The organism is Bombiscardovia apis, from assembly GCF_033095945.1.
In the GTDB taxonomy this organism is placed as follows: Bacteria; Actinomycetota; Actinomycetes; order Actinomycetales; family Bifidobacteriaceae; genus Bombiscardovia; species Bombiscardovia apis.
Window position 1 is genome coordinate 1,499,460 of record NZ_AP026800.1, and the last position, 56,631, is coordinate 1,556,090.

At 55.9% G+C, this 56,631-nt stretch carries 56 protein-coding genes, 2 tRNA genes and 1 pseudogene (2 of these 59 running past the window's edge); 14 read left to right on the top strand and 45 right to left on the bottom strand.

All coding sequences use genetic code 11. From position 1 onward, the window contains the following. On the bottom strand, positions 1-499 hold the 5' portion of the coding sequence (locus R8377_RS06035; protein ID WP_317642596.1) for a PspC domain-containing protein. Its footprint begins 1,379 nt before the window's first position; the window shows 499 of its 1,878 coding nt (coding positions 1-499); its start codon is at positions 497-499; the stop codon falls past the left edge of the window. Between the two features lie 209 nt (positions 500-708). Here R8377_RS06035 and R8377_RS06040 point away from each other — a divergent pair, with 209 nt between their 5' ends. Next, a complete protein-coding gene (locus R8377_RS06040) occupies positions 709-2,064 on the top strand; it encodes an ATP-binding protein (protein WP_317643729.1) in 1,356 nt (451 codons plus the stop codon). Positions 2,065-2,066: 2 nt separating this feature from the next. Then, complete coding sequence (locus tag R8377_RS06045) at positions 2,067-2,831, top strand: LuxR C-terminal-related transcriptional regulator (protein WP_317642597.1); 765 nt, start codon at positions 2,067-2,069, stop codon at positions 2,829-2,831. Here R8377_RS06045 and R8377_RS06050 read toward each other — a convergent pair whose 3' ends face one another. The 3 genes from R8377_RS06050 to R8377_RS06060 form a co-directional block, all read right to left on the bottom strand. After that, entirely contained in the window at positions 2,832-3,464 is a 633-nt protein-coding gene (locus R8377_RS06050) for an HAD-IA family hydrolase (RefSeq protein ID WP_317642598.1), read from the bottom strand. An 87-nt stretch (positions 3,465-3,551) separates the two neighbouring features. Further along, a complete protein-coding gene (locus R8377_RS06055; protein ID WP_317642599.1) occupies positions 3,552-4,190 on the bottom strand; it encodes an HAD family hydrolase in 639 nt (212 codons plus the stop codon). Positions 4,191-4,658: 468 nt separating this feature from the next. Then, a complete protein-coding gene (locus tag R8377_RS06060) occupies positions 4,659-5,246 on the bottom strand; it encodes an NADPH-dependent F420 reductase (protein WP_317642600.1) in 588 nt (195 codons plus the stop codon). A gap of 168 nt (positions 5,247-5,414) precedes the next feature. Between R8377_RS06060 and R8377_RS06065 the strand changes: the two genes are divergently transcribed. Then, positions 5,415-6,302: a LysR family transcriptional regulator gene (locus tag R8377_RS06065; RefSeq protein WP_317642601.1), complete on the top strand. Its 888-nt coding sequence runs from the start codon at positions 5,415-5,417 to the stop codon at positions 6,300-6,302. Between the two features lie 110 nt (positions 6,303-6,412). Continuing rightward, positions 6,413-6,628: a hypothetical protein gene (locus tag R8377_RS06070; protein WP_317642602.1), complete on the top strand. Its 216-nt coding sequence runs from the start codon at positions 6,413-6,415 to the stop codon at positions 6,626-6,628. 118 nt (positions 6,629-6,746) lie between these two features. On the opposite strand, the gene R8377_RS06075 is transcribed toward R8377_RS06070, so the two are convergent. From R8377_RS06075 to R8377_RS06120, 10 genes are all read right to left on the bottom strand, one after another. Further along, entirely contained in the window at positions 6,747-7,319 is a 573-nt protein-coding gene (locus R8377_RS06075; protein ID WP_317642603.1) for a flavodoxin, read from the bottom strand. 322 nt (positions 7,320-7,641) lie between these two features. Then, positions 7,642-8,127, bottom strand: a complete 486-nt coding sequence (locus R8377_RS06080; protein ID WP_317642604.1) for a type II toxin-antitoxin system death-on-curing family toxin — start codon at positions 8,125-8,127, stop codon at positions 7,642-7,644. After that, complete coding sequence (locus tag R8377_RS06085; protein ID WP_317642605.1) at positions 8,120-8,635, bottom strand: Panacea domain-containing protein; 516 nt, start codon at positions 8,633-8,635, stop codon at positions 8,120-8,122. The genes R8377_RS06080 and R8377_RS06085 overlap by 8 nt, the downstream gene beginning before the upstream one ends. Positions 8,636-8,689: 54 nt before the next feature. Beyond that, positions 8,690-8,777 (bottom strand) — tRNA-Ser (locus R8377_RS06090). Between the two features lie 116 nt (positions 8,778-8,893). Beyond that, the gene (locus R8377_RS06095; RefSeq protein ID WP_317642606.1) at positions 8,894-10,342 is read right to left on the bottom strand and encodes an ABC transporter ATP-binding protein; all 1,449 of its coding nucleotides are present in this window, start codon (positions 10,340-10,342) and stop codon (positions 8,894-8,896) included. Continuing rightward, positions 10,335-11,018 (bottom strand): energy-coupling factor transporter transmembrane component T family protein, encoded by a 684-nt coding sequence (locus R8377_RS06100; protein WP_331669480.1) that lies wholly within the window; start codon positions 11,016-11,018, stop codon positions 10,335-10,337. Before R8377_RS06100 ends, R8377_RS06095 begins: the two co-directional genes overlap by 8 nt. Then, on the bottom strand, positions 11,015-11,644 hold the full coding sequence (locus R8377_RS06105) for an MptD family putative ECF transporter S component (RefSeq protein WP_317642608.1): 630 nt from the start codon (positions 11,642-11,644) through the stop codon (positions 11,015-11,017). Before R8377_RS06105 ends, R8377_RS06100 begins: the two co-directional genes overlap by 4 nt. A gap of 208 nt (positions 11,645-11,852) precedes the next feature. Beyond that, positions 11,853-13,139: a serine--tRNA ligase gene (gene serS, locus R8377_RS06110; RefSeq protein ID WP_317642609.1), complete on the bottom strand. Its 1,287-nt coding sequence runs from the start codon at positions 13,137-13,139 to the stop codon at positions 11,853-11,855. 45 nt (positions 13,140-13,184) lie between these two features. After that, positions 13,185-14,066 (bottom strand): L-serine ammonia-lyase, iron-sulfur-dependent, subunit alpha, encoded by an 882-nt coding sequence (sdaAA, locus tag R8377_RS06115; protein ID WP_317642610.1) that lies wholly within the window; start codon positions 14,064-14,066, stop codon positions 13,185-13,187. Between the two features lie 64 nt (positions 14,067-14,130). Beyond that, positions 14,131-14,817 (bottom strand): serine dehydratase beta chain, encoded by a 687-nt coding sequence (locus tag R8377_RS06120; RefSeq protein ID WP_317642611.1) that lies wholly within the window; start codon positions 14,815-14,817, stop codon positions 14,131-14,133. Between the two features lie 287 nt (positions 14,818-15,104). Between R8377_RS06120 and R8377_RS06125 the strand changes: the two genes are divergently transcribed. The 4 genes from R8377_RS06125 (at position 15,105) to rpiA (ending at position 20,010) form a co-directional block, all read left to right on the top strand. Then, positions 15,105-16,193: a diacylglycerol/lipid kinase family protein gene (locus R8377_RS06125; RefSeq protein WP_317642612.1), complete on the top strand. Its 1,089-nt coding sequence runs from the start codon at positions 15,105-15,107 to the stop codon at positions 16,191-16,193. 98 nt (positions 16,194-16,291) lie between these two features. Next, positions 16,292-17,968, top strand: a complete 1,677-nt coding sequence (gene pgm, locus R8377_RS06130; RefSeq protein ID WP_317642613.1) for a phosphoglucomutase (alpha-D-glucose-1,6-bisphosphate-dependent) — start codon at positions 16,292-16,294, stop codon at positions 17,966-17,968. Between the two features lie 83 nt (positions 17,969-18,051). Continuing rightward, positions 18,052-19,218, top strand: a complete 1,167-nt coding sequence (locus R8377_RS06135) for a ribonuclease H family protein (protein ID WP_317642614.1) — start codon at positions 18,052-18,054, stop codon at positions 19,216-19,218. Positions 19,219-19,311: 93 nt separating this feature from the next. Next, on the top strand, positions 19,312-20,010 hold the full coding sequence (gene rpiA / locus R8377_RS06140; protein ID WP_317642615.1) for a ribose-5-phosphate isomerase RpiA: 699 nt from the start codon (positions 19,312-19,314) through the stop codon (positions 20,008-20,010). Positions 20,011-20,172: 162 nt separating this feature from the next. Here rpiA and R8377_RS06145 read toward each other — a convergent pair whose 3' ends face one another. Both R8377_RS06145 and R8377_RS06150 read right to left on the bottom strand, forming a co-directional pair. Continuing rightward, positions 20,173-20,262 carry a 30S ribosomal protein bS22 gene (locus R8377_RS06145; RefSeq protein ID WP_003817716.1) on the bottom strand — a complete coding sequence of 30 codons (90 nt, stop codon included), beginning with the start codon at positions 20,260-20,262 and terminating at the stop codon, positions 20,173-20,175. Between the two features lie 73 nt (positions 20,263-20,335). Then, positions 20,336-20,980 carry a hypothetical protein gene (locus R8377_RS06150; protein ID WP_317642616.1) on the bottom strand — a complete coding sequence of 215 codons (645 nt, stop codon included), beginning with the start codon at positions 20,978-20,980 and terminating at the stop codon, positions 20,336-20,338. A gap of 149 nt (positions 20,981-21,129) precedes the next feature. Here R8377_RS06150 and radA point away from each other — a divergent pair, with 149 nt between their 5' ends. The 5 genes from radA (at position 21,130) to R8377_RS06175 (ending at position 32,009) form a co-directional block, all read left to right on the top strand. Beyond that, the gene (radA, locus tag R8377_RS06155) at positions 21,130-22,533 is read left to right on the top strand and encodes a DNA repair protein RadA (protein WP_317642617.1); all 1,404 of its coding nucleotides are present in this window, start codon (positions 21,130-21,132) and stop codon (positions 22,531-22,533) included. A gap of 57 nt (positions 22,534-22,590) precedes the next feature. Next, positions 22,591-23,070 carry a cupin domain-containing protein gene (locus R8377_RS06160; protein ID WP_317642619.1) on the top strand — a complete coding sequence of 160 codons (480 nt, stop codon included), beginning with the start codon at positions 22,591-22,593 and terminating at the stop codon, positions 23,068-23,070. Positions 23,071-23,557: 487 nt separating this feature from the next. After that, a complete protein-coding gene (locus R8377_RS06165) occupies positions 23,558-24,517 on the top strand; it encodes a leucine-rich repeat domain-containing protein (protein ID WP_317642620.1) in 960 nt (319 codons plus the stop codon). 454 nt (positions 24,518-24,971) lie between these two features. Then, the gene (locus R8377_RS06170; protein ID WP_331669481.1) at positions 24,972-28,208 is read left to right on the top strand and encodes an RCC1 domain-containing protein; all 3,237 of its coding nucleotides are present in this window, start codon (positions 24,972-24,974) and stop codon (positions 28,206-28,208) included. Positions 28,209-28,742: 534 nt separating this feature from the next. After that, the gene (locus tag R8377_RS06175; protein WP_486598978.1) at positions 28,743-32,009 is read left to right on the top strand and encodes an RCC1 domain-containing protein; all 3,267 of its coding nucleotides are present in this window, start codon (positions 28,743-28,745) and stop codon (positions 32,007-32,009) included. Between the two features lie 365 nt (positions 32,010-32,374). Here the strand turns inward: R8377_RS06175 and R8377_RS06180 are convergent, their stop codons facing one another. From R8377_RS06180 to nusA, 6 genes and pseudogenes are all read right to left on the bottom strand, one after another. Continuing rightward, the gene (locus R8377_RS06180; RefSeq protein WP_317642623.1) at positions 32,375-33,631 is read right to left on the bottom strand and encodes a riboflavin kinase; all 1,257 of its coding nucleotides are present in this window, start codon (positions 33,629-33,631) and stop codon (positions 32,375-32,377) included. A 43-nt stretch (positions 33,632-33,674) separates the two neighbouring features. Next, positions 33,675-34,694 (bottom strand): tRNA pseudouridine(55) synthase TruB, encoded by a 1,020-nt coding sequence (gene truB / locus R8377_RS06185; RefSeq protein ID WP_317642624.1) that lies wholly within the window; start codon positions 34,692-34,694, stop codon positions 33,675-33,677. A 71-nt stretch (positions 34,695-34,765) separates the two neighbouring features. Next, complete coding sequence (gene rbfA / locus R8377_RS06190) at positions 34,766-35,380, bottom strand: 30S ribosome-binding factor RbfA (RefSeq protein WP_317642625.1); 615 nt, start codon at positions 35,378-35,380, stop codon at positions 34,766-34,768. A 48-nt stretch (positions 35,381-35,428) separates the two neighbouring features. After that, positions 35,429-38,239 (bottom strand): translation initiation factor IF-2, encoded by a 2,811-nt coding sequence (gene infB / locus R8377_RS06195; protein WP_425605045.1) that lies wholly within the window; start codon positions 38,237-38,239, stop codon positions 35,429-35,431. Then, positions 38,228-38,317: pseudogene (locus tag R8377_RS07845) on the bottom strand (translation initiation factor IF-2 N-terminal domain-containing protein); the annotation flags it as partial. The gene infB and the pseudogene R8377_RS07845, both read right to left, overlap by 12 nt. Positions 38,318-38,505: 188 nt before the next feature. Next, complete coding sequence (nusA, locus tag R8377_RS06200; protein ID WP_317642627.1) at positions 38,506-39,723, bottom strand: transcription termination factor NusA; 1,218 nt, start codon at positions 39,721-39,723, stop codon at positions 38,506-38,508. A 78-nt stretch (positions 39,724-39,801) separates the two neighbouring features. Here nusA and R8377_RS06205 point away from each other — a divergent pair, with 78 nt between their 5' ends. Continuing rightward, complete coding sequence (locus R8377_RS06205) at positions 39,802-40,800, top strand: hypothetical protein (protein ID WP_317642628.1); 999 nt, start codon at positions 39,802-39,804, stop codon at positions 40,798-40,800. A gap of 133 nt (positions 40,801-40,933) precedes the next feature. Here the strand turns inward: R8377_RS06205 and R8377_RS06210 are convergent, their stop codons facing one another. From R8377_RS06210 to rpsQ, 23 genes are all read right to left on the bottom strand, one after another. Beyond that, the gene (locus tag R8377_RS06210) at positions 40,934-43,174 is read right to left on the bottom strand and encodes an exo-alpha-(1->6)-L-arabinopyranosidase (protein WP_317642629.1); all 2,241 of its coding nucleotides are present in this window, start codon (positions 43,172-43,174) and stop codon (positions 40,934-40,936) included. A gap of 77 nt (positions 43,175-43,251) precedes the next feature. Next, positions 43,252-44,571 carry an MFS transporter gene (locus R8377_RS06215; RefSeq protein ID WP_317642630.1) on the bottom strand — a complete coding sequence of 440 codons (1,320 nt, stop codon included), beginning with the start codon at positions 44,569-44,571 and terminating at the stop codon, positions 43,252-43,254. A 401-nt stretch (positions 44,572-44,972) separates the two neighbouring features. Further along, a tRNA-Ser gene (locus tag R8377_RS06220) sits at positions 44,973-45,058 on the bottom strand. An 82-nt stretch (positions 45,059-45,140) separates the two neighbouring features. Next, positions 45,141-46,100 (bottom strand): tRNA pseudouridine(38-40) synthase TruA, encoded by a 960-nt coding sequence (gene truA, locus R8377_RS06225; RefSeq protein ID WP_317642631.1) that lies wholly within the window; start codon positions 46,098-46,100, stop codon positions 45,141-45,143. Positions 46,101-46,248: 148 nt separating this feature from the next. Next, entirely contained in the window at positions 46,249-46,905 is a 657-nt protein-coding gene (gene rplQ / locus R8377_RS06230) for a 50S ribosomal protein L17 (RefSeq protein ID WP_317642632.1), read from the bottom strand. Positions 46,906-47,031: 126 nt separating this feature from the next. Further along, the gene (locus tag R8377_RS06235; protein WP_317642633.1) at positions 47,032-48,027 is read right to left on the bottom strand and encodes a DNA-directed RNA polymerase subunit alpha; all 996 of its coding nucleotides are present in this window, start codon (positions 48,025-48,027) and stop codon (positions 47,032-47,034) included. Positions 48,028-48,102: 75 nt separating this feature from the next. After that, positions 48,103-48,501: a 30S ribosomal protein S11 gene (gene rpsK / locus R8377_RS06240; RefSeq protein WP_317642634.1), complete on the bottom strand. Its 399-nt coding sequence runs from the start codon at positions 48,499-48,501 to the stop codon at positions 48,103-48,105. 80 nt (positions 48,502-48,581) lie between these two features. Further along, positions 48,582-48,959 carry a 30S ribosomal protein S13 gene (gene rpsM, locus R8377_RS06245; RefSeq protein WP_317642635.1) on the bottom strand — a complete coding sequence of 126 codons (378 nt, stop codon included), beginning with the start codon at positions 48,957-48,959 and terminating at the stop codon, positions 48,582-48,584. A gap of 132 nt (positions 48,960-49,091) precedes the next feature. Beyond that, positions 49,092-49,205 carry a 50S ribosomal protein L36 gene (gene rpmJ / locus R8377_RS06250; protein WP_003814578.1) on the bottom strand — a complete coding sequence of 38 codons (114 nt, stop codon included), beginning with the start codon at positions 49,203-49,205 and terminating at the stop codon, positions 49,092-49,094. Positions 49,206-49,228: 23 nt separating this feature from the next. Then, a complete protein-coding gene (gene infA / locus R8377_RS06255; protein WP_004268611.1) occupies positions 49,229-49,447 on the bottom strand; it encodes a translation initiation factor IF-1 in 219 nt (72 codons plus the stop codon). A gap of 325 nt (positions 49,448-49,772) precedes the next feature. Next, positions 49,773-50,351 (bottom strand): adenylate kinase, encoded by a 579-nt coding sequence (locus R8377_RS06260; protein WP_317642639.1) that lies wholly within the window; start codon positions 50,349-50,351, stop codon positions 49,773-49,775. A 130-nt stretch (positions 50,352-50,481) separates the two neighbouring features. Beyond that, positions 50,482-51,810, bottom strand: coding sequence for a preprotein translocase subunit SecY (gene secY / locus R8377_RS06265; protein ID WP_317642640.1), 1,329 nt, complete (start codon positions 51,808-51,810; stop codon positions 50,482-50,484). A 175-nt stretch (positions 51,811-51,985) separates the two neighbouring features. Next, positions 51,986-52,462, bottom strand: coding sequence for a 50S ribosomal protein L15 (gene rplO / locus R8377_RS06270; protein ID WP_317642642.1), 477 nt, complete (start codon positions 52,460-52,462; stop codon positions 51,986-51,988). A gap of 2 nt (positions 52,463-52,464) precedes the next feature. Next, positions 52,465-52,650 carry a 50S ribosomal protein L30 gene (gene rpmD, locus R8377_RS06275; RefSeq protein ID WP_317642644.1) on the bottom strand — a complete coding sequence of 62 codons (186 nt, stop codon included), beginning with the start codon at positions 52,648-52,650 and terminating at the stop codon, positions 52,465-52,467. Then, positions 52,650-53,417 carry a 30S ribosomal protein S5 gene (gene rpsE / locus R8377_RS06280; RefSeq protein WP_317642645.1) on the bottom strand — a complete coding sequence of 256 codons (768 nt, stop codon included), beginning with the start codon at positions 53,415-53,417 and terminating at the stop codon, positions 52,650-52,652. The genes rpmD and rpsE overlap by 1 nt, the downstream gene beginning before the upstream one ends. Next, positions 53,414-53,785, bottom strand: a complete 372-nt coding sequence (gene rplR, locus R8377_RS06285; RefSeq protein ID WP_317642646.1) for a 50S ribosomal protein L18 — start codon at positions 53,783-53,785, stop codon at positions 53,414-53,416. The genes rpsE and rplR overlap by 4 nt, the downstream gene beginning before the upstream one ends. Position 53,786: 1 nt before the next feature. Continuing rightward, a complete protein-coding gene (gene rplF, locus R8377_RS06290; protein ID WP_317642647.1) occupies positions 53,787-54,326 on the bottom strand; it encodes a 50S ribosomal protein L6 in 540 nt (179 codons plus the stop codon). 16 nt (positions 54,327-54,342) lie between these two features. Beyond that, on the bottom strand, positions 54,343-54,741 hold the full coding sequence (rpsH, locus tag R8377_RS06295) for a 30S ribosomal protein S8 (RefSeq protein WP_317642648.1): 399 nt from the start codon (positions 54,739-54,741) through the stop codon (positions 54,343-54,345). An 80-nt stretch (positions 54,742-54,821) separates the two neighbouring features. After that, positions 54,822-55,007 carry a type Z 30S ribosomal protein S14 gene (locus R8377_RS06300; protein WP_317642649.1) on the bottom strand — a complete coding sequence of 62 codons (186 nt, stop codon included), beginning with the start codon at positions 55,005-55,007 and terminating at the stop codon, positions 54,822-54,824. A 1-nt stretch (position 55,008) separates the two neighbouring features. Then, positions 55,009-55,581 (bottom strand): 50S ribosomal protein L5, encoded by a 573-nt coding sequence (gene rplE, locus R8377_RS06305; RefSeq protein WP_317642650.1) that lies wholly within the window; start codon positions 55,579-55,581, stop codon positions 55,009-55,011. Beyond that, positions 55,578-55,913: a 50S ribosomal protein L24 gene (gene rplX / locus R8377_RS06310; protein WP_317642651.1), complete on the bottom strand. Its 336-nt coding sequence runs from the start codon at positions 55,911-55,913 to the stop codon at positions 55,578-55,580. The genes rplE and rplX overlap by 4 nt, the downstream gene beginning before the upstream one ends. Before the next feature lies 1 nt (position 55,914). Further along, on the bottom strand, positions 55,915-56,283 hold the full coding sequence (gene rplN, locus R8377_RS06315; RefSeq protein ID WP_317642652.1) for a 50S ribosomal protein L14: 369 nt from the start codon (positions 56,281-56,283) through the stop codon (positions 55,915-55,917). Between the two features lie 82 nt (positions 56,284-56,365). Continuing rightward, positions 56,366-56,631, bottom strand: the 3' portion of a protein-coding gene (rpsQ, locus tag R8377_RS06320) for a 30S ribosomal protein S17 (protein WP_317642653.1). 1 nt of this gene lie beyond the right edge of the window; only the last 266 of its 267 coding nucleotides appear in the window; the start codon is cut by the window's right edge — 2 of its three bases fall inside, at positions 56,630-56,631; its stop codon occupies positions 56,366-56,368.

The following is a 56,631-nucleotide window of genomic DNA, read 5'->3' on the forward strand; positions in this document are numbered from 1 at the left end:
AGCCCACCGAGAAGAGGAGGAGGATAATAATGCCCACAATCGCGCCGTGCCACTGCCCTGCTAGGAGGTCTTCAGCAATGATGATATTGCGCCTATCAGGCAGGAGGAACCAGGCAAAAGCGTAGAAGACACCGCCGGCACCGAAGCACAGGGCACATACCAGCATAATCACGCGCACCAAGGCAGGCGACCAGCCCAAGCGCTCAGCGATACCACCGCACACGCCGCCTATCCAGCGGTCGTCGGAGCGGCGCAAATAAGTACTGCGCACCCACCTAAAGAAGCGGCTGGTAGTTTCCTCGCCCACGGGTCGGAAGGGCTGCTGCGGTCCAGGACCATAGCCCGGGCCTGAGCCATTGCCGTATCCGCCAGCGTTGCCAGCACTCGGGCCTGCACTCGGGCCGTATTGTGGATTATATCCATTATTTACGTTCGGACCTTGCTGCTGTCCGCCGTCTGGGCTCCCATAAGGGTTGCCATAATTATTGCTATTGCTCATATACCTATTACAGCAGGCCGCGATCACAATTCGTATCCGGGAACACCCTGATTTACCCCTGATTTTCTTCCTCTGGGCTAGCTCAGGGGCAGGCTTCGGGCAATAATAGCAGTATGCTTAATCGTCACTCCCGTAACCAAAATCGCTCTAGCTGGCCCCGGCAGCAGCCCTCGCCCGCCATGAGCGCCTATGCGATCCCGCAAGCGCAGATGGGAGCCGACACTTATCCAGACCCCCATCTTCCACCGCTCCTTCCCGCTCGCCTGCCCTTAATGCGGCCCAAGCAGGGGCGAATACTGTGCGGCGTATGCAAGGGCATCAGCCTCCATTTAGGAATTAAGGTCTCATGGGTTCGGCTGTTTATGCTGGCCCTCATTTTTGCTTTTGGCGCAGGCATCGTAGCCTATATTTTCCTATGGATATACGTGCCCGCGGGAGACCCGATAGCAGCGGCCCAGCAGCTCTACTACGACCCGCAGGCCCAACCCTTAGCCCGACCAAACGCAGGAATTGCAGGGCCAGCAAATCAGAGCGAAGAGCCCACCAGTAGCGACAGCGGCCTCAGCGAAGTCCTCCACAATGCACCCAAACCAGCTCTCTTAGCTGGGGTTGGCGCACTACTTCTAGCTCTAGCCCTCTCATTCAGCCTTACCGGCATGCCTCGGCGCCTTGTCTTCCCAACAATCTTGCTCGCTTCAAGTCTGGCCATAGCTTGGTTCCACTTTGGCGGTGATCAGCGGCGAGTATGGACACTCGCAGCCAGCGGCGCACTGATTTTAGCTGCCCTCGCTTCGTACGTGTTCCCCACCTTCCCAGCCGACGAAGCCTGGCAAATGATGCTGCTAGCGCTGATCGTTATCGCAGCCGTTGCAGTCATTTTGACCCCTTGGGCCAGCAGCATACTCGCCCGTCTCAGCACGGAGCGAGCGCAAAAAGAGCGCGAAGAAGAGCGCGCCGACATGGCTGCCCACCTCCACGACGGTGTCTTGCAAACCTTGGCCCTTATCCAACTCCATGCCGACGATCCGCAGGCCGTGTTTACGCTGGCTCGCGGCCAAGAACGCGACTTACGTAACTGGCTCTACCAGGAGCGCACGCCCTCCGACCGCTCAGTCAGCTCCGGCCTCCAGAGCATCGCCGCCCAGATCGAAGACGCGCATGGCAAGCCTATAGACGTAGTCACCGTGGGAGACGCCCACCCCTCGGCCCAAACAGATGCCCTCCTCGATGCCACTCAACAGGCACTTATCAACGCAGTCACCCACGGAGCCGAACCTATCTCGGTCTACTGCGAGGCCGGAAAAGGCAAGGTTGAAGTGTTCGTACGAGACCATGGCGCAGGCTTCGACACCAAGGCAGTGCCACCAGACCGACTAGGCATCCGCGAATCTATTATTGGCAGACTGGAGCGGCGAGGCGGTACAGTAGAGATTGTTTCCCGGCCCAACTGGGGCACCGAGGTTCGTATGCACATGCCCATCTCTGCCGCCAGCGACCAGGCCCAGCAAGACAGCAGAGGCCAGCAGACACAAGCCAAATCCGCCCAAAGAGCAGGAGCGCAATAACGATGGAGCAAGCAAACACGGCAGATATGGCAAATATGGCAGATACATCGAATACAGCAAACCCAGCAGCCGAGGCAGTCTTGAAGTCGCAAGAAACTAGCGAGGGTCAGACCCCTATACGCATTGGCGTTGTGGACGACCATGAAATGTTTCGCGCAGGCGTTATCGCCACCCTCCAGCCCCACTTCCAAGTCGTGGGTCAGGCAGCGGACGTAGAAGGCTCTATCCAGATGGTGAGCGAAACACAGCCAGACGTTGTACTCTTAGACGTACACGTGCCCGGCGGTCAGGGCGGTGGCGGTGCCGAAATCTTAGCCCGCTCCCAACCCCTAGCCCCGCACTCAGTCTTCTTAGCACTTTCCGTCTCGGACTCTCCGCAAGATGTGGGCTCGGTCATACGCGCGGGCGCTCGCGGTTATGTAACGAAAACTATCTCGTCTAGCGATTTGGTCTCTTCTATCCGCCAAGTCCACGAAGGCTACGCGGTCTTCTCCCCCAAGCTGGCCGGTTTCGTGCTCTCTGCCTTCCAAGACGGCAGCTCCGCAGATGCCACAGCCCTTCACGACGACGAGTTGGACCGCTTATCGGCCCGCGAGCAGGAAGTCATGCGTCTCATCGCCCGCGGCTACACCTACCGCGAAGTCGCAGCCGAGCTCTTTATTTCCATCAAAACGGTAGAAACCCACGTCTCGTCAGTACTGCGCAAGCTCCAGCTTTCCAACCGCTCGGAGCTCACCCGATGGGCCGCAGACCGTCGAATCGTATAGTTAGAGCTTCAAACCAAGCTCGCGCAAATCAGAGCGCAAGAGGTCAGTATCTGTGTAGGCCACGCCGATAATGCCCTCCCGGTTCGCAGCCTCCACGTTGGGCAGTTCGTTGTCTACGAAAGCCGTGGTGGCAGGATCGAGATTGAAGCGGTGCAGGGCCAGCTGGTAAATGAGTGGGTCTGGCTTGTAGAGGTATTCTTCCGCCGAAATGAGAATGTCTTGCAGCAGTCGCACCGGCGCAAACTTGTCTTTGATAGCCTCCACGTAAGGCAGCGTGAAATTCGTGAGCCCCCATACGCCGATGCCCTGCTCCGACAGCTCTGTAAGCACATCGCCCATGCCCGGCATCATTGATTTGAGCGCAAGCCGGTAGTTGTCGAAGTAGGTGCGCAGCATCTCGCTTTGCTCACTATCGTGAGTGCTAGCATAGTCTTCGATAATTTTTTCTTGACCCCAACCCGCATTTGAGAGCAGGTTACAACGCCAGAATCCCCAAGGCTCTTCAAAGTTCAGGAAGCGGTCTATCGCATCCTGACTGTAGTTTTCGGCCAGGCAAGGGCGTGGGTCCCAATCCACTAATACCCCACCGAAATCGAACATGACATCATGCACTTCGTTATGCTTATTTTCCATAGGTCAAGCATACTAATAGGCCTTTACCGAGCTCAAGTCAACCTCAAGAAAGTCAAACGGGGTCTACTCTCACCGCAGCTCTCACCGCTAAACTATTAGCCCATATTGCGCAAGTTGCGTCCTGCACTGATCGGCACCAGTAAAGGCGATTGCCCGCATTCCTTGGTCTTGCGCAGCCTTCACATTGCTTGGATTATCGTCTACAAAAACAGTCGATCTTGCCTCAATCATAAAACGCCTCAGCATGACTTGGAAGAGCAGAGGATCGGGCTTGTGCAAACGTTCTTCAGCAGAAATGACAATGCCTTCTAGAGCACGTATAGGCTCGAAAGCATCGAGGATTGCGTCCACATATTTGCCTGTGGAATTTGTTAATCCCCACACGTGGATTCCCTGAGATTTGAGTGCCTCAATCAGCTCTCCCATCCCCGGTATCATGCCCTGAATGGCTTGCCGATAATGTGCAAAATATTGGCGATAAACCCAAGCCACCGCTGGCCCATGAGTGTGCTCATAGTCGGCGAGAATTTTCTCATCACTCCAGCCCAGGTCAGACAAGTCGTTGTAGCGCCAGAAGCCCCACTCGTCGCTGCGGTCGAAAAACATGTCAACAACCCCATCGGGGTAGAGCCCATCCAGCGTCGGCCGAGGGTTCCAGTCCACTAGGACTCCCCCGAAATCAAATACGACGTTCTCTACTCCGCAAGGTATCTCTTGTGTGCTCATACTCCTAGTCTAAGCGCACATACTTATCTGTTCTTTAATTATTTGAATTATAAGTCACTATGCACATACGTATTATCCATCTAAAGCCAAGCAATCAAGCAAGCAAACATTCAATTAAGGTAGTTGACATTGAAAGGAAATAACAGCAAACCCACTCACTTTCTAGCATAAGATCTACAACCAAGCAGCTCTTCGACAGGCAGTCCGGCCAGCAGATTGTTTTGGCTGATTATCGCCAAGCGCTTCAGTCTCAACTTCGTAGGCATCGGCCAAACCAGTGACCAAATCAAGCAGCTCCACCAAACCATGATCGGTAAGTAGCAACTGCAGTCAGTCGTTTACAGCGGCGCTTATCAACGATGGGGCAGGCCATCCCCAGCTAGATAGTATTCCTCATCTTCGCTAGGGTGGCCTGCCCCATCGTTGTAGTCTGAGCTAGGCGCACATATAGGGCCAAGCTCCGTTGATTTAAGCACGCATCAACTGCAGGGCAATACCGGTTCCTTGACCTTCCATATACGCCAAGTGAATCATCAACTCAGCCAAGGGCTCCAAGTAACGCGAGCAGCTCAAGTCGCCAACAACCTGCGCGTCGAAGCCCAAGCCGTTCAACAAATCAGTCACACTCTTAGCTGCCGATTCCTCACCAGCGACGGGCACAAAGATAGACCCTGTGGGGAATGCGATTGGGTCTTGATTGGGGGCGAGGACAGCGTTCAGAGCCTTAACAACCTGCGCACCGGGCAGAGCAGCAGCAACCTGTTCGCCAGCCGAATCAGAGAACCCCACCGTTAAGTTCGCAAAATCAGCTGTTAGAGGGTTTGTTGCGTCGACTACGATTCGCCCACGAGTCTCATCTTTCCACTCTTGCGGCAGGTCTACTACAGCCGCAAGAGGAATAGCAATGAAGATAAAATCAGCGCTTGCAATGGCATTGCGACCGTCTTCAAGCTGACTGGAAGTATTGAGCGATACCACCTCATGATGCTGGGCAGCGGCAGCTTGCCTAATACCGCTTCCAACATTTCCCGTGCCAATTACCACGATCTTCGCCATGACTATTCCTGTTCTCTAAGGGTCTGGATGCTTCTCATCCAGACGACAGGTTTTATCATCGCGCAGGCACCAATCCCCAACAAGAGTGACTTTGCGAAAGAACCTATCGTAAAATCCGATAAGTGCGGTAGAGTTTTGGCAAACTGGTTGGGAGCTCAAGGGGTAAGCATGATTGAAATCAAAACGTTGGAGATTTTTCTGGCTGCAGCTCAGGAGGAAAACTTTAGCCGAGCCGCCGAAAAGCTCTTTCTCCCTCAGTCAGTAGTAAGCGAACATATTAAACGTTTAGAACGCGAACTTGGAGTCCAGCTCTTTGACCGCTCTCACCGCAACGCACAGCTCACTGCCACTGGCCGAACAGCCACTACCCTAGCCTTAGCTGTTGTGAAAGACCTCGATGCTCTACGACTCGGCGTAAAAAACAGCCAGAACACAAGACAGACTACCGGCTTGCGCCTCGTAATAGGCAAAGGCATGGCTCAAAAGGTGGCTCACATTGCAAGTAGGCTACGAGCAGACAACATTTTCTTGCATATCACCGAAGCCGAGCCAGCGCAACGGGTGGCAATGATTGAGGAGGGCAGAGCCGACGCAGCTATCCTCCGAGGCCGCCGGGCAAGCCAAATGGACCATGCCGAGCATGTGTGGGACGACATTGTAGTCGCAGCAGTCAACGCAGCCCACCCCTCCTTCGGCAGCCCTACCATAGCGGTTCAATCACTACAAAACACCTCTTTAGCCTTGGTTCCCCGCAGGGGCAACCCCATGCTAGTTGACCTCATCAGCAAGCAAGTCTTTACGGACAGCTCAGCCATGCGGCGAGCCCTGCCCTTCACCAGCACGGAAATTACCTTCGCCCAAATGGCGGTGAGTGATGAACCCCTATGGGCACCCATATATCTTGGCTACGAATCCGAACATACCTATGAGGGCATCTGGTCGGCCCCGATCGAACCGACCCTCAGACTGCCTGCTTATTTGCTACCATCCGCGCAAGCACGAGCCACAAATCAACAATCCATAGACGCCCTACTCAAAGCCTGCCAGCACATCTAATTTCTGCAAATACTAGGCAGTTGACAGGCTCGAAGCACATTCACATAGTCAGCCGCTCGTCGACTAGGCGGGAGTGCTCTACTCCCAGTTGGTGGAGGAGTTCGCTCGGTTTGGACAACGACGACAGCCTGCCCCACGACGAAGAAGAGCGCGTGCATGAGTTCGGTCTGCGTAAGCAACTTCCGGTAGTCCTCCAGCCAGCGGGTGTAGGCAAACAAACCGCAGTCGTAGACCAGCAGATTACGGGTCGAATCCACCAGGGAGCTGTCCAGGAGGGCGATGAGCGGGGCGGGCAGGACGAGCAGTATGCCAGCCAAGTCAAATAGAGAGACAGAGGATGCCGTTTGAACACCCGCAGCCACCCTTCATAGCCGCTGTGGCCAGATTACATTGTTGTCCACATCTCATAGGCTTTTACCCTGCGCATTGAGCGTGAACTGAGGGTTAGTAGCCAATCTTGGCCAGCCAGTCATTAATCTGACCTTCAGCCCCATCAGCCTTAGTTCCCTCGACAGTGAAACCATCAAGCACTTTGGCCTGCGGATACTGCTTGCGCACCGCCTCTTGCGTATTTCCTAGGCCGGAACCAGCTGCTGTTGTGAACGGAATAACGGTCTTGCCGTTCAGGTCTACTGCATCCATAAATGTGCGCACAATCATCGGATACTCGCCCCACCAGATGGGCCCTCCAATAAACACTGTGTCGTAGCTACTCACATCTGGCAGTGGATTCTTAATCTTGGGCCGAGCGTTCTCTTGCTGCTCTTTTTTGGCTTGGTCAGTAGTTTCATCATACGTGCCGGAATAGTCCTGCACCGGCACAATTTCGTATTCATCGGCTTTGGTGTGCTTCTGGATGAAATCCGCCACCACTTTGGTGTGTCCCACTTTCAAATTGCCATCGAAGTTGGCTCCCTTACGCGAAAAATAGACGACCAACGTCTTGCCAGATTTCGTTTGTTCTGGTATCTTATGTGAGCCGGTGGTTTCGGACTTTTGCGTCTGTGGCGTTGCCATAGTTTTGTTCCTCCCATTTGCATAGCTTTGGTACATCTCGATGCCCAGAGCAAGGGCAACTACAGCCACTACAGCTACTGCGGGAATCATGATTCGCTTTTCATTTGTTAGCTCCTCTGCTCATTTTGACCAACTTCTGGTGACTCTAGCGGTTACAGTGAGCTCGAAGTCAACTTCGACTTGCACATTATCAGCTATGAGCTGAACTATCCTCATTCAGTAGAACGCCTCAGCGCACGCATACCAACGATAGAACATGTAAAGAACGCTTACATACCCCTTGCTAAAAGTCCAAAAAACGGACAGCCTGAGTTTACTCTACTCAACCTATGTAGGCACGAGAGCGCAAATGCTCGGAAAGCTGCTCCTTGCTCAAAGAACCAGAGGCGAGAGCTTCCACCCACTGGTAAAGGTCGTTTTCCCAAGGGTTGGGCGAGTCTGCGATGTTGAGCCTTATGCCGCGCAAGGCAATCATAGCAAGGGAAATGCGGACTGCAGTGCGCTTGTTGCCGTCACCAAAGGGGTGGTCGCGCACTAGATAGTAGGCAAACGCTGCGGCTTGGTCGAAAATGTCAGCGAATCGGTCGACCGGTTTCTGACCGAAGCTGGCTAGGAAGGTGGAGGCGGCGACTGACTGCACGCGCGGCCCTTCGTCGCCTTTTTCGATGGCGTAACCGCCATGCTTGGTCATCTCTTCCATGTGTGCGTCCAAGACGGTTTGTACGAAAGCCAAAAAGTCCGGTTCATCCGCAAATTCTATAGGCGGTGCCACTTTCCGCCAGTTCTCATCGGCTGTATGCTCAGGCATTGATTAGCATCCTAAAGGTGTTGGGCCAAGTGTCGTTGACTGAGGCGATAGCGGAGGCTAGCGTGCCTTGGACGCTGGGCCGGTCTAAGCCGTCTCGTGAAGCCAAAATCAGCTCCTCACTCAAGCTGGTTTCCGGACCCGTCTGGTAGGCAGCCCTCCAAGCTGAGCCCTCCCGCTGGGTAAAGCACACCAAATCGTAAGTAGTTAAAAAGCCGTATTGCTTGATGACCGCCGCCACCAAGTCGAGCGCCTGAGCATCACCCTCGGGCACGTCTCCGCGAGGTAGCGCGATCCGCCGCCGCCCATATCCCTTAAAAGCTTGGTACACTTCCGGCTCCACAGGCCCCATCTGCCAGGCCTCCACTGGCCCTTCAAAAGCCGCCTGCCCGCGAGCACGCAGGGACTCCACCTGCGCCCAATACACCAGCGCATTGAGCCGCACATTATTCAAAATAATCTCATACCCATGCCCGGCAATAAAGAGATTAGCCAACTCCAGAGCCCTCAATCCCCCTCCTCTCCGAATATGAGTAAGGGCCCAGCTCGGTGGCTGGGCCCTTGTTGGCGGACAGAGCGGGATTCGAACCCGCGGTGACTTGCGCCACAACGGTTTTCAAGACCGTCTCTTTCGACCGCTCAGACATCTGTCCGTTGTGCTCCGCTAGCGGAACAACATCATCTAGCTTAGCGGATACGGCTTACATCGTGCAAGGGGCGCGTGGCAGTGCCCAATCGCTTACGCTTTGGCACAATCTCGGCAGCTGGCCTAGTCTAAGTGATACTCGTCGGCTACGATGTGGCCCTGGTCAAAAGTGACGAAACGGGTGCAGGTTTGCAGGAGGAATTCTCGGTCGTGGGAAATCACCAAGACGATAGCGCCCAGAGCATGCAGGTAGTCTATGGCCTGAGTCACCTGGTGCATGTGAGCCAAATCTAATCCGCTCGTCGGCTCGTCCATAATGACAATCCGCTTGCCTGATAACACAGCGCACCCCACGGCCACCCGCTGCTTCTGCCCTCCAGAAAGCGTACTCGGACTGCGCTCCAGCAAGTCCGTTAAGCCCAGCCCTTCAGCCAACTCACCCAACCGCTCGCTGCTGGTTCGGGGCGCGCCCAGCTGAAGCTCTTTCGCAACCGATTCTGAAAAAAGCTGGTAGTTCACATCTTGGAAGACGAGGAAAGACTCGCGCGTTAAGTCTTTCGGGCTGAGCTGCTGGCCTTGGAGCTCAACCCGGCCACCCTTATCGGCTGCAATCAGCCCGGTCAAAACCTTGGCAAAGGTGGACTTCCCAGCCCCGTTGTGCCCCACGATGCCAATAACTTCGCGGTTGTTCACATCTAAAGTATCAACCTGCAAGGCAGGCTGGTCGCAGCCCTTGTAGGAGTATGCCAAACTCTCAATATGCAAGCTCACTTCGCCTGCTGACCCGCCAGTTTGGTTTGCCTCTAGCTCTGGCTGCCGCTGGCCTTCTTGAGCCTTCGTAACAGCACGTAAGCCCAGACGCTCGCGCTCTTGCAAGCCCATTTGCCCCAACTGGCTAGGGCTATACTCACCGGCAACTTGACCCCTGTCCACCAAGACGAAGCGGTCCGCGATCTGGTTCAAGTAATACAAACGGTGTTCAATAATCAGTAAGGAAAGCCCCTGGCCCTTGAGCTTAGCCAAGACCTGCGTAAGCATCTCAATCGACTCACTGTCTAAGTTTGAAGACGGCTCGTCGAGGAGGAGCATTTTGGGGTTGAGCATATACGAAGATGCGATAGCCACCATCTGCTTTTCGCCGCCCGAAAGCGCGAACATGCTGCGATCGAGCAAGTGACTAATGCCGAATAAGTCAGCCACTTCACTGAGTCTCTGAGCTATCTGCTCCCGCCCAAGACCCATATTTTCTAAGGGAAAAGCTAGCTCGCTGGTTACGTCAGTGGTGAAAAACTGGGTTTTAGGATTTTGGAAGACGGAGCCAACCTGCTCAGACAGTTGGAAAATCGGCACCGCTCCGGCCTCTAAGCCCGCTACTTGGCAGCTGCCCTCCTCCTGCCCTTCGTAGAGCTCAGGTATGAGGCCGTTGACCGCCCGCGAAAGCGTAGTTTTACCGCAGCCAGACTTGCCGGTCACTACAACCGCTTCGCCCGGCCTCACCCGCAGGCTCACGTGGTTGAGCGCCGGGTCGAGCTGCCCCGAATATGTAAAGGAGAAATCATTGATATTAAGCATAAATTAAGCACCCCAGCAATCCGATTCCCACAATGAACACCAGCCAATCCGTAAGCGAGAATGAGACCTTGTAGAGGGAACTCTTGGGGCCCGGATTGGCCAGCCCGCGCGTGAGAGCAGCGGCAGTTAGGTCTGAGGCCACGTTCGCCGCATTGTTGAGCAGGGGCACGTAAATGTATTCTAAACTGCGCGCTGGGTGGAGCAGCAGCGCAAAGCCCCCAACGGCTAGTCCGCGGAACTTCATAGCGTCGCGAATGAGGTGATAATCGTGGCGAATGGTAGGAAAGAATCGGAAAAGCACGCTCATGGGGATAATCACCCACTGGGGCATGTGGAGGCAGCGCAAGCCGTAGACCAGCTCAGAGACCCGAGTGCTCGCAAAAATGAGAGCGGCCACTATAACGACCGGAAGCATTTTGCCCAGTCCGGAGAAGAGAAAGAGCACATAGTGGCCCCACAAGTTATCCGGATAAAGCGTGGCGCAGGCATTGCCCACCACAAAAACTGCGCTCACCAAGGCCCAAGTTACGCCCTGCCTCCAGCGCCGCGCTAGGAAGAAGAGCAGGCACAGGTATGTGTATGCAGCAATTTGCAGCCACATAGGTAGGTTAAAAAAGAGCAGGATATTAGCAAATATAACCAGAAAAAACTTGCTAAAAATCGAGGCTGGTTTCATCCTCGGTTAGTCCCCTGCCCCTGCGCAAAATGTTTGTCAACTAATTTACCACCCCAATAGGCACCAATTACAGCACCTGCAACGGTGATAGCAATGCAAGCAAAGAGAGTAGGACCGGTGATGTGAGAGAAGAGCGTGTTGATATAGTCTTGGCTTTTACCGCGCTTCACCAAACTGGCCACGTAAGCATTTTTCATGAACCACAGAGGAATCACCGGGCCCATTGAGCCGAAGGTAAACACCGTATAGCCCAACAAGCGCAGGCCCCGTTTAGGCTGCTCAGCTTTGGCAGCAAGACTCTGGATAAGATCTGCCACGAGACCGCACAAAGCGTAAGGGATGAAGGCGAGCGCAAAATGGCCCGAAATCAGGAAGAAGAGCCCCATGAGGATGCCCATAATTGTAATAGCGCCAAAACGTGGCACCTTTTGGCACAGCAGCATATAGACCGGACCTGCTAGCAGACCCACAATGCCAGGCACAAAAATAGAGGTAAATCCGGGCAGCAGGAGGCCAGTGATGAGTGTGGTGGCACCTTCAGCGATTCCCATGCAGATGAAATACAGGGCACTATAGATACCTACGTTGATGAGATCCTTGGTTTTCAAGGCCGTTATTGCTGTCACCGTCTCGCTCCCGTCTTAAGCCCGAAGTCTGCCTCACTCGGTTCAGCTCAAACCGGCAGTCCTATTCATTACCAGACTAAAAGACGAAAGCCCTCCTGACAAGAGTCAATTTTGTGACGTCTGCCGGAGATACAGCAAAAGCCCCGCAGGCAAAGCACACCAGATAGACCGGCGCCCTCCACTTTCGGGGCTTATAAACAGCTAAAACTCAGGCTTCCCAGCGGGTAGGCTCGATAACTTCCTTGCCACCCATGTAGGAGCGCATCGCTTCGGGAATGGTGATGGAACCATCGGCGTTCTGGTGATTTTCCAAGATAGCCACCAGCCAGCGAGTCGTAGCCAGCGTGCCGTTGAGTGTAGCCACGGGGCGAGTGCCACCGTCTTCCATGCGCTCGCGGATATTCAGGCGGCGGGCTTGATATTCAGTGCAATTGGAAGTCGAAGTCAGCTCGCGGTAGCGGCCCTGAGTAGGTACCCAAGCCTCGCAGTCGAACTTGCGGGCGGCCGAAGAGCCCAAATCTCCGGCAGCAGTGTCGATAATGCGGTAGGGCACGTCGACCTTGCCCAGCATTTCCTGCTCCATGCTCAAGAGTTCCTGATGCTGAGCACGCGAATCCTCTTGCTTGCAGTAGACGAACATCTCAACTTTGTCGAACTGATGCACACGGATAATGCCCATCGTGTCTTTACCTGCCGAGCCAGCTTCGCGCCGGTAGCAAGAAGACCAACCACAGTAGCGCAGGGCACCCGATTCCAAGTCCAGAATCTCGTCTGCATGCATGCCAGCCAAGGCCACCTCAGAAGTGCCCACCAAATACTGGTCGTCAGGCTCACGCAAGCGGTAAATCTCATCGGAATGCGAGTTCAAGAAGCCGGTGCCAGCCATCACTTCGGGGCGCACCAGCGTAGGGGTAATGGTAGGGATAAAGCCGCGATCCATGGCCTGATCCACAGCCATAGTCAACATTGCGATCTCCATGCGGGCGATGTCGCCGCGCAGGAAGTAGAAGCGAGAACCGGAGACTTTCACGCCACGGCGCATGTCGATTCCGGCCACGCCCTCGCCCAGTTCCAAGTGGTTCTTGGGTTCAAAGCCCTCTGCTGCGAAGTCGCGGGGCGTACCAATCTTATTGACGACTACGTAGTCATCTTCGCCACCCTGCGGCGCTTCAGGTTCAACCACGTTGCTGAACTTCCACATGAGCGTGGTGTAAGTTTCATTGGCTTTGTCGGCAGCATCTTTGAACTGCCCGACTTGGGCCGAAAGCTCCTTGGTGCGAGCTAAGAGTGCAGACTTTTCGTCGCCCTGGGCCTGAGCAATCTGCTTGCCCAGCCCCTTCTGCTCAGCCCTCGTAGACTCAAAGGACTGCAAGGCCTCACGACGCTCAGCATCCGCTTGGAGCACCTGGTCGACCAGCTCCACGGATTCGCCGCGCTTACGCTGGGACTCTTTAACAATGTCCGCATGGTCGCGGATGAACTGAATATCTAGCATGGCTTTATCTTACTGCCAAAAGGCGACACACACGGCCTTCTCAACTTACTCTTCCTGCCCGAAAATCGTCTTACGAAAACGCTGACCAGTGGGAGTGCCCGCCAGACCACCAATTCCAGTCTCTCGCAAGGACGCTGGCAGGCTGCGGCCCACCTTGCGCATAGCTTCGATGACTTCGTCTGCCGGAATCTTATTACTTCCACCGGATAGGGCGATATCGGCAGCAATCAGCGCGTTCCCGGCACCAATTGCATTGCGCTTCACACAGGGTAATTCCACCAAACCCGCCACCGGATCACACACCAATCCCAGCAGGTTGCTCATGGCAATAGCAAAGGCTTCAGCACAGGCCACTGGGTCGCCGCCCGCCGCCTCAACCGCCGCAGCAGCACCCATAGCTGAAGCCGAGCCAACCTCCGCCTGGCAACCGCCCGTAGCCCCTGCAATCATGGCATTGTTGGCAGTTACCAGCCCAAAAGCACCCGCAGTAAAGAGGAAGCGAATCTGCCCATCGCGATCCAAGTCAATTCGCCGCTTGAGAGCTGCCAAAACGCCGGGAAGCGTGCCCGAAGATCCAGCCGTAGGAGTCGCGCAAATCACGCCCATAGAAGCGTTGACCTCATTGGTGGCCATCGCCGCCTGCACAGCCTCCAGCATCGTGTCGCCAGACAGGCTCACATGCGTTTCCCTATAATCGCGCAGCAGGGCCGCCTCACCACCAGTGAGCCCAGTCGCAGAAAACACGCCCTCGCCCGTAGAACCCTTAGCCACAGCCCGGTCCATCGCGTCAAGGTTCTCCCCCATGCGCTCCCACACCTGCTCGCGGCTCTCCTGAAAACGTTCCATCTCCTCGCGAATCATAATCTCGCTAATCGGCAAGCCTTGCGTTTGTGCACTCGCTACCAGTTCTGCTACAGAGGTGAACATACTCGGTTCTTTCTCACTATTTCTTAGGGTTAACGGTTGTCAGCAGTCTCAGACGCGAGCTGGTCTAGTCCACGTAAATCATGCTGGGCGCAAAGCGGCGAATCTGCTCCAGAACAGCGGACAGCAGCGGTTTGTCGAGGTCGTAAACCACCATCACCTGCCTACCACTTGCACTTGGATACACGCTTCGGTTGCGCAAGGCTCCAGCAGCCGCAATCAGGCTCGTTATGGAATCTTCCTGCGCTAGCACTGCTTGCTCGGATTCATTCAGCAGCTGCGGCACTATCAGCAACGGCAACATGCCACCAGGCCGCAAGTCATAACCATCCATCTCAATCCGCCGAATTTCAATGGTTCCGCCTCCGATGGAGCAGCCGTAGAGACTCATCTCCTGCTGCCCCCTGCGCATGTGGACCACAGCGGTATTGGGGTGCCCGATCGGACTGGGGCCTTCTTCTTCGCAAAAATCAATGAGTACACCTTCATCCCGGGCGATGCTGACCGCGTGAGGCACCCGACCGTCGTCTGGCGCAAAGCCTAGTAAGCCGGAAATAATCGCATAGTCGGTGCCGTGGCCCAAGTGCGTCTTGGCAAAAGATTCGTAGTAATCGATGCGCACCTCGCTCGGTAGTCCACCAATTAAGTGACGAGCAGCACGACCGATGGCTACCGCTCCAGCAGTGTGTGAGCTGGAAGGTCCGACCATAATCGGGCCGATAATATCGAAGACACTGCGGTATTCTCCTGCCATCGCCCGTCCTTCCGCTTGCCTGCGCTACTCAGCCCTAGCCCCTACTAGCAATGGGCCCGTAAGCACTTTAGTGTACAGACCCTAAGTGCCAACTGTATTTCTAACTCATTGCTCAAAGGTTTTATGCAGACATTATGCCTCTTTCCTAGCAAATGGAAGGGTGTTTCTTTGAGCGAACAACACGGTTAGATTAATCCTTACATCGCTTGCAGCAGAACGTGCAGGAATCGTTGATATATACCCAAATTGTTTCACCCCGGCACTAGAAAGAGCGGAGAATAGACTCTATGCCATTACCTGCGCTCATTGTCATTGCCTCGGTGCTCTGTATCATCATCGCCTTGGCTGCTACCGCTTACTGGCTGAGGGCACGTTCGCGCCGCTTATTTGAAGCCAAGCTGCAAGCTAGGCACGACGATCAGGTCTCATACGCTTTTATTATCAACCCTTCCAAGCCTCAAGCCAAGCAGATTCGCGAGCGCATTAAGCAATACTGCCAAGCCAAAGGCCTTGAAGACGTGCGCTTTTACGACACCCAGCTCGACAAAGACGGCAAGGCCTGCGCGCAAGAAGCTCTAGCAGATGGCGCTGGAATCGTAGTTGCAGTGGGCGGCGATGGGACTGTGCGAACGGTAGCAAGCGCGGTTGCTGGCACTGGCCACGTATTGGGAATCATTCCTATTGGCACTGGAAACTTATTTGCCCGCAATATGGGCATTCCAGTAGGCGATCCAGAAGCGGCCTTAGCAGTGGCAACTTCACATGGTTCCCGCAAGGTTGATGTGGGCCGAATGCGGATATTAGACAGCAGAGATTCACAGACCCGCCACGCTTTCTTAATTATCGCCGGTATTGGCTTCGATGCACTCATGATTGACGACACCGATCCCAACCTGAAGAAAAGCATCTCCTGGCTGGCCTATTTCATCTCGGGAGCCAAGCATCTTTTCGCCGACAAATTCAAGGGCGACATCACTATCCGCCAGCGTGACGGTCGCACTCAAACCAACAAAAATGTGGAGTTCAGAACGTTTATGGCCGGCAATTGCGGCGAGATTCCAGGCTTTTCGCTGATGCCCGACGCTGCTTTCGACGACGGCATGCTCGACTTTGAGCTCATAGACACCTCAGGCGGCTTAATTGGTTGGGCTAACTTGTTTGGCGATGTAATGCACCAGACCATTACCCGCACTTCGACCCAGAGTCCACTGTCTACCAATTCTTCGATTGAGCAGGTGCAGGGCTCCGACGCTGAGATTAAGCTAAAGAAGCCGGCCTTAGCTCAGGTCGATGGCGATATTCTTGGCGAAACCCGACATATTGAGCTTTCCGTCGACAAGCAGTCGCTCAACGTGCGCGTTCCCGTTGAGCAGTAGGCCTGATTTTCGGCCACTCCCAGCGCTTGTCACATCTTGTTATATTTCGTTACTTTTTGTGCACTTCTCTGTCATAAGCTCGTGGCAAAATAGAGACCATGGTTGCACAGCATGCGGGGATGCCCGCCACTCAAGATGATTTAATCAACGTCGACGAGGTCGTCGGCAAGTACTACGACCTCATTCCCGACCCTGCCGAGCTCTCCCAGCGGGTTGCTTTCGGCACTTCGGGCCACCGCGGATCCTCGCTCAAAACGTCATTCAACGAAGCTCACATCGTAGCCATTGCCCAGGCAATTGCCGAGCAGCGAGCCAAGGAAGGCGTCACCGGCCCCCTCTACCTGGGCCGCGACACCCACGCTCTCTCCCTGCCAGCTTGGAAGTCAGCTATTGAGGTCCTGGTTGCTAACGGCGTCCGGGTCCGTATCGATGCGCGCGACGACTACACCCCCACCCCCACTATCTCCCAAGCTATTTTGACCCACAATCGGGCCAACGACGGCTCCCAGCGCTTCTCCGGCGAGGACTTGGCAGACGGCATCGTCGTCACCCCCTCCCACAATCCTCCCACCGACGGCGGCTTCAAATACGACCCGCCCACCGGAGGCCCAGCTCCCGAAAGCACCACCAAAGCCATTGCCGACAGGGCCAATGAGCTGCTGGGCTCTTACAAGAGCGTCAAGCGCATCCCCTTCGAGCAGGCCATCAATTCTGAGCTTATTGAGCGCTTTGACTATCGCGAGCACTACGTAGCAGACTTGGGCTCCGTCATCGACTTTGAAGCCATTCGCACTTCGGGCGTGCGCTTGGGCATTGACCCCCTGGGCGGCGCTTCAGTCAATTATTGGCCACTGATTAACGAAAAGTACGGCCTCAATATTGGCGTAATCAACCCCGAAGTCGACCCCACTTGGCGGTTCATGACCCTCGACCACGACGGCAAGATTCGCATGGACCCCAGCTCTGAGTACGCCATGAAGGGCCTGGTAGACCGTCTCAACGGCGGCGCTTGGGACTCTTACGATTTGGTGGGCGGCACCGATCCAGACGCCGACCGCCACGGCATCGTCTGCCCCGGCTCGGGAGTTATGAACCCCAACCATTACATCGCCGTATGTGTCGAATATCTCTTCTCTGGCAACCGCCCCGATTGGCCCGCAGGCGCAGGAGTAGGCAAGACCTTGGTCTCTTCCTCGCTCATTGACCGCGTTGCCGCCGCTATCAATGCCAAACTCGTTGAGGTGCCCGTAGGCTTCAAGTGGTTCGTGGACCCGCTCTTTAAGGGTGAGGTCGCTTTCGGTGGCGAGGAGAGCTCCGGCATGAGCTTCCTGCGCTGCAACGGCCACGTGTGGACCACCGACAAAGACGGCCTAATCCCCGACTTATTGGCTGCTGAAATCACTGCCAAGACGGGCAAGAACCCGGCCGAATTGCACCAGGCGCAGGTGGAGCGCTTCGGCGAGAGCTGGTATCAGCGCGTCGACACCCCCACCACCCTTGAACAAAAGGCCAAGTTTGCCTCCCTCAGCCCCGCAGATGTGAGCGAAACCGAGTTGGCCGGCGAGCCCATCACCGCCAAGCTCACCGAGGCCCCGGGCAACGGCGCTGCAATCGGCGGCATCAAGGTCACCACCAAGAACAACTGGTTCGCTGCCCGCCCCTCCGGCACCGAAAACATCTACAAGGTCTACGCCGAGTCCTTCATCTCCCCCGAGGCCCTAACCCAAACCCAAACCGAAGCCACCACCTTAGTAAACAAAGCCCTCTCCGAATAAAAAAGTCCGAATATTTTAACGGCGACCCACTTTTTGAACTGGTCGCCGCTCACTTTTCGGGTCGGTCGTTTAGGGTGGAGGGTATGAGTCAAAGCGAGATTGTTGTTTCTACGGACGGTTCGGCGTTGGGGAACCCGAATGGGCCTATGGGTTGGGCTTGGGCCGACCATCAAGGCGAGGGTGCGGACGCAGGCGGTGCCACTAATGGAACCAACCAGATTGGCGAGCTATGCGCCGTATTGCAGGCCTTGCGCGCCCATCGTGGGGCCACGCCGCTCACTATCCAAACCGACTCCCAGTATGCCATTAACTGCTCAACCAAGTGGGTGCACGGCTGGAAAAAGAAGGGCTGGAAAAACGCGGCAGGCAAGCCTGTCAAAAACCGCCAACTTATAGAAGCCATCGACCGTGAAATCAGCCAGCGCCCAGGCCCGGTCAAGTTCTTCTGGGTCAAGGGCCACGCTGGAGACCGCTTTAACGAGAAGGTCGACGACCTAGCCCGAGGGTTCGCCACCGACGTGCGCAGTGGCGACAAGCGCTCCTACCTGCCCATCGAAGGCTGGCAATCCTTGCTCGCCTCCCCCTATACCAAGGGTCTCAAAATCTCCGAAGAGGTCCGGCTCCAGCTCAAGGGCCAGCATGTAAACCCAGCCCAGTCCGACGCCCTCTACAATCACGGCGCTCCCGAAATGGCAGAAGAGGAGCAGCCCTCACCGCTTGCCGCTTTGGCGCTGTTTGACTCGCCGGGCGACGACATCGAGGGCGACGCAGTTAATCAGACGCAAGTAATGGAACCCATTCGCGACCTTATGCCGGGCGCAGAGGAAGCCTCTGAGAGCTCACCTTCGCAGGAGCGAGCGCAGTCCATTCCTCCAGTGCCAGCGCCGCCGAGCCCGCAGAACACTGCGCAAGCAAGCGATGAAGACGAGTTTGAAGAAGCGGCCGAGACTGCCGAAGACGAGCCTTTCGTTGAAGCTGAAGAGTCCGAGGAGAGAAGCCCTCAGGGCTCAGCTCAGGGCTCAGCACAAGACGACGAGGACGATGCCCAGTCATCGCGGGGCCTAGTAGCCACCGGCGATCTCATCATCACCCCTCCCCCCTCGCGCAGCCCCTACTTTGCCGGCAAAGACCTCCACATCTCGGGAACCATTTCCTTCTCGGCAGACATTGACCAAGAGGGCCGCGTCCATATCAAGGGTGTACCCTTCCGCCTGCACTCTATCGACGTGCGCGAAGAAGGCGAAGAGTAAGCCTGCGAGCCGCCGCAAGGCCGGTGCCTCGCGTAGTATTAAAAGAGTTAGCACACAACGCCCGGCGCAATCCGGTCGTGCGAAGGAGATTCGATGGATAAGACACAGCAAGATGAGCTGAAAAAGGCGGCCGGCATTGAGGCTGCAAAGCTGGTAGAAAACGGCATGATTGCAGGCCTTGGCACCGGTTCCACGGTTCGTTTCCTCGTAGACGAACTGGGCCGCCGCACCCAGGAAGAGGGCCTGGAGTTCACCGGCGTTACCACTTCCCGCCGCACCCAAGAGCAGGCCGAAAGCTACGGCATCAAGATTGTAGACATTGACGAAGTTGACCATGTTGATGTCACAATCGACGGCGCAGACGAGGTTGATAAGGACTTCAACGGCATTAAGGGCGGCGGCGCGGCCCTGCTCTGGGAGAAGATTGTAGCCACCAACTCCAAGAAAATCGTGTGGATTGTTGACGAGTCCAAGATTGTTGACACCATCGGCAAGTTCCCCCTGCCCGTTGAGGTTATCCCCTTCGGTGCAGGCCACGTTATCAAGCGTTTCGAAGACCGCGGCTACAAGCCCGTCTTGCGCTTGACTGAGGACGGCAAGCCGGTTCGTACCGACGAAAACAACTACGTAGTCGACCTCCACATGGACTGCATCGACCACCCGCAAGATTTGGCTGAAGACCTTATCAACACGGTGGGCGTAGTCGAGCACGGCCTCTTCCTCAACATGGTAGACACCGTCATCGTAGGCGACCCCCACGGCCCCCGCGTCATGACCAACTCCAACAAGTAGTCTTTCGCAAACTGCTCTGATGCCCCGCTGCCCACTCGGCGCAGCGGGGCATCGGCGTATACATAGTCGCGCGCAAAAAAAGAGAACCCCTCCTGCTGCCATGAGATGCTCACGGAAACGGGAGGGGCTCTCGGCTATATAGCCAAAAGACCTGCGCCAAGACTACTTGCGCTGATGACGAGTCTTACGCAGCATTTTACGATGCTTCTTCTTGCTCATACGCTTGCGGCGCTTCTTGATGACAGAACCCATCGGCGAGCCTCCGTTCCTTAAAAACTAATAGTAAGTGTGCAACTCGCCTAATAATACACCGATTACCCGACCTTTACAGGGGGAAGTCCTTATAAAAGGCCTCAACACTTGCCTTGGGCCCCTCCAGGCGGAAGGTCACCGTGGCGTTGCGCCACAAGACAACCGACTGCTTTGCATTGGCAGGATCCTCGCGCTCCACATACGAGCCCGTCTCCTTGCCCGAGACCTTGACCTTGCCCGAAGCCAGCTCCTTGCCAGTGAGCGAGGAGAGCATGGACTGGTAGTGCTTGTCTGCGTCTTCATCGTGACTCCACTGAGCCACGTGCAGGGCCACATCCTTGCCCTCACTACCCGTTGAGTAGGCAATCGTGTATTCCTCAATCGGCGCGGAAGCAGCCCAGTCAGTGGCCGCGTCGGCCTTCACTCGCGCAAAAGCACCCACCGAATCAGGCATGGCCTTGAGCAAATCAGTGGCGTTGGCTGGCAGAGGCTGAGCAGTAATCGTAGGCTTGCTGGCAGGCTGGCTTGGGTGTGCCGCACCGGTCTGCGAGGCCGCGGGCGCTTGGGTCGTGCTCTTGGCAGCCCAGTGGGGCCACACATAAGCAGAGAAAAGCACCAAAATCACCACTACGGCTACACCAATAACCAGCGCAAGACGCCGCCGACGGACGACGACAGACTGGCTCTTTGCTTCAACATTAGGCTTATTGTCAGGCATACTTCGATTCTCTCACAAGGGCTGTAAAGTGCCCGCCCGAGCCCGCCAAAACTTCCACAAACCGCTCAATTCAGACCACTTCACTCGCCCCTTGCGCTGGCAACGAACTCGAAGCCACCTTGTCCTTCAAGGCCGATAGCGTCGCAGGTATGGCAAAAAGCACAACTCAGTATGTTTGCAGCGAATGCGGCTGGACCGGGGCCAAATGGTTCGGCCGCTGCCCCGAGTGCGGCCAGTGGGGCACAATCGAAGAGTTCCACGAGGCGAGGCCGTCCAAGCGCTCAGCAGGCGCATCTGGCTCAGGCAAACGCACCCAGGCGAGCGTGCTTTCTGCCGAAGCTCAAGCCCAGCCCATCACCCAAGTGGGCACGGAAAGCATGACCCGCCTTGCTACCGGTTTTGAAGAGTTCGACCGCGTATTGGGCGGCGGCGTGGTGCCCGGTTCGGTCATTTTAGTAGCTGGCGAGCCCGGCATCGGCAAGTCAACCCTGCTGCTAGAGACCGCTGGCAATATCGCCAAGGCCTCCGAGGGCAGCGTGCTCTACATCTCCGGCGAGGAATCCCAAGCCCAAGTGCGCATGCGGGCCTCGCGAGTAGACGCTATCGATGACTCCCTCCTGCTGGCCGCCACCACCGATTTAGGCACAGTTTTGGGCCTCATTGAGCAAAACAAGCCCGCTCTCGCCATCGTCGATTCGGCCCAAACGATTACTTCCCAAGATGTTGACGGCATTTCGGGCGGCTCCACTCAGGTGCGCGAGGTGGCTTCGGCCCTGATTGATGTGGCCAAAACCTACGATATTCCCATCATGCTCGTGGGCCACGTGACCAAAGACGGCGCTATCGCAGGCCCGCGCACCTTGGAGCACTTGGTCGACGTGGTCTGCCAGTTCGAGGGCGATTCCCAGACGGCTCTGCGCATGCTCCACGCGGCCAAAAACCGCTTCGGCCCCACCGACGAAGTGGGCTGCTTCGATATGAGCGGGCAAGGCATCGAAGAGGTCAAAGACCCAGCAGGCCTCTTCCTCTCCACTTCGGAGGCCCCCATCGAAGGCACCTGCGTCACCTTCACCCTCGACGGCCACCGCAGCCTCCCAATCGAAGTGCAGGCTCTAGTCACTAACTCCGTCTTGCCTACTCCCCGGCGCAATACCAACGGTATCGACGCCAACCGCTTAGCCATGCTGGCCGCGGTTTTGTATCGGCACGGGCGAGTCAACCTGCTCACCAAAGACCTCTATGTCTCCACCATCGCTGGCGGCCTCGCCAAGGAGCCGGGCTGCGACCTCGCTATTGTCGCCGCCCTAGCTTCGGCATCCTCCTCTAAGCCAATCGCCAAAACCACCTGCGCTATGGGTGAGATTTCCCTCACTGGCCAAGTGCGCCCCGTCCCCCAGCTGGCCCACCGCCTTTCAGAAGCGGCCCGCCTAGGCTTCACGCGCGCTATCGTGCCGGTGAGCCGCTCCAGCCGAGCCCCTGAGCGCACGCCCGGCTTGGAAGTCGTGGAAGTATCCACCCTTGCCGATGCCTTGGAAGCCCTAGGGGTGCGCTAAAGTCACCCGCGAGAGTAGTCTTCCAAGAGTAAGCATTGAACGAAGAAAGAGGCCCCAATGAGCGTTGAATTAGCAGCGATGAGTCCTTACGCCCAGTCAGTAGTCAAGCGCTTGGGGCTGGAGCCCCACCCCGAAGGCGGCTGGTATGTGGCCGACTGGCTGAGCGAGCGCGAAGATTCCGCCTCCACCCGCCCCCTGTCTTCGCTTATATACTTCCTCCTGGCCCAAGGCGACGCCTCCGCTTGGCACAAGGTAGACGCAGACGAAATCTGGCTCTGGCACGGCCCGGCCCCGGTCCAACTCGAAATCGGCGGCTACGGCGACGCCCCTGCGAGCGACCCAGCTGAGCGCACCCTCATTACCTTGGGAGCCCAACTCACCAACGGCGGCAGCCAAGACGAATCAACGATTCCAGTGGGCCACTTCGTAGTGCCCGAAGGCTGCTGGCAGCGCACCCTCCCCGGCCAAGGCGACGCCCTAGTCTCCTGCGTAGTAAGCCCCGGCTTCACCTTCGACGGCTTCATTCTCGAAGAGTAGTTGGGGCTTTAGTAAGAGCTACCCCACAAAACACGGTTATGTAGCACTGACAGCAGTAGCTTTTACAGCTGTCAGTGCTACACTTGTTATTTATATAAGATAGTGCGCCTTGCGGCTGTTGGTTGGGAAACCCATATCAGCCATGTGCGCAGCGAAATTTGCATGTTGAAATCAGCACCGTATAGCTGTTTTCAACGTATAGGGGTATTTTTATGCGCGTCAAGCACAAGTGTAGTGCTGCACTCGTGGCATTATCCATGATTATCCTGGGGGGGGGGGTCTAACAAGCCCGCCAAAAGCCCACGCAACGCCACCAGCACCCATAACCCCACCAGCGCCGCCTGCCTGCAATATCGCAACTGACCCCATCAGTCAATGTTTCAGTCCTTCTCTTGGCAAAGCACTCGCCACCCGGTTCACATCAAACAGCACCAACGTACCGCTACCCAGTTCTGCGTATGCTACTACGTCCCTGGCTCTCGGAAACATGAGCATCACCGACCTCAGTGGCATACAATATTTTCCCCAACTCACTAGCCTAGACCTCAATAATAACGTGGAAGTTAGTTCCAGACTCAAGTGGAATGTAATCACCGATATTACGCCAATGGCTGCTCTCACTAACCTCACCTCTTTTTCGGCCTACAACACCAATCTCGCCAATCTCAATGGCATACAGAATCTCACTAAACTCGGCACTCTTCTACTTGGCGGTAATGGTGAAACGGAAAAGGGTAATCGTATAAGCGATTTGTCGTTCTTAAGTGGCCTCACTGAACTCAATTTTCTCGATATATCCAATAACCGTGTTGGTGATCTCACACCCCTAGCCAACCTCACCAATCTCAGCGGTTTAGATATCAGCAAGCAGTACATTCGCCTGCCAGATAAGCCTGACTTTGACGAGCACAACCCCATGAGCTTAGGACCGGCAACAGTGAACAACACAGTAAGCCCACACCAAGTTGCGCTAGAAGATACAGCCAAACCATCAACACCCACCTCTGGTAAAAGCTTCGATGCTACTACTGGAATCATGACGTGGGATAAGACCATGCCCGGCGACCACCAATACAACTTCAACTACACCGGCACCGTCAACACTCCAGACAACCTAATCGGTTTACCACAGATTAACTTCACATACTCCGGCACCTTCGCGCAACAGGTACCCGGATTAACCGTCAGCTTCGACACAGACGGTGGCACGCCGCAACCCGCAGACCAAGCCCACCACCAAAACGAAAAAGTCACACCGCCGGTAAAAGTCAGCAAACCCAGCCGATACCTCGATGGCTGGTACAACGTCGACACCGGAGCCAAGTGGAACTTCGACACAGACACTGTTACCACCGACATGACGCTAAAAGCACGCTGGAAGGCCTGCCTCCCCCCTACCTATCCCCACAGCAGGAGCCATACCCCTCCACCGGTTCACCGGCAGTAGCCTCCTACTCCTCACCGGCCTCTCTGCCCTGGTCTACGCCGGCCACCAACTAGCCCAACAACGCCGCCGCAGCAAAGGGCACCACACGAATGAAAGCAAACCAAACCAAGCACTCAGCCAATGATGCTAAACTAAACAGCTAGAAGGGTGCTTTGCCATGCCAACGGTTGGGGAACCAAACGGCTGCGTAGAGCCCACATACTTTTACTTGACTATTTGCACGGGCTAGCAGCTGGTTGTTGCTCTATCTGCCCGTTTGGAGGAATAATGCGTGGTTTCCGTTCAGCCAGCGCAGTTGTGCTCGCACTAGCTCTAGCCCTCCTGGGGGGGGGGGACGTTAAAGCCTGTTCAACAGGCTCACGCTGACCCAAACCATTCTTTTCACTTATCACCTACTTCTGGCCCAGCTTCAGGCAATACAGATGTCACTATTACTCCGTACATATTGCCCAATGTGACATTCAAACAGATTAGTTCCGGAATGGCTCATTCAGTAGCTTTAGGAAACGATGGAAATGCGTATGCGTTTGGCTCGAATTATAACGGAGCACTCGGAAACAACAATCCCTCAGTTACGGAAAGTTTCCTACCAGTCCAAGTTGTAACTCCTCCCGGCATCAAGTTCACACAGGTAAAAGTTGGTACACAAAGGGGAAACCATTCTCTCGGCCTAGGAGATGACGGATATGTATACAGTTGGGGATCCAATTTAACCGGGCAACTCGGCTTGGGAGATACTACTGCCCGATACAAACCCACAAAAATCCCTATGCCAGCTGGCGTCACACGGTTTACTAAAATAGCTGCCGGCGCTAATTTTAGTCTTGCTTTAGCCAGTAACGGCAAAGTATATGCTTGGGGCTCAAATACGGTAGATAGTGGTTTTGTGGGCGGCGGGCAGCTGGGTGTGGGAGATAGCAATTCCCGTTCCACTCCCACACTAGTAACAGCTCTTCCAAGCTCTGCAACCATAACCGATATAAGCTCATTAACTTATAAATCCGCCGCCATCGGTTCAGATGGAACTATTTACTTGTGGGGTCCAAGCGGCCAACCTAGCAACTCCGCCTTATCTTGCCCACCTCCCGCAGGATACAAATACAATAGCGTTACCGTCGGCGACAACACTTATAGTGCGACAGCTACTGACGGCAACACTTACATGTGGGGCAGTACTAGTAAGGGACAGTTTGGCGACGGAACCGGTAATGGGGTCAGTACTCCAAGCGTGAATGCCCCTACAGTTGTTCATCCTCTCATGCCAGCGGGAGTTCATATCACCAAGATGAGCAGAGGATCCGCTTTCACCGTCGCCTTAGGAGATAATGGCAAAGCATACGCGTGGGGAGAAGGCGCCTACGGGCAACTCGGAAATCAGGCTACCTCTAATCAATGGAGAGCGAGCGGTACGCCCGGAGATAATCAGTGGGTTGCCACCCCTATTGAAGTGGATCAGCCGGCGGGAGTACTTTTTACCGATATTGCTGCGAGTTATAACAGCTCTTTCGCCTTGGGTAATGATGGCAATACATACGGTTGGGGACTAAACGGCTTCGGCCTCCTTGGACACGGAACAGGCATAACATATTATGAGTCTCCTGTTCGAGTCGGAGGAGATGTTCGTATTACAAAAGTAACCTTCGACACTACTGTGGTCTCCGGCAGCATCAACACAGTTTCAGGCTCTTGGACCGGCAAGTCGCCGGCACACACAGCAGGAACAATCAATGTATACGTTGAATGGTCCATCGGAGGCGTTGCGCAGCCGACCGATACATTGAGGTATCTTTACCTTCCCCCGTTCACTGTCCACTTTGATTTGGGCGCTGCCTCAGGCCACACCAGCAGCCCTGCACCAGCAGACCAAATTATTTCCGCTGGCGAGAACAAGCCCATTAAATACCCCAACCCAACGCCCACATGGGAACACCACTGGTTCACGGGTTGGACTACTAACGGCACTGACTACTGGGACTTTACCAAACCCGTCACCAGCAGTATGACTTTGACCGCTAAATGGGAGGAATGGTCCTTCACCCTCAACCCAGCCGTCGGCCCCGCCAGTGGTGGTAACACGGTCAACATCACCCCACCCAGCCCACCAAATGGCATCGTCTACCAGCAAATCAGCGCAGGTTATTACCTCTCACTAGCCATAGGCTCGGACGGTAACACGTATGCGTGGGGCAACAACCAATACGGCCAATTGGGAGACAACACCACCACCAACCGCAAGCTACCAGTCAAGGTACATACCCCAACCAACGTGCATTTCACCGCTATCAGCGCAGGCGGCTACCACGCCCTAGCGCTCGGCGATGACGGCAACGTCTACGCTTGGGGACTGAACCGCTACGGCCAATTGGGAGATGGCACCACCATCGACAAACACAAGCCCGTCGCCGTCCACAACGGAGCCCTGCCCACAGGCCAACACTTCACCACCATCAGCGCAGGCTTCTACCACTCCGCAGCTCTCGGAACCAACTACGAAGCCTACGCTTGGGGACTCAATAACCACGGCCAATTAGGCGACGGCACCACTAGTAATTCCGCCCACGAAAGCAACGGCACCCCCTCGCACACCAGCGCCAACAAAACTGAGCCCGTCCTCACCCACCACGGAGAGCTACCCACCAACGAGCGATTCACCTCAATCAGCGCAGGATACTGGCACACCCTCGCCACCGGCAGCGACCATAGATCCTACTCTTGGGGGTTCAACAGTAGCGGTCAGCTCGGCAACGGCATTCGAGGTAACACTAATACCATCAACGACATCCCAGTTGGCTACGACGGGGATCAAAGCGAACCTATTCTCATTCATGACGGAGCACTTCCCTCCAGTGAGCATTTCATCGCTGTAAGCGCAGGCGGATACCATTCTCTAGCGCTCGGCTCAGACGGTCAAATCTATAGCTGGGGAGAAAACAACATGGGCCAAATCGGCGACGGCACCACGTACTACGTTAAGCTTGAACCCGTACTAGTCCACCACGGAGCCTTGCCCGCCAGCGAACGATTTACTACCATCAGCGCGGGCGGCGCACACAACCTCGCTACCGGCAGCGACGGCAAGACTTACGCGTGGGGATGGAACGCATACGATCAGATAGGCGACGGTAGCGACACGGATAAAAGCGAACCCGTCCTCACCCACAGCGGCGCACTCCAAGCCACAGGCCGCTTCACCACCATCAGCGCCGGCGGCTGGCATAATCTCGCTATAGGTACCGACAAACATACCTACGCCTGGGGTTGGAACGACGGTGGCCTCCTCGGCGACAGTACTACTCTCGACAGAAACGAACCTATACAAGTTGGTTTACAAGAGCTCCTCGTCGCTGGCATCACTTTCGACCAAACCGAAGCCACACCAGCCCCCATCTGGGACAGCACCAACGAAACATGGAAAGTCAGCGCTCCGGCACACAACCCCGGTCAAATCACTACCAACATCCACTGGACCCTGGACGGAATCGCCCAAGCTGACTACTCCCTCCCTTACACCTACCAATGGAACCTCCCTACAGCTGGAGCCATTCCACTTCGACGTCTCACCGGCGCAAGTTTCATAGCCCTCACCAGTCTCGCGACTGTAGTGTGTGCAAGTCACGAAATAAGTAAACACCGCCAGCGCACGCAGGGCAAGCACTCAACACGCCCCATGCCAGCCGAAGCAACACGTTAGAGCCGCTCAACCCAAGAGAACAGGCTTGTGCTTTCAAGTTCCCTTGAGTTGAGCTACGCTGGGAGGTCTGGCGATGACGACTATGGAACAGGCAAATTACGCGCTTGGGGATTGGGTTGGGCGCGAGTGCTCCGGTTGTAATGGTAGACTGGGCTACTAGTTAGGGGCGGTATTGCGCGCAAACTGGTTGGGGAACCATACTCGACGCACTCGCCCAATTGCACAGTTTTCAAGTTTTACACGGGCCAAGCGCTGCCGAGCGCTCTACAAGCCCATTTGGAGGGGTTATGCGACACATTCGCATGGCGAGCGCCGTGGCGGCGCTCCTATCCTTGACCATCCTGGGGGGGGGGGTCCGCTAGTTTAGCGGCACCCGCACACGCAAACCCAACCCCACAAGCCCAGTCAAACCCCCTCACCCGCGGCGGCACCCCAAGCTCCGAAACCGTAGACGGTTTCACCCTCACCCCCACCAGAGGAGTAGCCAACGCTCCAGCAACAGCTAATATCACTCCTCCTACACCGCCAACTGGTATTACAGTCACTCAGGTATCCAGCCGGGGTAATGGGAATCTGGCGCTTGGTTCAGACGGACACATTTACATGTGGGGAGGCGATCAAACTCGAGCGATTCCGATTCGCACCCCGGACGGTGTCCAGTTTGTAAAAATCAGCAGGGGCTGGGGCCATAATCTTGCGCTAAGTAACGACGGACATGTCTACGCTTGGGGCGGTAACTACTGGGGTCAATTAGGTACAGTTCTCGATGGAGGTGTTTCTTCCACTCGTGTTCCGGTGGATATTACTAGTCGAATACCAATGAGGCCCGGTGCAACAATCACCCAAATCAGCGCAAGCGAATCGCATTCACTCGTGTTAGACAGTGACGGTCGCGTATACGCCTTTGGCAGCAACGAATTTGGACAGCTAGGCAACACCTCAAATATACATACTCGCAATCCGAATAGTACACCTACACAAGTCACGGGAGGAGCTCTTCCTGCGAAAGTTATCGAAATCAGCGCAGGAGGGCTGCACTCACTGGTCGTTGGCAGTGATCATCGTGTATACGCATGGGGTTCTAATGATTCGGGCCAGCTCGGTAATGCCGCGAATCTCAACGTGGAGACAGCTAACCCGACACCAGTCGTAGTTTCAGGCGGAGCTTTACCAAGCAGCGTTATCCAAATCGATGCTGGCGGACGCAGCTCAATGGCCCTAGGAAGCGACCACCAAGCCTACATCTGGGGAGAAACCGGATTCTCACCCGTCAGCTACCTGCCTCTATCCGTGCGATACAGCCACCCCCGAGGCAGTATTTTACCGCCAAGTATTCTTCAAATCAGCGTCAGCAAAAATGGAAACGCATACGGTACTTCTCCTTCCTTTGACCACGCTGTTCTTTTAGGCAGTGACCACAAAGCTTACGGCTGGGGCGACAATTCTTTTGGTCAACTTGGTGTCCACCCCAATGTGTGTTATCTAGCCGGTTCCGGAATGTATCAGATTACGAACTCTGCGCTTCCCGCTTCAATAGAACAAGTAAGCGTAGGAAACAGACACACTTTACTTTTGGGCAGCAACCACCAAGCATACACTTTTGGCACCAATTACGGCGCACAGCTCGGCAACGGCGGTAACGATTACCCCAACATCAGTGTTGCCTGCCATCCAGACCCCTATCAGGTGCCTATGCCTAAACCAACTATCACAAGTGTCACGTTCGATGGAACCACTGCCAGTAAACGGTCAGATAATCCAACCACCGGCGCATGGACCGTCAACGTACCCCTACACCCAGTAGGAAAAGTACTCGTCAAAGTCAACTGGAGCCTCACCTACACAGAAAGCAACGGAAGAATCTCTACTGTCGTGCAAAGCGCTATTACACTGCACTACGAATACAAAGTCATCTACACCATCCGCTTCGACCTCGGCGAAGGAGCCGGCAAAGCCACAGGCCCACCCGACCAAACCGTCTACAACGACGAACCCCTCGACTGGCCCACCGAACCAACTTGGGCAGGGCACCAGTTTACGGGCTGGTTTAAGGCGGATGGGGCGCCTTGGAACCTGGCTGACCCAGTTACTGCGAACATGACGTTGACTGCTCGCTGGGATCATTTCAGTTTCGACATCACCCCCAAAGCCGGCCCCGTGGCAGGCAACATCCCCGTCACCATCAGCGTCAACCCTAAAACCACCAGCCTGCGCTTTACGCAAATCAGTGGAGGGGCCTTCCATACACTGGCTATCGGCTCAGATGGGAACACTTACGCTTGGGGTAGCAATCAGTATGGTCAGCTCGGCGATAACACCAACGCAAACCGGAAGCTACCCACTCGGGTACAAACCCCAGCAGGCGTGCACTTCGTTCAAGTCAGCACAGGCAGCGCGTTCTCGCTTGCTCTCGGCGATGACTACAACGTCTACGCTTGGGGCTGGAACGCTTTCGGCCAGCTCGGCAACAATACCAACACAGGCGGCGGTAACACCAACACCACTGCTAACCCCCTGCCAGTGAAAGTAACCGGCGGTAGCCTACCCGCCAACGCTATCACCCAAGTCAGCGCAGGCACATGTCACGCGCTAGCACTAGACAATCAAGGCCGTATCCATGCTTGGGGTTGGAACAACCACGGACAACTGGGCAACAATACAAACACTGGTAACGGAGATGCGAACACGTTCGCAAACCCCACGCCAGTGCGAGTGAGCGGGGGTAGTCTACCGGCTACTGGTATCACCCAAATCAGCACTAGAGGACATCATGGCATGGCTCTCGATACTCAAGGCCGTGTCTATGCTTGGGGTTGGAATGTTACCGGTCAGCTCGGCAACAGCACCAACGCCACCGGAGGCAACTGGACTGCTGATACCACAGCGAACCCCACACCAACCCAGGTAAGCGGAGGACTCCTACCCGCCACAGGTATCATCCAAATCAGCACAGGCTTTGACTTTTCCATGGCTTTAGACAGTCAAAGTCGCATCTACACATGGGGAGACAACAGCAGTGGCCAACTCGGCCGGTCGGTCAACAATCATATCGAGACCCCGAACCCGGTACCCGGGAGAGCTAGCGGCGGTAGCCTGCCAGCCAGTGGCATCAAACAAATCAGCGCAGGCACCCAGTATGCTCTCGCACTCGACACCAGCGGCCGCATCCACGCATGGGGCAGCAACATGTATGGTCAGCTTGGCACCTCACGCAACAACTACACATCAAGCTACACGCCAACACAAATAACCGGCGGCAGCCTGCCCAGCACTGTCAATCAAATAAGTGCAGGAGGTCAACATGTCTTGGCACTCAGCCCAGACGGCAGCCCCTACGCATGGGGCAAAAACAGCGATGGCCAGCTCGGCGACGACACCAACAGCTTGCCAGACTACTACCGGCCAGACCCCCAACCAGTACAAGCCAACAAAATCGACATCAGCTCAGCCGAATTCGGCGACATCGCCCACGCCATAACCCCCACCTACCAAACAGGCAGCGGCAACTGGACCGGCAACAGCCCAGCCCACCCAGACGGAACCGTACCCGTCACCATCAAATGGACCAAAAGCGGCGCAACCCAACCCGACTACACCATCACCCCCGGCTTCACCTACTACACCATGTTCACCCTCCCCCAAGCCGGAGCCATACCCCTCTACCGCATAGGAGGCGGAACCCTCTTAGCCCTGACCACCCTCGCGGCAGTAGTATACGCAGGCCACGAAATCAGCAAGCAGCGCACACAAAGCCAAGGCAAACACTCACCCCGCAGCAGCCAGGCCCAGCCCATTAAGTAAAGGCAAGGCAAAACGAAAGTGAAGCCTAAAGTACGAAGCAACAAGCAAACCGCAAGAGCAAAGCGCAAACTAAGGTAGGAATCAAAGCCAGCAATGCGCAAGCAAGCTGGCGGCGGGGTTGGATGTGAAGCAATAAGCAGTTCCCCTTGCTGAACAGCCAACCCCGCCGCCAGCGCCCGGGCACCCAACCAAGCATCAGAGCACCCAAACTCAAAGCACCCGTCAAAAAAGCGAAGCAAAACCAGCCAGCCCAAAGCCAAAAACCAAAAACCAAAAACCGAGTCTAGAAAACCTATCCTGCCTGAAAAAAACAAAAAACGGCGGTATGCCTATCGAGACATACCGCCGTACAAAACAGCTCTCCCCTAGCGTCCTTCGCTCTGCTGGGCTATGAGCAAGGAATCAGCCGCGTCTTGCTTCAACTGTTGAGCGAGCGCATCGGCGTCTGCATACTTCTCTTGGGGCCGCAAGTAGGCCAAGAACTCAACGCGCACCTTGTGTCCGTAGAGTTCCAGCCAGTCATCGCCAGCAATAGCGTTGACCTCAAGTACCCGCTCGTAGTGCTGACCCTCGCCCGCAAAGGTCTCTTTGGAGCCGATAGAAATGTCTGCCGGCCAGCGCCAGGGCGACCCCGCTGCCAGCCGAGTTTCCTGCCCCGAGGCGGAAACGTGGGTTTGCGTGCCTTCGTCACCCTTGGCTGATTCAGCAGATTCACTCGCCTGTTCGATAGGCCCCAAATCAACTAGCCAGCCAGCATATACACCGTCGACCGGCATATAGCCTTCGTAGTCCTGACCAATATTGGCCGTCGGGTAGCCCAGTTCGCGCCCCCGCTGCTCGCCGTGGACCACTTCGCCTTCGACTGCGTGGGCATGGCCCAAAATCTCATTGGCTGCGCCCACTCGCCCGCTAGCCAGCAGGTAGCGCACGTTCGTTGAGCTCCAGGTGCGAACCTTCTTGCAGGCGTGGGCCTTGGTCCAAGCGCGCAGCTCGGCCTTGCTCATGCCTTCGAGCGGGTCGCCCGGCTCTCCGGGGCCTTGCGGCACTTGCGCTTCGATGCTCTGCGGCACCCAAGCGTCTCCGGGCCCGGCATCGTCTACAACTTCGAGCGTAAAGACGCCGGTAGCCTGAGAAAGGTCTTCGATAGCTTCGACATTGCCCGCACGCCCAGCCCCCATAGTGGCATCCCGGCCTAAGACTAGCGTGCCCATGCCCAGCTTGCCTACAAGCGCGCCGAGGAAGTAGCGGAATGATTTGGCCGCAAAAGCCAGCGTATAGCGCACGGAAAGCACCCAGTCTACGCCCAGCTCTTTCATGAGCCGCATACGCTCGGAAGCAGGCATCAGCTCGTCTGCGTCTTGCGTGGGCTCGCCCGAGGGCAGTTCCGCGCCAGAGTGGGCCTCGGCGTAAGAATGCACCCGCTTGGGGCTGGGGTCAAACATGATGACGACCGCGTATTCGCCCTGCTCGTGAGCTAGGGAGACTACCCGTTCGATGACGGCCTGGTGCCCGCGGTGCATGCCGTCGAATACGCCTACGGTTACGACGCTCTTTTTGGTGGTCGAGAGCGTGGGCCAGTCGACAATGCCGCTGCTGTCTGGTTCGAGTCTGCTGACTTTCATTGCTTCCTATCTGCTTGCCACTTACTTCTAGTATGGTCTTTTTTCAGGCGATTTCAAGAGTAAATACGGCCGAGGGCTTGGCACTATGGTCATTTCGGCGCTCTAGGAGGGCCACCAGCTGCTCGGGGCCGCCTTCCCCACTCCCGGTGCTCAAGAGGGCTGCCGTGGGATCTGCGAGGCTTACGGGCAGGAATTGGCCGTGCTGGAGGGCTTGGGCCTGCTCTAGGCTCACTTGGGTGGTGGGCATGGCCAGTTTGGCGGCTTCCACTAGGCTGACGGCCGAGGCGAGTATCTGCTCCCGGTCTTGGTCGAGTATGGCCTTGTTGCGGGTCTGCTCTTGGCCTTGGCGGTCGGTAAAGCTATGGGCCACTGCTTGCGCGGTGAGCACACGCTGGCTTAGGGCCGGATCGGTCAAGTCAAAACGGCCGACGCGCACCCGCCTGAGCTTGGTTAAGTGCCCGCCCACGCCGAGTTCGCGGCCCAAATCTCGGCCAAGGGCGCGAATATAGGTGCCCGAAGAGCAAGAGATACGGGCTTGTACATCGATTACCGCACCTCCGTTGGCTGCTTGCGTGCGCTTCCAGCCCAGTAGGCTGAACTCGATAATGGTAATGCTTCGTGCTTTGAGTTCCACCGTTTGGCCTTGGCGGGCGAGTTCGTAGGCCCGCTTGCCGTCGACTTTGATAGCCGAGTAAGCGTTGGGCACCTGCTCAATCTGGCCGGTGTAATGGCTGGCAATGGCCTCTTCCACTTGGCTTTGGCTCAGCTGTTCGATGCGCTCAGCAGCGCCGTCTAGAGCAGGCAGTAACTGGCCTTCAGCGTCGTCAGTTTCGCTGGCTTGCCCTAAGCGGATAGTGGTTTCATAAGTCTTATCGTGGCCCACAATCACATTGAGCAAGCGGGTGGCCTGGCCAAAACCAATTACGAGCGCTCCGGTAGCCATGGGGTCTAAGGTTCCTGCATGGCCCACCCTGCGCAGTCCAAGCCGGGAGCGCACGGCAGCGACCACGTCGTGACTGGTCACGCCCTGGGGCTTGTCTACAATCAGTATCCCGCTCTTCATGAACCCTACTGGTCGCTTTCTATAGAGCGAGGGCTGGCCCAACTTTTGCGTTAGGCCAGCCCTCGTGTAGTTCAGGCTTGAGGAATTTCGCCTTCGCCTGCATCATTCAAGGAATTAAGTGCCGCAGAATCGTTGGGATCGCCGCTGTTAAAGGCCGCGATATTGTCGAATCTGCCGCTGTTGCTGGAGTCTTCACTGCCAGCAGTTTCGCCGGAATCGCCTGCCTCAGATTCTGCTTCCTCAGCTTCGTCATCGTCATGGCGGTATGGGTCGGCATCCCCTGCGTACTGGGCGTTGGCGCGCGCCTCCTCCAGCTCCTTATCGCGCTTTTGTGCCACGGTCAGCACATCTTCGATTTCAGTGGCCTGAGTAGGCACATCGTCGTAGATAAAGCGCAGGGTTGGCGTGAGCCGCAGGCCCGCCTTAGCCCCCACCAGAGAGCGCAGGCGGCCCGTAGCCTGACGCAAGGCCTGCTGAGCGCGTTTACGCTCGCCTTCCTCGTGCCCGGGCCTGCCGATTTGTGTCCAATACACCTTGGCAATCTGCATGTCGTTGGTGACGCGCACTTCGGTAATGGTCACCCCATCCAGACGCTTGTCGTGCATGTGAGTTTCGAGTGAGGAAGCGATGACCCGCTGGATGAGGGATGCTATTCTCACCGCTCTTGGATTCGTGCCAGAGGCCACCGCTTACTCCTTCTCGTATTCGTGTACTGCTTGCTGCAAGGGCGAGTCCTACTTGCGCTCAACTTCGCGCATCTCGAAGGTCTCGATGATGTCGCCCAGCTGAATGTCGTTGAAGTCGCCGAGGTTGATACCTGCCTCGTAGCCTTCGGACACCTCGTTGACGTCGTCCTTGAAACGACGCAGGGTGGAAATCTCCAAGTCGTTGATGGTAACAACGCCATCGCGGGAGATGCGAGCCTTGGTGCCACGCTTGACGGTACCATCTTGGACCATAACGCCTGCGATGTTGCCAAACTTGGAGGAGCGGAAGATCTCGCGAATCTCCGAATGGGAGGTCGTGGTCTCTTCGTATTCCGGCTTGAGCATGCCCTTGAGTGCGGCTTCGATGTCTTCGGTGGCTTGGTAGATGACCGAGTAGTACTTGATCTCCACGCCCTCGTTGTCGGCCAGCTCCGCCACTTGGCGGTTGGGTCGTACGTTGAAGCCGATGATAACGGCCTTGTCGACCGTTGCCAAGTTGACATCGTTCTGGGTGATTGCACCCACACCGCGGTGAATGACCTGAATGCCGACCTCGTCGGAGACCTCGATCTTCATCAAGGAATCTTCCAGCGCTTCCACAGAACCAGAGGAGTCGCCCTTGATGACGATGTTGAGCATGTCGACCTCGGACTTGGCGAACTGCTCGTTCAAGGTTTCCAGAGAGACAATCTTGCGGCGCTTTGCCAGCTGGGCTGCGCGGGTGGTAGCCTCACGCTTCTCAGCAATCTGGCGGGCCGTGCGGTCCTCGGGGGCCACGATGAAGACTTCGCCTGCGGTCGGCACCGAGGTAAGGCCCAAGACCTGAACTGGTGTCGAAGGACCGGCAGCCTTCATTTGCTGACCGTTCTCGTCGAGCATGGCGCGCACGCGGCCGTAAGCCGAACCGGCTACGATAGCGTCGCCCACATGCAAGGTACCCTGCTGCACAAGCACAGTTGCCACAGCACCGCGGCCCTTGTCGAGGCGGGCTTCGATAGTGGCTCCGCGCGCATCCATATTCGGGTTGGCACGAAGGTCGAGGTCTGCATCGGCAGTCAAGAGCACAGCTTCGAGAAGCTTGTCTACGTTAGTGCCCTGCTTAGCGGAGATGTCAACGAACATGGTGTCGCCGCCATACTCCTCAGAAACCAAACCGAACTCAGTGAGCTGACCGCGCACCTTGTCGGGGTTGGCGCCGTCGACATCAATCTTGTTGACAGCCACCACGATTGGCACTTCAGCAGCCTTGGCATGGTTAATAGCTTCAACGGTCTGAGGCATTACGCCGTCGTCTGCTGCAACCACCAAGATAGCCACATCGGTGAGCTCAGCACCGCGGGCACGCATAGCCGTAAAGGCTTCGTGGCCTGGGGTATCGAGGAAGGTAATCTTGCGAGGCTCGCCCTCAAGCTCGACGTTCACCTGGTAAGCGCCGATGCGCTGGGTGATGCCGCCGGCCTCTTGGGCAGAAGTGTTCGTTTGGCGAATGGTGTCGAGCAATCGAGTCTTACCGTGATCAACGTGACCCATAACCGTAACCACTGGTGGCCTTGGCTTGAGATCCTTGTCGTCTTGACCTTCTTGTTCAGAGTCGAGGTCGATGTCGAACTGCTGGAGAAGCTCACGGTCTTCTTCCTCTGCGGAAACAATCTTGATGCTCCAGCCAATTTCTTGACCCAGAATCTCGAAGGTTGCCTCGTCGAGGGATTGCGTAGCTGTAGCCATCTCGCCCAAGTGGAAGAGGACAGTGACCAAGGCTGCTGGATTGACGTTAATCTTCTCTGCCAAATCCGACAGGGTTGCGCCCTGACGCAGCTTCACTTCTTGACCATTGCCTGCGGGGATACGCACGCCGCCAATGGTAGGTGCTTTCATCTCCTCAAACTCTTGGCGCTTGGCCATGCGGTTCTTACGGGCCTTGGAAGACTTGCCTCCCTGACGACCGAAAGCACCTGCTGCACCGCCGTGACCGTGGCTATGACCGGTAGGACCGGAGTTTTGGAAGCCAGGAGCGCTGCCACCACCGAAGCGATTGCCGCCGCCTGCTCCTGCGCCCGCACCTTGACCTGGGCGTGCGCCGCCGCCAGCTTGACCGCCTGGACGGCTATGGCCCCACTGGTTTGGACGACCTGCGCCACCGGCACCGCCACCCTGACCCGGGCGCCCGTTGCGGAAGTGACCGCGACCATTGCCGTTGCCACCGTTGTTGCCACCACCGCGGCGCCCGTCGTTAATGCTGGGCTTAGCCATCGGGTGAGGGCGAGGAATGTCGCTAGGAACAGGAGCTTTCATGCCCTGCTTGCGGCTGAAGGGATTGTTTCCGGGGCGGGGAGCGCCAGCTCCCTTGCGGGTACCGGGCTTTGCAGCGGCATGTGGGCCAGGCTGCGCTCCAGGAGTTGCCGGGCGAGGCGTGGCAGACTGCTTGCTCTGCTGCTTGCTGGAGTCCTTGCTCTCGGCGGCAGGCTTGGCCGGACCGGGCTTGCTGCTGCTCGCAGCTGGCCGAGGGGCAGCAGGAGTAGGAGCCTTACGCTCGGTCGGCTGAGCAGGTGCTGCTGGGCTGGCCTTGGGGGCTTCCTGAGGCTCAGCTGGCTTGCTGGCCGGCTGAGGAGTAACAGTTTCTGGAGTGCTCTGAGCGGCAGGCTTCTTAGCTGCCGGCTTAGCTGGGCTCGGCTTGGCCGAACTTGCACTTGATGTCTTTGGTTGAGACTGAGGAGCGGCCTTCTTAGGGCTGCTCTCTGGGCTGGCTGACTGCTGGTCTCCAGCGGGGAAAGCGTTCTTCAAACGACGCACTACTGGCGCCTCGACAGTCGAAGATGCCGATTTAACGAACTCTCCCATTTCTTTGAGCTTGCTCAAGACAGTCTTACTGTCTACGCCAAGCTCCTTAGCTAACTCATACACGCGCGCTTTGGGCACTTATTTTTCTCCTTACACCGACCGCGCGTATGAAGGCGCAGTCATTCCATTTTGACGGTGAACATATCCTGTCTCATCGTGCGACCATGATTGTGTTACCTCGTCTCTTTAGCCGTATCCGGGCAGCTTGAAGCCGCTCACTTCGGATACGGTTTCAAGCATACTCGCGCATACGGATGTTTGAATTACTACTCTTCGCCTTGAGACGAAGCAGCTGGAGCACTCTCAGAGTCGTTTGCACTATCTGCTGTTGTCTGCGATGGAGTCTGAGTTGACTCGTCAGCAGCTGGAACAGAAGTGGGCAGCTCTGGCGAAGCGGTTGACTCCCCCGCCGTTTCGGCAGCTTCCTGGGCTTGAGCTTGCGCTTCGGCAGCCTGAATCTGCTCCTGGGCCTTGAGCTTGGCCTGATGCACCTCAAGAGACTCAATGCCAATCTTCCAACCAGTCAACTTGGCAGCCAAGCGGGCGTTTTGCCCCTCCTTACCAATGGCTAGCGAGAGCTGAGCATCGCGAATATAAGCGATAGCAGTCTGGTTGCGAGTCGAAATAATATTGACCTCGCGCACATTGGCAGGAGAGAGCGCAGCCGAGATGAACTGGGCGGGATCTTCCGACCAATCGACAATGTCAATCTTTTCAGGACCGAGATTTTCCATCACTGCCCGCACGCGAGCGCCGTTAGGACCAATCAGCGAACCCTTAGGATTCACTCCCTTAGCATTAGCACGAACCGCAATCTTGGTGCGAGCGCCAGCCTCACGAGCTATGCCCATGATGGAAACTGCACCAGAGTTGAGCTCGGGCACTTCCAACTCAAAGAGTCTGCGAACCAAATTGGGATGCGAGCGCGAGACCACGATTTCTGGGCCTTTGAGACCACGCGAGACGGTGACCACGTAGACGCGGATGCGTTGACCGTGGCGATAACGCTCGCCCGGCACCTGCTCACGCTTGGGCAAAATCGCTTCCACATCGCCCACAGAAACATGCACATTCATGGGGTCAGAAGCATCTTGCTGTACCACGCCTGTGATGAGATGTTCCTTTTGCCCAGCAAAAGAGCCAAAAATACGCTGGTCTTCGGCCGAACGGAAGAGGTCGTTGAGTACTCCACGAGCGGTAGAAGCAGCAACTCGCCCAAAGTCTTTCGGCGTGTCGTCGTATTCAGCACCCAGCATGGGAGCGGGGTAAGGATTGTCGACAGTGGGCTCTTGAGGAATCTCATCTTGGGCCCAAATAGTGAGGGTCCCTGCCCTATCGTCTAGCTCCACACGGGCATGCCTAGAAGCGTGGGGCATCTTCGAATAAGCCAAGCGCAAAGCTTCGCTCAGGGATTCGTCCAAGGTCTCAGCATCAATTCCTTGCTCGGCTGCTAACTGATGAATCTCAGCTAGGTCTAATTCCATGTCAAGACCTCCTATGAAGTTATACGTCTTGCAAGCCGAATGGCTTACGGTCTGCAATCTAGACTATTCTAGCCTTTCATGCAGACACTTTCGGGCTTCACGACGCACGCTCTAAGCTCCTCTTTAGCGCACCGCAGGGCCCGAATCGGCGCGGTTCTAGCCCTGTGCGCTAGCAGCGTACTGTTAGCAGGCTGTTCACCGGCCATTAGCCTCCAGCAGGCAGACCCCCGCCAAGCTCAAGTGGCCTTAAGCCCTTGCGATCAGGCTTGGACGGCAGCCCATCGAGACGAATCACCCAGCGCCGATCCCCTCTACACTCGCAGCGCCGGCTCACGCATACTGTTACCCTTGTCGCAAGCCCGACACTGGCAAGATGTCGCCCTGCACTGCCCCACCCGCTTTGAGGAAGCCGTGACCCGCTCCGCTCTCGCCTGGCACGTTGCCTATCAGCAATCGCTCGCAACTCCGCAGGCTGCCATCGCCGTGACCAGCCCAGCTGACATGACCATAAAAGCCCAACAAACCTTAGGCCAAGCTGCCAAACTTCTTGCGCCAGCCCAGCTCGAATTAGCTACACGTGCAGAAGACAAAGCCGGTTTCTCGACCACTCTTCTCGCTGCCCGCTCCGATTCGGATGGTTCAGCACTACTCAAGATAGGCGACCGCCACCATGCAGCCGCCCAACAATTAGCCTCCGCTATCCCCGGCTCAGACCCGCGCAAGGCCGTGTATTCTGCCCAGCCGCTTTTGGACCATCCCGTTACCATGCGCGACCCTGCCAACGGCGTTGAAGCTCCCACCGCAGCAGTGGTAGAGGCCAACTGCTCGCGCTTCCTTTTGGAGGCCTTCCAAGGCTTTGCTAGGAACACCACCAAGAGCCACAAATCAGCTTCACAACAAGGAAAAGATGGCAGCACCAGCAAGTCAGCCCCAGCTCAAACCGTGCGCCAAGAGCAGCTTTCGGCCCTCACCACTTTCTCGGCCCTAGCAACGGCCCATCTTTACACTGCGCTTGAGCAGGGCTACCCAGCCAACGACGATTTGCTGCTTGCACCAGCAGGCAGCTCACAGGAGTAAGCAACAAGGCCGAGCCCACCCGTTTCTTCTCTATTAGGCCCCTGGTAGCCCCTCCCCCAATTGGCAGGCATAAGATACAAAACAGCCCCGCCGTATGCATTCGAGCTTAGCGACGGGGCTGTTGCTAATTGCTTTACTCAGCTGTTACAGCTTGGTAAGCAGCCAGCAGATCGCGCGTTACCTTGCGACCGTCAGCGCCAGAGAAGGTCACTACAGTACCCATCGGCATAGTGCGGAAGAGAATCATCGTGTTCGGATCGTCGGGCAAATGCACGCCCTCGGCTTCCAGTTCCTCAACCTTCTTGCGCAGAATGGGAGCGCCAATCGGATCTTCTTCCCACTCGCCCATGCTGGACTCTTCGTTCAGACGGAAGCTCTTGCCGTCGCCCTCAATCTCTACGTCAACGCGCTTGACAATGTCGCGAGAAGAAGTGGCAACTTCGATGCCGTAAGTGCCAGCCTCGGCGTGCCAATCGTTCATAGTCTGAGACCAGTAGGCAAAGTCACGCTCGTCCAAGCTCATAGAGACGCTCTTAGACTCCCCTGCCTTGAGGAAGACCTTCTTGAAGGCCTTAAGCTCGTGGGAGGGGCGGTTGACCCTTGCCTGCCCTGGAGCCACGTAGACCTGCACCGTTTGAGCGCCATCAACGTTGGAAACGTTGGTAACCGTGGCCTGCACGCTCACTTGGTTCTTGCCGGACTTCTCTACAGATACGTCGGTAACTTCGAAGTTGGCATAAGACAGACCGAAGCCGAAGGGGAAAAGCACGGGCTTGTCAAACGTGTCGTAGTAACGATATCCCACAAACACGCCCTCGCCGTAGCGCACATGGCCCTCTTCACCGGGGAAGTTCATAACGGTGGGGTCATCGCTCAAGTGCATCGGAATGGTCTGAGCCAGCTTACCCGAGGGGTTTGCCTCACCCAGCAGCAGATCAACGATTGCCTGACCGCCAGCCTGACCCAGCAGCCATGCCTCAAGCACAGCCTTGGCCTGTGGCAGCCAATCAGTCAAGCTCACCACGGAGCCGTTGGACAATACCACAACCGTGTTCGGATTGACTTCGCTCACCTTAGCTAGGAGCTCTACCTGCTTGGCAGGCATGTCGAGGCTGGTGCGATCGAAGCCCTCGGACTCAGCATCTTCAGGCAAGCCGAGGAAGAGCACGACCTTATCGGCCTGCTTGGCTACATGCAGAGCCTCTTGAGTCAGCTCTTCGTCTTGAGCAGCGTCGTCAAGGGTAAAGCCGGGAGCGAAGTCCACTTCCACGCCTGAATGCTCGAAAGCATCGAGCGCGTTGGTAACCACTGTAGGGGTGATGTGGGAGGAGCCGCCGCCCTGATAGCGCGGAGTGCGAGCGAACTCACCGATGACAGCTACCTTCTCGCCCTTGCGCAGAGGCAGGATGGAGTCCTCATTCTTGAGCAATACTACCGATTCGCAAGCTGCCTGGCGGGCCACCTGGTTGTGGGCTTCCACATCGTAGCGGTAGCCTTCACGAGACATAGCAGGCTTGGCTTTCTCAATCAAGTCAATCATGCCCTGAGCCATCTTGTCGAGCTGCTCCTTGCTGAGCTCGCCAGCCTTGACTGCTTCGACTACTTCGCCATCGCTGGCCGAAGGTGGCATCTCCAAATTGAGGCCTGCGTTCAGGGCGGCAGCGCGGTTGTGAACTGCTCCCCAATCAGACATCACAATGCCATCGAAGCCCCATTCGTCGCGCAGAATGTCCGTCATCAATCGACGGTTCTCGGAACCAAACACGCCATTCAAGCGGTTGTATGCGCACATGAGCGTCCAAGGCTTGGCATGCTTCACGATGTACTCGAAAGCTGGCAGGTAGATCTCACGCAGGGTGCGCTCGTCCATATCGGAGCTGGCGCGCAGGCGCTCGGTTTCCTGATTGTTGGCGGCGAAGTGCTTAACGGAGGTACCAATGCCCTCAGATTGCACACCGTTGACCAGTTCGGCAGCCTGATGGCCGGTGAGCACTGGGTCTTCTGACCAATACTCAAAGTTACGGCCTCCCAAGGGACTGCGCTTAATGTTCACGCCGGGGCCCAGGATGACGGCAACTTTCTCCTGCACGCACTCCTCGCCCATGGCCTGACCCACCTCGCGGGTGAGTTCTGGGTTCCAAGAGGATGCCAGACCCGCGGTGGGCGGGAAGCAAGTAGCTGGCACAGAGCCATATACATCGTTAGAAGCCGAGTCCTTGGCCTTACGCAGACCGTAAGGGCCGTCGGTAATCATGTAGCCTTCGAGACCTTGCTCTTCCAATCCTTGAACGTGCCAGGAATCGGATCCGGAAGTTAGCGAGGCTTCCTCTTCCAAGCTCAAATCACTTGCATTCACATGAGTGTGTTCTGTCATGATATTCCTTTCCACGAGCCGCAGCCCGCCCAACTCATTGAGCTACACGCGGGCCAACAGCATGGTTATTACAACGTTTACTTGACCTTGCGAATGGCCATGATGAAGAAGGTGCCCACCAGCAAGAAGACGATTGCCACAGGGAAGACCATCTTGTATCCGCCAGTAATCGCGATAACCCTAGTGGTGAATACGGGGGCCAAAACCTGACCGACCGTGTTAGCCAAGTTGAGAATACCCAAGTCCTTGCCAGCCTCTTCTGGGTTGGGCAGCACGTCGACATTGAGTGCCTGATCCACAGACATATAGCAACCATTGGCAATACCAGCCAGAGCAGCGTAAATATACATACCAGTGGCGGTGGGGATAAAGAAGGGAATCGCCATACCGACTGCGAACAATACAGTCGAAGCGGCGACGATAATTTTACGACGCTGCAGGAAATCGGAGAGCGGGCCAGAGACCGCAGAGGCGGCGATTGTAGTAACTACCGTGATAATTGCGATAACCTGCAAAGCTGTCTGGGCCTCGTCTAAGCTCAGGCTGATGTACTTTTGCAAGATGAAAAGCTGGTAGCCCGAAATCATGAAAGCGCCAATTACGAAGACCAAGCGGCCGCCCAAAGCTAGGTAGAAGTCGCGAGCACCCTTAGTCGGCGGAATGAAAGAGCGGGCAATATCTGCGGCAGAAACCTTAGTGTCGTTCGTAGCTGCGGACTGCTCACGCGGCCAAACCAAAACCACGATAATACCTGAGAAGAAGAAGATGGCAGTGCCGACGATGGCACCGGTGTGAACATTCGACAAGAAGAAGGAACCTACGAAAGTACCCAACTGCTGGCCCACGATCATGCCAGCGCCGTAGAGCGCTGAGAAAGTACCACGAGTCAATTCAGGAATGCGGTCAGAAAGCACAGCCACAGCTGGTGCAATAATACAGTTGAGGCCCACCTGAACCACACACCAGCCAGCTACGACTACAGCAAGACTCTGTGTATTAAAAGCGATTGCATAGCCAACAGCAGCAATAATACCGCCGGTAATAACCCAAGGAGTGCGCTTGCCCACCTTGAAGCGTGACATGTCTGAAAGTGCGCCGAAAACGATGTTGGCCACTAGGGAGAACACCGCACTAATAGAGTTGACCAAGCCGATAGCACCTTCGGCCGAGACTCCCTTCATACCATCAAATACATGGGGTAAAAGCACACTTGAACCCATGAAGAAGGGAAGGGCCCATAGAATTGAGACTAGAGCAAAGCCGCACGCAAAACGAAGGCTCTTACCTTTCGTTAATGGCTTACCTGTGTCAGGAGCGAGATTTGTTGCTAGTTCAGATATCTTGGGGGTGGAGGACAATACTTGCCCACCTGCATCACCATTCGTTGTACCTGCCATTGGTACCTCCTTCTCATGTGCCGTTTGCACCATTGAAAACTACAGTTCGCATCGTTGCTATGATACGGTATGAGTTCGTTCCGTTGAACGCATCTCTTCATGCAACTACAATTCTCGACCTATGTCAACTGAGTATCGAACCGTGTCGACCCCTCTGGTCGCTAGTCTTAGCCCTGATGTTTCAGGCACTAAATAGCAGTGCACACACCTACGCGGTCGCATAATCAATTGTGATTATTTTGACACTTACTACAGGAAATGTCTCAAAACCCGTAAGTCTATCTAATAACAAGCCGGAAGCAAGGCTTTCAAATACGCAAACTGCGAGTCCACAACAGCTGTGCTCTCAACAAGCCACTTAAAAAAATGGGGTTCCAACACCACGGTGGAACCCCAAAAGGCGGATAAGGCGAGATTCGAACTCGCGGAGGGGGTTGCCCTCACACGCTTTCGAGGCGTGCTCCTTAGACCGCTCGGACACTTATCCTTGCGCTTGCGCCAGCCGAAGCTGAGGCAGCAACCGTTCTATTATGCCACAGGCAAGCGACTGATAGGGCAAACCGGCGGGTTTACGGGAGCGTTCGCTTGGCACGGATGGCCTGGGCGCGGATGGCAAGTTGGTTGTCTGGCGGGTATGCCACCTGCTCCAAGGTGAGTCCACAAGCCTCGATGGGGCCCGTAGAACCCTCGCGAACAGGCTGCTCTATCTTGCTGTGGAACCAATCAAGGCTGCGCTTGCCCGTACCGACTTTGAGACAGCCGTTGACCAGAGAACGAACCATATTGCGTGCAAAGGCATCGGCCACGATCGTGAAACACACCAACCCTGCCTCTGCCACAGGCGTTTCATAAGCGGGCGCCGCTCCCCCAGCCTTGGCAATCAGAGGGCGGGAGGGCACGCGATCCCAGTGAGCATATTTCACCTTGCGAATCGTGGTACCGCCAGGGTTTGGAGTCGCAAAAGAGCCGAAGTCATGCAGGCCGATAGTTGTAGCTGCCGCCTGATTCATTGAATCCACGTCCAAGCGGGTGCTTATGGGCAATACAAACGAGCGCAAACGGGGGTCTAGGGCCGATAGGTCATCACAAACCCGATATACGTAGGTGCGCTCAAGTGCCGAAAAGCGGGCATCGAAACCAGAAGGGGCTTCCTTGACTGAGTGGATCGCAATATCTCTCGGTACAACGTGTTGTATCCTTCGCTCTAAAGCTAGAACAGGAGGCGCGTCCATGTGCCCCACAGCTGCTGCTAGGCGCTCGTGTGGGATATCTAAGTGGCAGACCTGATGGGATGCATGGACCCCCGTATCAGTGCGACCAGCGACTACCAGTTGGGGTTTCCAGGCTTCAGTGCCAAAATTTTCCTCGCTGATGGCCGTCCTCGCCGGTGAGCTCAAGTGTAAGACTTTGCACAAAGCTCTTTCAATTTCGCCCTGGACTGTGCGCAGTTCGCGCTGACGGGCCCAACCGTAGAAGTGAGTGCCTTCGTAGGCTAAATCAATACGTAGACGGACTATTTCGCGCTCCATCCGCTCTCCTTCTCACGCCCTGCCACGAACTGATTACTCAGGCATACATCACATTGTTTTTGCCAGCGCATACAAGTATGGGCCGGGGTTTGGCCCCAGCCCATACAATGCCTTATGTTGAGTCTGCTGTACAGCTCAACTCAGACGACTACTTGTCGCTACCTTCGGCAGCCTCAGCAGCTTCTTCTGCTACATCGGCATTCTCCTCAGCGGAGGCCTCAGCAGCTTCGTCCTTCTTGGCTTCCTTCTGCAGATCTACAGCAGCCTGATCAGCCTCTGCAACATTCTCGCCGGACTCGTTTGCGGCTACAGCCTGCTTGGTAGCATCTTCAGCCATGCCCTCAGTAATAGCGGCTTCAGTTGCTGCTGCCATCTCCTCGTCATCAAGCTTTGCGGCCTGCTTAGTAGCAGCCTCAGCTTCACGCACAGTGGACTTCTTGGCAGACAGCGGCTCAGTTACGAGCTCGATAATGGCCTGAGGCGCATTGTCGCCCTTACGGGGAGCAATGTGAGTAATGCGGGTATAGCCGCCCTCACGCTCTGCCATCTGCTCTGCAATCTCGGTGAAGAGCTTGTGGACTACGGACTTGTCGCGAATGACGCGCATGGTACGACGGCGAGAGCTCAAATCTCCGCGCTTGGCGAAGGTGATGAGGCGCTCAGCCAAGGGGCGCAGACGCTTGGCCTTGGGCAGTGTCGTAGTAATTTGACCGTTAGCGAAGAGGCTGGTAGCCATGTTGGCCAGCATCAAACGCTCATGGGCCGGGCTGGAAGCCAGACGTGGACCCTTTTTCGGTTGTGGCATGATATCTCCTTGTATTGCTTCTCGACCCAGGTGGGCATACGCCCGAACATCCGAGTGAGAAGGCTATTGTGGGAGCGGACGCTTTCTTTTGCCGTCGCCCGCTCCGTAAGTAGACCTCTTATGAGATCACTGATCCTCCGGCGAGAAGAAGGTTCCACCCTCAAGGTTGGCGGTATCGAAGCCAATTGGTGACGGTTTGAGAGAGAGGCCCATTCCTTCGAGCTTCTCCTTCACTTCGTCTATAGACTTCATGCCAAAGTTGCGAATGTCGAGCAAATCCTGCTCGGTACGAGCAACAAGCTCACCAATAGTGTGAATACCTTCACGCTTGAGGCAGTTGTAAGAACGCTGAGTGAGGTTGAGGTCCTCAATTGGGACATTCATCTCAGGGTCTGTTTGTTCTGCAACTGGTTCTGGGCCAATCTCAACACCTTCTGCCTGTACGTTGAGGTCGCGGCACAGACCGAAGAGCTCTACCAAGGTAGAGCCCGCGGAGGCCACAGCATCGCGCGGCGAAATAGCCGGCTTGGTTTCAACGTCAAGAATCAGCTTGTCAAAGTCGGTACGCTGTTCAACACGCGTAGCCTCGACCTTGTAGCTGACCTTGAGCACAGGAGAGTAGATGGAGTCGACTGGAATACGGCCAATCTCATCGGAATCCTGCTTATTGAGCTGAGCCTGCACGTAGCCGCGGCCACGCTCAACAGTGAACTCGATTTCGAGTTCTCCGTCTTCGGCCAAAGTCGCAATATGTAGGTCGGGATTGGCAACGGTGACACCAGCAGGAGGGGTAATGTCCCCAGCCTTGGCTTCACCTTCGCCGCTCTTACGCAAATACATGACGACCGGCTCGTCATACTCACTGGTGAGCACGATGTTCTTGATGTTGAGCAGGATTTCCGTTACGTCTTCTTCCACGCCGGGAAGCGTGGTGAATTCGTGCAGGGCACCGGAAATACGAACCGAGGTAACGGCCGCTCCCGGAATCGAGCTCAGCAGGGTACGACGCAGAGAGTTGCCGAGAGTATAGCCAAACCCAGGCTCCAGGGGTTCGATAGTGAACCGTGAGCGCTGGGCATTGACAACTTCTTCAGTAAGTGTCGGACGCTGTGCAATAAGCACTGTTCTTATCCTTTCAGCTCCGACCGGTGGTGCACTCACCGGTCTTCGCGGGTGGACTTAATGGTTTTCTAGTGCTCAGACGCGACGGCGCTTGGGTGGACGGACACCATTGTGTGCCTGTGGAGTGACATCAGAGATGGAGCCGACCTCAAGCCCTGCGGACTGGAGAGAGCGGATTGCGGTCTCGCGGCCAGAGCCGGGACCCTTCACGAAGACGTCAACCTTCTTGACGCCATGTTCCATCGCTTTGCGTGCGGCCGACTCAGCAGCCATACCTGCTGCGTAGGGGGTCGACTTACGTGACCCCTTGAAGCCGACATCGCCACCGGAAGCCCAGGCGACAACTGCACCTGAGGGATCGGTAATAGAGACGATAGTGTTGTTGAACGTAGACTTGATGTGCGCCTGCCCGACGGGAACCGACTTGCGATCCCTACGACGAGGCTTGCGCGAGGCCTGCTTTGTGGCTGCCATTGATCCTCGTTTCCTTCTAACGATTTAAAGATTACTTACTTATTGTCGGGTTAAGCTCTTTTGCTTGAACCCGAACGACCTTACTTGGTCGCCTTCTTCTTTCCGGCGACTGTACGCTTCGGGCCCTTGCGGGTACGGGCGTTGGTCTTGGTGCGCTGACCACGCACGGGAAGTCCCCTGCGGTGGCGCTGGCCCTGATAGCAATTAATCTGGATCTTCCGGCGAATATCAGCGTCAATCTCACGACGCAAATCACCCTCGATCTTGTAGTTGCCCTCGAGGTAATCACGCAGCGTAACTAGCTGCTCATCCGTGAGATCCTTGACGCGAATATCTGGACTAATACCAGTCGCGGCGAGTGTTTCCTTTGCACGAGTGCGCCCTACACCGAAGATGTAGGTGAGAGCTATCTCGACGCGCTTCTCATTGGGGATGTCGACTCCGGCAAGACGTGCCATGCTCGATTCCTTCTGTTCACGCAGGTCGTGCACCAAGTCCTCTGGTTTCCCAGCCCGAGCCTGCGTGCTCGGGGTTCAGCCTTGCGGGGGCTGTGACTTGACGCCTATTGAATTGTGCCGCTGGAAATCTGCTCAGCCTTGGCGCTGCTTATGGCGCGGGTTGGTGCAGATTACCATGACGCGGCCGTGACGACGGATCACGCGGCAATTCTCGCAGATCCTCTTCACACTAGGGCTGACCTTCATGGTATTCCTTTGCTTCTTGTACCTTACTTATACCGGTACGTAATACGACCGCGGTTCAAATCGTAGGGGCTCATCTCTAGCACTACCCTATCCTGCGGCAGAATACGAATATAGTTCTTGCGCATCTTGCCCGAGATAGTAGCCAAAACGATGTGCTTATTCTCCAGTTCGACGCGGAACATTGCGTTCGGCAATGCCTCCACTACTCGACCTTCAACTTCGATCACACCATCTTTTGCCATGAGCCTTCAATCCGTTCGTTGGCTGATTACTAGGCGCATCTTAAGACACACCAACTTGCTAGTATAGCATACGCGAAATGCTATGTTTTTCAAAGCGTGTTGCTGTCCGCTGAACTTGCAGCCAACTGGTTACCGTACAAAACCACAAGAGGACCACGATGCTTATGTCGTCAGGGGTTTCACCAGCTGTTTCGTACTCTCACTTACTCACTAGCTCTGGCGGGAATTGGTCTAGTCTACAGCACCGCAATCGCCTGTGTGTTTATGGAGAACGGGCCAAGTACCGGAAACACCAGTACTTGGCCCGTTTTCTGCTCAGCCTTGCTCAGGCATGTAGGGCGTCGAGTTGATCAATTATGGTCTTCGAGATGCTCGCGATCTCTCCCACTCCATCAACTCGAATGAGCACGCCACGCTCTCCGTATACGTCAAGCAATGGCTTAGTCTCGTGTGCATACACATCTAGACGCTTGGCGATGACCTCAGGAGTGTCATCGGTACGTCCTTCAATCTTGGCGCGCTTCTCCATCCGCTCCATGAGCACAGTGCGGTCAGCATCCAAGGCTACGACGGCGCTCAGAGGCGTGTCCAAGTTCTGAAGCATAGCGTCAAGTGCCTCGACCTGGGAAGCAGAGCGAGGATAACCATCAAGAATCCAACCCTGTTTGGCATCGTCCATGCCCAAGCGGTCTTCGACGATCTTATTAGTCAGCTCGTCTGGAACTAGCTCACCCTTGTCGATGTAGCCTTGCGCTTCCTTACCCAGTGGCGTGCCATTCTTCAAGTTATAACGGAAGATGTCTCCGGTGGAAATGGCTGGAATGCCGTAATGTTCGGCCAGGAGAGCAGCCTGCGTGCCTTTTCCAACGCCTTGAGGACCCATAATCAGCAGTCGTTGTGCCATGATTCATCCTTTTCTTTATAGGTTAGTCAACAGATATATACAGATAATCCGGCTGGGCGATTGACGCTACAGCCGGATTAGAGTTCATAATTTACGAAAGTATTCGCTCGCGCGCAGGCGATTGAAACTTTCAGCCTTCCTTGTAATCGCCTTCCAGCAAGAAGCCGGTGTACTGGAACTGCTCGGTCTGTGCCTTCGCCTGACGCAAGGTATCGAGACCCACGCCAGCGATAATCAAAATTGTGGTACCGCCGAAGGGCAGCTTACCGCTAATCTGAAGCAGCATAATCAGTACGGTAGGAATCAGAGCCACGAAGAGCAAGTAGACAGCGCCTACCGTGTTCAGACGGTTCATCACATACGAAAGGTAACGGCTGGTAGCACGACCAGCACGAATGCCTGGGATGAAGCCGCCGTACTCTTTCATGTTGTCTGCAGTCTCATCAGGGTTGAAAGTGATGGACGTATAGAAGAAGCAGAAGAAGACAATCATCAAGGAGTAAAGGCAGATATACCAGACGCTGGTTGTGTTTGCCAAGTTAGTATTAATCCACTTGACCCAAGACTGATCGGACTTACCGAACTGCGAGACCAGAGTTGGAATAGCCAGAATAGACGAGGCGAAGATGGGAGGAATAACACCTGACATATTGACCTTGAGCGGCAGGTAGGTTGAAGAGCCGCCATACATCTTGCGACCAATCATGCGGCGAGTGTACTGCACCGGAATACGGCGCTGCGAGAGCTCAACGTAGTTGACGAAGATAAGAATAACCAGTAGGACTGCCACGACGATGCCGAACTTCTTCCAGTCGCCATCCTTGCCGTTGGTGCCCCAACCGATGTTCCAGAGCTGAGGCAAGAAGCCGGAGCAAATGGAAGTGAAAATCAGGACCGACATACCGTTGCCGATGCCCTTTTCAGTGATAAGCTCGGCCATCCACATGATCAGACCTGTACCACCAGTCATGACTAGAATCATCACGATGAAGTTCCAGACAGAACCGTCGGGGATAACCTTCTCTTGGCAGGCATTGTTAAATAGTGCGCCAGAGCGAGCGGTAACCAAAATAGTCGTGGACTGCAAAATAGCAAGTCCTATGGTCAGGTAACGAGTGTACTCAGTGAGCTTAGCCTCGCCTGACTGACCTTCCTTGTGGAGAGCCTCAAAGCGAGGAATAACCACTCGCAGCAGCTGCACCACGATGGATGCCGTAATATACGGCATAATACCCAAAGCGAAGATAGACAGCTGTAAGAGAGCACCACCGGAGAAGAGATTAACCAGCCCTATGAAGTCCTCGTTGCCAGCAGAGGTTAAGCACTGCTGCACTGCTGGATAATCTACCCCTGGCGTAGGTATGAAAGAACCTATGCGGTAGATAATAATGATACCAAAGACGAAGAAGATCTTCTTCCGCAACTCTTTGGTTTTGAAGGCCTGGATTAACGTCCTCACCTGGATTCCTCCCTAACAGCGCATCGGCTCACCCCATGCCGCGCTAACAACTTCCTGTGTCATCATATCGGATGCACCGGTCAATGCATGAATACACAAATGCAATCGGCTCCCGCCCGTACTGACGGGGAGAGCCGATTACTATTGCTGTACTTCTAGATCAGCCCCAGTGTAATCAGTCCTCAGAGACCGACCCACCTGCGGCTTCAATCTTGGTGCGTGCCGATGACGAAACCTTGACACCCTTGAGTGTGAAGGCTGCCTGTGCATCGCCCTCGCCCAGTACCTTCACCGGGTAGCCAGAGCGCACAGCGCCCTTGGAGGACAGATTCTCAGCAGTAATCTCGCCGCCCTCGGGGAAGAGCTCGGAGAGCCGACCCACGTTGACGACCTGATATTCCTTCTTGAAGGGGCTCTTGAAGCCACGCAGCTTGGGCAGACGCATGTAGAGCGGCAGCTGACCACCCTCGAAACCAGGACGTACCTGGTACCGTGCCTTCGTACCCTTCATACCGCGGCCCGAGGTCTTACCCTTGGAACCTTCACCACGGCCCACGCGAATACGATCGCGGTTGGCACCTGGTGCCGGACGCAGATCGTGCATACGCAGGATGTTGGTCTCTTCGGTCTCAGCGGAGTTCTTGGTAGCCATAATTAGTCTGCCTCCTCAACAGTGACCAAGTGACGAACCTTGTCGATCATGCCCCGGTATACAGGAGTGTCGTCGATAACGACAGTCTGACCGATCTTGCGCAGTCCGAGGGACTGTGCGTTCACCTTCTGGCGTTCAGTCTGGTTTGCGAAGCCCTTAACCAGCGTAATTTTCAGCTGCTTGCTCATCACTCACCATCCTTCTGGTCAGAAGTTGCCTTAGCCTTGGCTTCTTCGCGGGCCTTGCGAGCCTCAGCGATGCCTGCGGCGCGAGACTTCAGCAAGGAGTCGGGAGCGACCTCTTCCAAAGTCAGACCACGACGTGCTGCGATCTCTTCGGGCTCTTCGAGAGCCTTCAAGCCTGCAACAGTTGCACGCACTACGTTGACAGCGGTGGCCGAGCCCATGGACTTGGTCAAGATGTCGGTAATGCCTGCGCACTCCATGACTGCACGCACCGCGCCACCGGCGATTACACCGGTACCGGGAGCTGCGGGCCTCAGGAGCACCGTGCCGGCTGCATCGTGACCGATTACCGGGTGGGTAATGGTGCCGCGGATGCGGGGAACGGTGAACATGTGCTTCTTAGCGTCCAGCTGGCCCTTTGCAATTGCTGCGGGGACCTCACGGGACTTGCCGTAGCCTACGCCCACGGTGCCCTTACCATCGCCTACGACTACGAGAGCCGCGAAGCTGAAAGTACGGCCACCCTTGTGGACCTTGGAGACACGGTTGATGGTGACAACCTTGTCGAGCAGTTCGTCACCATGGTTTTCGTCACGACCACGACGGCCACGACGCTCACCACGACGGCCTTCTCCACGACGGCCATCACCACGGCCACCGCGGCGGCCGCGACGCTCATCATTGTTGCCCCCGTTGCTGGACTCGCTCGACTGAGCAGTCTGTGCTTCTTCAGCCACTTGGGTTTCCTTTGTCGTCTCGTTATCGCTCACAGTGCCAAACCTCCCTCACGGGCGCCTTCTGCAACCGCTGCGACGCGGCCGTGGTACCGGTTACCACCGCGGTCAAAGACCACGCTAGTAATGCCAGCATCCTTAGCCTTCTTGGCGACCAGTTCGCCAACTTTACGAGCGGCATCAGTCTTATTGCCTTCAACCTTGGGGAAGTCACCAGCCAGAGTCGAGGCGCTTACCAGCGTCAGACCCTTGGTGTCATCCACAATCTGAGCAATCATGTTGCGATTGCTGCGGGTAACGACCAAACGTGGACGCTCAGCAGTGCCTTGAATGCGCTTGCGCAGGCGGGCGTGACGGCGCAGGCGGGCAACCTTCTTGCCTTTACCGCGAATTGCGACGCTCATATCACTTACCAGCCTTTCCTGCCTTGCGTAGGATGTGCTCATCCTGATACTTAATGCCCTTGCCCTTGTAGGGTTCTGGAGCACGAAGCCTGCGAATGTTTGCAGCCGCTTGACCGACCTGTTGCTTGTTGGTGCCGTGCACAATGATTTCATTGGCATTAGGCAGTTCGTAGGTGATGCCCTCAGGAGGCTCCACCGTAATCGTGTGAGAGTAGCCCAAGGAGAGCTCAAGGCCCTTGCCCTTGGCTGCGGCACGGTAACCCGTACCAACAATCATCAAGTGCTTCGAGAAGCCCTTGGAGACACCCTCAACGATCGAAGCTACGATAGAACGGCTCAGACCGTGATCAGCGCGAGTTGGGCGCTCATCGTTAGCTGGAACCAGAACAATCTCGTTTTCTTCAACCTTGCCGCTAATGCACTCAGGCAGAGTGAAGGAATCAGTGCCCTTAGGGCCCTTGGCCGAAAAGACCTGTCCCTTGAAAGAGACCTCTACGCCCGCCGGAATGGCGACGGGGAGCTTACCAATATGCGATGCCATGTTCAGCTCTCCTTTCTCACCACACGTAGGCGACGATTTCGCCACCAATGCCCCGGTCGAGGCATTCCTTCTGAGTCATCAAGCCCGAGCTAGTCGAGATGATGGCTACACCCAAGCCGCCCAAAGGCATTGGCAGGGAGTCTGACTTTGCGTAACGACGCAGGCCAGGCTTAGAAACCCTCTTAATGCCCTCGAGGCTCTGCTCACCGTGAGAACCATACTTGAGAGTGATCTCAAGAGTCTGGCCCACGCGAGCTTCCTTAGCCGCGAAGTCAGCAATGTAGCCTTCACGCTTCAAAATCTGCGCGATAGCTGCCTTGAATTTGGAATACGGCATTTCCACGGTTTCGTGCTTTGCCGCACTCGCATTGCGCAGACGCGTAAGCATGTCTGCGATTGGATCTGTCATTGTCATGTGGGCTTATGCCCTTCCTCGCCGTGGTTTCCGTCGCCCGGCAGTTTCCTGCTCGGGCCACGGACCTTCAGCGTCGATATTTACCAACTGGATTTCGTAACTCCGGGCAACTCGCCTGCATGAGCCTTGTTGCGAAGGCAAATGCGGCATAGGCCGAACTTGCGATATACGGAATGAGGACGACCGCAGACCTGGCAACGTGTATAGCCACGCACCTTGAACTTAGGCTTGCGCGCCGCTTTATTCTTTAGAGCGGTTTTTGCCATTTCAGTTCTCCTTGAAGGGGAAGCCCAACTGCTTGAGCAGTGCGCTAGCTTCCTCATCGTTCTTGGTGGTGGTCACCACGGTGATGTCCATACCACGCTGATGATCGATGTCATCAGGGTCGATCTCATGGAAAACAACCTGCTCCGTGAGGCCGAAGTTGTAGTTACCCTGACCATCGAACTGCTTGCCGCTGATACCGCGGAAATCGCGGATACGTGGCAGCGCAAGGGTGAGCAGACGATCGAGGAACTCCCACATACGGGTGCCACGCAAGGTGACATACGCACCGATGGCCTGGCCCTCACGCAAGTGGAACTGAGCCACAGACTTCTTAGCCTTCGTTACCTTGGGCTTCTGGCCGGTGATTGCAGTCAAATCCTTGATTGCGCCCTCGATGAGCTTAGAATCTCGAGCTGCTGCGCCGACTCCCATGGAGACGACGACCTTCTCGATCTTCGGCACCTGCATTGGGTTAGAGAACTTAAATTCCTTCTCCAACTCGGGCACGATTTGCTCGATGTACTTCTGCCTCAAACGAGGGACTGCCGGTGCTTCAACGGTTGTATCGCTCATGACAGCTCCTTGCCTGACTTCTTGGCGACGCGCGTGCGAACAAGCTTAATCTTGCCTTCGCGTGCCTCCTCCTTGACCACAACACCAATGCGGGTGGCCTGCTTGGTCTCAGGATCAATCACCATTACGTTAGAACGGTGGATTGGTGCCTCAACCGAAACAATGCCGGACTGCTGGCCCTGCTGTGCGGCCTTCATGTGCTTCTTGACGATTTGCACGCCCTCAACGATCAGACGGTCGTTAGGCAGAATCTTAGTGACTTTGCCCTCCTTACCGCGATCCTTGCCGCGGATGACCTTGACCTGGTCGCCGGTCTTAATCTTGGCTACCATCTCAGATCACCTCCGGTGCGAGAGATACGATCTTCATGAAGCGCTTGTCGCGCAATTCACGTCCGACCGGCCCGAAAATACGGGTGCCGCGGGGCTCACGCCCGTTGCCCAAAAGGACAGCAGCATTCTCGTCAAACTTGATATAGGAGCCATCTGGACGACGACGCTCCTTTGTAGTACGGACGACGACGGCCTTAACGACCTCGCCTTTCTTGACCGACCCGCCGGGGATTGCATCCTTGACGGAGGCGACAATGACATCGCCGATGCCGGCATAGCGTCGCTTCGACCCGCCGAGCACGCGGATAGCTAAGATTTCCTTAGCACCCGTGTTGTCAGCGACGCGAAGTCGCGATTCCTGCTGAATCATTGATTCTCCTTAGCCGAGCTGGTTCTCCGCATGCACCATACTCCCTACCGGGGACGGTGCATGCGAAGCCTTGCCGAACTTGTTACTTTGCGCGTTCTACAATCTCTTGTAAACGCCAGCGCTTGGTCTTGCTCAGAGGCCGAGTCTCCATGATGGAGACAAAGTCTCCGACGTGAGCCTCGTTGAGCTCATCGTGAGCCTTGACCGTACGGTTTGAACGAACAACCTTACCGTAAAGGGGGTGAGTCGAACGCTGTTCAATCTCGACAGCGATGGTCTTATCCATCGCGTCGGAGACGACGTAGCCACGACGAACCTTACGGAAGTTGCGCTCCTGCTCTTCAGCCA

What these genes read in the sequence shown, in the direction of transcription:
- R8377_RS06040 (WP_317643729.1), top strand. Translation starts at nt 709, where the DNA reads ATGGGAGCCGACACTTATCCAGACCCCCATCTTCCACCGCTCCTTCCC.
- R8377_RS06045 (WP_317642597.1), top strand. Translation starts at nt 2,067, where the DNA reads ATGGAGCAAGCAAACACGGCAGATATGGCAAATATGGCAGATACATCG.
- R8377_RS06050 (WP_317642598.1), bottom strand. Translation starts at nt 3,464, where the DNA reads ATGGAAAATAAGCATAACGAAGTGCATGATGTCATGTTCGATTTCGGT.
- R8377_RS06055 (WP_317642599.1), bottom strand. Translation starts at nt 4,190, where the DNA reads ATGAGCACACAAGAGATACCTTGCGGAGTAGAGAACGTCGTATTTGAT.
- R8377_RS06060 (WP_317642600.1), bottom strand. Translation starts at nt 5,246, where the DNA reads ATGGCGAAGATCGTGGTAATTGGCACGGGAAATGTTGGAAGCGGTATT.
- R8377_RS06065 (WP_317642601.1), top strand. Translation starts at nt 5,415, where the DNA reads ATGATTGAAATCAAAACGTTGGAGATTTTTCTGGCTGCAGCTCAGGAG.
- R8377_RS06075 (WP_317642603.1), bottom strand. Translation starts at nt 7,319, where the DNA reads ATGGCAACGCCACAGACGCAAAAGTCCGAAACCACCGGCTCACATAAG.
- R8377_RS06080 (WP_317642604.1), bottom strand. Translation starts at nt 8,127, where the DNA reads ATGCCTGAGCATACAGCCGATGAGAACTGGCGGAAAGTGGCACCGCCT.
- R8377_RS06095 (WP_317642606.1), bottom strand. Translation starts at nt 10,342, where the DNA reads ATGCTTAATATCAATGATTTCTCCTTTACATATTCGGGGCAGCTCGAC.
- R8377_RS06100 (WP_331669480.1), bottom strand. Translation starts at nt 11,018, where the DNA reads ATGAAACCAGCCTCGATTTTTAGCAAGTTTTTTCTGGTTATATTTGCT.
- serS (WP_317642609.1), bottom strand. Translation starts at nt 13,139, where the DNA reads ATGCTAGATATTCAGTTCATCCGCGACCATGCGGACATTGTTAAAGAG.
- sdaAA (WP_317642610.1), bottom strand. Translation starts at nt 14,066, where the DNA reads ATGTTCACCTCTGTAGCAGAACTGGTAGCGAGTGCACAAACGCAAGGC.
- R8377_RS06120 (WP_317642611.1), bottom strand. Translation starts at nt 14,817, where the DNA reads ATGGCAGGAGAATACCGCAGTGTCTTCGATATTATCGGCCCGATTATG.
- R8377_RS06125 (WP_317642612.1), top strand. Translation starts at nt 15,105, where the DNA reads ATGCCATTACCTGCGCTCATTGTCATTGCCTCGGTGCTCTGTATCATC.
- pgm (WP_317642613.1), top strand. Translation starts at nt 16,292, where the DNA reads ATGGTTGCACAGCATGCGGGGATGCCCGCCACTCAAGATGATTTAATC.
- R8377_RS06135 (WP_317642614.1), top strand. Translation starts at nt 18,052, where the DNA reads ATGAGTCAAAGCGAGATTGTTGTTTCTACGGACGGTTCGGCGTTGGGG.
- rpiA (WP_317642615.1), top strand. Translation starts at nt 19,312, where the DNA reads ATGGATAAGACACAGCAAGATGAGCTGAAAAAGGCGGCCGGCATTGAG.
- R8377_RS06145 (WP_003817716.1), bottom strand. Translation starts at nt 20,262, where the DNA reads ATGGGTTCTGTCATCAAGAAGCGCCGCAAGCGTATGAGCAAGAAGAAG.
- R8377_RS06150 (WP_317642616.1), bottom strand. Translation starts at nt 20,980, where the DNA reads ATGCCTGACAATAAGCCTAATGTTGAAGCAAAGAGCCAGTCTGTCGTC.
- radA (WP_317642617.1), top strand. Translation starts at nt 21,130, where the DNA reads ATGGCAAAAAGCACAACTCAGTATGTTTGCAGCGAATGCGGCTGGACC.
- R8377_RS06160 (WP_317642619.1), top strand. Translation starts at nt 22,591, where the DNA reads ATGAGCGTTGAATTAGCAGCGATGAGTCCTTACGCCCAGTCAGTAGTC.
- R8377_RS06165 (WP_317642620.1), top strand. Translation starts at nt 23,558, where the DNA reads ATGAGCATCACCGACCTCAGTGGCATACAATATTTTCCCCAACTCACT.
- R8377_RS06180 (WP_317642623.1), bottom strand. Translation starts at nt 33,631, where the DNA reads ATGAAAGTCAGCAGACTCGAACCAGACAGCAGCGGCATTGTCGACTGG.
- truB (WP_317642624.1), bottom strand. Translation starts at nt 34,694, where the DNA reads ATGAAGAGCGGGATACTGATTGTAGACAAGCCCCAGGGCGTGACCAGT.
- infB (WP_425605045.1), bottom strand. Translation starts at nt 38,239, where the DNA reads ATGGGAGAGTTCGTTAAATCGGCATCTTCGACTGTCGAGGCGCCAGTA.
- nusA (WP_317642627.1), bottom strand. Translation starts at nt 39,723, where the DNA reads ATGGAATTAGACCTAGCTGAGATTCATCAGTTAGCAGCCGAGCAAGGA.
- R8377_RS06205 (WP_317642628.1), top strand. Translation starts at nt 39,802, where the DNA reads ATGCAGACACTTTCGGGCTTCACGACGCACGCTCTAAGCTCCTCTTTA.
- R8377_RS06210 (WP_317642629.1), bottom strand. Translation starts at nt 43,174, where the DNA reads ATGACAGAACACACTCATGTGAATGCAAGTGATTTGAGCTTGGAAGAG.
- R8377_RS06215 (WP_317642630.1), bottom strand. Translation starts at nt 44,571, where the DNA reads ATGGCAGGTACAACGAATGGTGATGCAGGTGGGCAAGTATTGTCCTCC.
- truA (WP_317642631.1), bottom strand. Translation starts at nt 46,100, where the DNA reads ATGGAGCGCGAAATAGTCCGTCTACGTATTGATTTAGCCTACGAAGGC.
- rplQ (WP_317642632.1), bottom strand. Translation starts at nt 46,905, where the DNA reads ATGCCACAACCGAAAAAGGGTCCACGTCTGGCTTCCAGCCCGGCCCAT.
- rpsK (WP_317642634.1), bottom strand. Translation starts at nt 48,501, where the DNA reads ATGGCAGCCACAAAGCAGGCCTCGCGCAAGCCTCGTCGTAGGGATCGC.
- rpsM (WP_317642635.1), bottom strand. Translation starts at nt 48,959, where the DNA reads ATGGCACGTCTTGCCGGAGTCGACATCCCCAATGAGAAGCGCGTCGAG.
- rpmJ (WP_003814578.1), bottom strand. Translation starts at nt 49,205, where the DNA reads ATGAAGGTCAGCCCTAGTGTGAAGAGGATCTGCGAGAATTGCCGCGTG.
- infA (WP_004268611.1), bottom strand. Translation starts at nt 49,447, where the DNA reads ATGGCAAAAGATGGTGTGATCGAAGTTGAAGGTCGAGTAGTGGAGGCA.
- R8377_RS06260 (WP_317642639.1), bottom strand. Translation starts at nt 50,351, where the DNA reads ATGGCACAACGACTGCTGATTATGGGTCCTCAAGGCGTTGGAAAAGGC.
- rplO (WP_317642642.1), bottom strand. Translation starts at nt 52,462, where the DNA reads ATGGCTACCAAGAACTCCGCTGAGACCGAAGAGACCAACATCCTGCGT.
- rpmD (WP_317642644.1), bottom strand. Translation starts at nt 52,650, where the DNA reads ATGAGCAAGCAGCTGAAAATTACGCTGGTTAAGGGCTTCGCAAACCAG.
- rplR (WP_317642646.1), bottom strand. Translation starts at nt 53,785, where the DNA reads ATGAGCGTCGCAATTCGCGGTAAAGGCAAGAAGGTTGCCCGCCTGCGC.
- rplF (WP_317642647.1), bottom strand. Translation starts at nt 54,326, where the DNA reads ATGGCATCGCATATTGGTAAGCTCCCCGTCGCCATTCCGGCGGGCGTA.
- rpsH (WP_317642648.1), bottom strand. Translation starts at nt 54,741, where the DNA reads ATGACAATGACAGATCCAATCGCAGACATGCTTACGCGTCTGCGCAAT.
- R8377_RS06300 (WP_317642649.1), bottom strand. Translation starts at nt 55,007, where the DNA reads ATGGCAAAAACCGCTCTAAAGAATAAAGCGGCGCGCAAGCCTAAGTTC.
- rplE (WP_317642650.1), bottom strand. Translation starts at nt 55,581, where the DNA reads ATGAGCGATACAACCGTTGAAGCACCGGCAGTCCCTCGTTTGAGGCAG.
- rplX (WP_317642651.1), bottom strand. Translation starts at nt 55,913, where the DNA reads ATGGTAGCCAAGATTAAGACCGGCGACCAGGTCAAGGTCATCCGCGGC.
- rplN (WP_317642652.1), bottom strand. Translation starts at nt 56,283, where the DNA reads ATGATTCAGCAGGAATCGCGACTTCGCGTCGCTGACAACACGGGTGCT.